Origin of the sequence: Kineosporia babensis (assembly GCF_021129305.1) — a bacterium.
GTDB classification, from domain to species: domain Bacteria; phylum Actinomycetota; class Actinomycetes; order Actinomycetales; family Kineosporiaceae; genus Kineosporia; species Kineosporia babensis.
In genome coordinates this window covers 563659-620682 of sequence record NZ_JAJOMB010000003.1, presented here as the reverse complement: position 1 = coordinate 620682, position 57024 = coordinate 563659, and the positions used below count along the sequence as shown (strand labels likewise).

Below are 57024 nucleotides of genomic sequence, written 5' to 3'. Positions count from 1 at the left end.
GGTCGGCCACCACCGACTCCAAAGCCACGGGCTCTGAAGCTACGGCTGAGAGCAGTTCCGGGGCCGGTCACGGCGCGATTGAGGGTGCAGCCGAAGTTGCCGAACCTCAACTGCATCTGGTCGGCATCGACGCCGAGGGCAAGGCCGCGATGCTTGACCTGCTGAACGGCACGGAAACCAGTCTGAGCAGCGTTGCCCCGGCCGAGAAGGTCAGCACCGACGGCCGTTACGTGTTCGCCGCCGACGAGACCGGCGTGAACATCATCGACAGCGGCGTATGGACGTGGGACCACACCGACCACTTCCACTACTACCGGGCCGAAGCGCGCAGTCTTGAGCGGGTTCCGGGCGAAGGCGTGGCCACGATCTCGACGGGAATGCTGTCCACCGCCGGTGCTACCGGGCTGTTCTTTCCCACATCGGGCGAGGCGGTGCTACTGGACAACAAGTCGCTCTCCGAGGGCAAGATCAACGAGACGCTTCGTCTGAAGGGCACACCTCACGCCGGTCTCATCGCGCCGCTGGGCAAGGGCGCGGTCGTGAGCGAGGCGGAAGCCGGCCAACCGGAGTCCAGCCAGAAGGCGTCCAAGCTGAACGCCGTCGATCCCGAAGGGAAGACGCTCGAATCCATCGACTGCGCCGAACCGGCCGGGACGATCACGACGCGGGTGGCCCTGGTGATCGGCTGTCAGGACGGTGCGGTGCTGGCCACCAGCGAGGGCGAAAAGCCGGTGCTGGAGAAGATTTCGTACCCCGACGAGGGTGGTGCACCGGCCACCCGGTTCGAAGCCCGGAAGGGCCGTCCGACCGTGGCCGGGATCGGTGACGGCAAGGGCATCTGGCTTCTGGACACCCGCGAGCGCAGCTGGGAATGGCTGGAGACCGAGACGCCGGTGGTCGCCGCAACAGCAGTGGACGACGCCGACGAGCACGTGGTTGCGGTGGGGGAGGACGGCACGGTGCAGGTGTACGACGCGCAGTCGGGCAAGCAACTGGCCGCCACCGAACCGCTGCTGGCCGCCACCTTGGCGGACCAGGATCGCGCAGCGAACGTGAGCATCAGCGTGGACGGGCAGCGGGCCTACGTGAACGCCGCTGCAACCGAAGACAACACAGCCGAAGGCAGGGTGTACGAGATCGACTACGCCGACCAGGCCCGGGTGGCCCGGGAACTCGAACTGCCGGTCAAGCCGGTGCACCTCGCGGAGACCGGACGATGAGGCGCAAGTATGCTCCGGCCCTGATCTGCGCGTTCGGTCTGGCTGCGGTGCTGAGCCTGACCGGGTGTTCCCAGATCGGCGGTAAGGATGGCAGCGAAGGCCCGCAGGTGGTCGTCACCACCAACATCCTCGGCGACGTCGTGCAGCAGGTCCTCGGCGACCAGGCCGAGGTGACCACGCTGATGCAGCCCAACGCCGACCCGCACTCGTTCGAGATCTCGGCCCGGCAGGCGGCGGCCATGGACGGCGCCGATCTGGTGGTCTCCAACGGCCTGGGCCTGGAAGAGGGCCTGCAGCAGCACCTCGACCGCGCGGCTGAGGCCGGCGCTCCGATGCTGGTCGCCGGAGACGTGATCGACGTGGTGCCGTACGCGGCCGGTGACGCCGAGGGCAATCCCGATCCGCATTTCTGGACCGATCCGGCCACCATGCTCGACTTCGTCGACGCTCTGGAGGATTCCGCGGCCGAGATCGAAGGGATCGACACCCAGAAGCTGACCACGGGCGCCGAGGCCTATCGCGCAGAACTCAGCCGGCTCGACACCGAGATGACCGAAGCGTTCGAGGCGATTCCCGCCGAGCGGCGCGCCCTCGTCACCAATCATCATGTCTTCGGTTATCTGGCTGATCGTTTCGGATTCCGGGTGATCGGGGCCGTGATTCCCGGTGGGACCACGCTGGCCGCGCCCAGCGCCGCGGACCTGCGTGATCTCAGCTCGGCGATCGAAGAAGCCGCAGTACCGACGATTTTCGCTGAGTCCTCCCAGCCCGACCGGCTGGTGCAGGTGCTCGCGAGCGAAGCGGACATCGACGTGGATGTCGTGGAGCTGTTCACCGAATCCCTGACCGCCCAGGACGGCGGCGCTCCCACCTACCTCGCCATGATGCGCGCCAATACCGAGCGCATCGCCAACGGCTTGTCCCCCTAAAAGAAAGTGAAACCAGAAATGACCTCCACTCGTAACGTGCGTCTGCGTGGCCTGGCGGCCCTGGCCGGCGTCGCGCTGCTGGCCACTGCGTGTGGCTCGGGCAGCTCGACGACCGCCGAGAGCACGCCGGAAGAGACCACCACGAACACCAACACCGAAGGACGGGTGGCCGTTTCCTACGAGGGTGGCATCGCGGTGCTGGACGCGACCTCGCTCCAGGTCGTGGACCAGTTCACCTCCGAGGAGTTCACCCGGCTGAACGCGGCGGGCGACGGCAAGCACGTCTTCGTCACCACCACCAAGGGTTTCCAGCTGCTGGACACGGCCACTCCCGAGCTGACCGACCAGACCTTCGCGGCGACCACCGCCGGCCACGTGGTGCGTCACGGCGGTAAGACCGTGCTTTACGACGACGGCACCGGCAAGACGACGATCCTGGAGACGGCCGACCTCACCAAGGAAGGCCAGAGCTACACCTCGCCGGCCGCGCACCACGGTGTGTCGATCGTGCTGGAGGACGGCACCCTGGTCACCACCGTCGGCGACGAGACCTCGCGCAGCGGCGCGGTGGCGCTGAAGGCGAACGGCACCGAGTGGGAAGAGATCGCCACCAACGACGAGTGCCCCGGCATCCACGGTGAGGGCACCGCGGCCGACGAGGGCGTGATCTTCGGCTGCGAGAACGGCGCCCTGCTGTTCCAGGACGGCAAGTTCGAGAAGTTCACGGCTCCCGACAAGTACGGACGGATGGGTAACGCCTTCGTCTCCGAGACCAGCCCGATCGTGGTCGGCGACTACAAGAACGACCCGGACGCCGAGGGGTACCTGCTCAACGCGGTCACCCTGATCGACACCGCGAAGAAGACCTACGAGGTGGTCGACCTTCCGGAGAACGTGCAGTACACCTTCCGCGACGTGGCCCGGGGGACCGACGATCTGGCCTACATCCTGTCCACCGACGGCTCGATCCACGTGCTCGACCCGGAGGACGGCAAGATCGTCAACGAGTTCCCGGTGATCGACGCCTGGGAAGGCCCGGTCGAGTGGCAGGACGCCCACCCGGCGATCACGGTCAACGGTGACGTTGCCTACGTGACCGAGCCGGCCAAGAAGTCGGTGCACGCCGTCGACCTGAAGACGGGTGAGGTCACCGCGACGGGGACCCTGGACCAGGTGCCGAACGAGATGGCGGTCGCGCTCGGCGCCCACTGACGCTCGGCACCCACTGATCCAACAGCACGCCTCGGCGGGTCCGGCAGCACTTCGGTGCGGCCGGGCCCGCTGTGGTTTGCCGGGGGCCGTTGGGCGACGGTTGTTGCACCGGCCGATCCGGATCTCTTGTCGTCCCGGCGATCGCATGCTTATCCTCCTGACGCACAACTGATATATCAGTCGTCGATCAGAGAGGTGGCGCACCGATGCCCACTCAGACGCTGGGTCGCTCGCTGGCGGAGGCCGATCCGGAAGTGCACGCAGCGATCCAGGCCGAGGTCGGGCGGCAGCGCCAGACCCTGGAGATGATCGCCAGCGAGAACTTCGCGCCGCTGGCCGTGATGGAAGCCCAGGGTTCGGTGCTGACCAACAAGTACGCCGAGGGTTACCCGGGCCGTCGCTACTACGGCGGCTGCGAGCACGTGGACGTGATCGAGCAGCTGGCCATCGACCGGCTGAAGGCGCTGTTCGGTGCCGAGTACGCGAACGTCCAGCCGCACTCGGGCGCCCAGGCCAACGCCGCCGCGATGGCCGCGCTGCTGCAACCCGGCGACACCATCCTCGGGCTGGACCTGGCCCACGGAGGGCACCTGACCCACGGGATGCGGCTGAACTTCTCGGGCAAGCTTTACGACGTCGCGGCCTACCACGTGCGTGAGAGCGACCACCGGGTCGACATGGACGAGGTGGAGCAGTTGGCCCGTGAGCGCCGGCCGAAGCTGATCGTGGCGGGCTGGTCGGCCTACCCCCGGCAGCTGGACTTCGCGCACTTCCGGCGGATCGCCGATGAGGTGGGCGCCTATCTGATGGTGGATATGGCGCACTTCGCCGGGCTGGTCGCGGCCGGGCTGCACCCCAGTCCGGTGCCGCACGCCCACGTGGTCACCAGCACCACGCACAAGACGCTGGGCGGACCGCGCGGCGGCGTGATCCTGGCCGCTCAGGAGCTGGCCAAGAAGTTCAACTCCAGCGTCTTCCCCGGGCAGCAGGGTGGCCCACTGGAGCACGTGATCGCGGCCAAGGCGGTGGCGTTCAAGGTGGCCGCCGAACCCGAGTTCCGGGAACGGCAGGAACGCACGCTTGAGGGTGCGCAGATCCTGGCCGAGAGACTGCTGCAGGAACAAAACGTCGGGGTGGTCTCAGGCGGGACGGACGTCCATTTGGTGTTGGTGGATCTGCGGGACAGCGAGCTGGACGGCAAGCAGGCCGAGGACCGTCTGCACCGGGTCGGCATCACGGTCAACCGCAACGCCGTGCCCTTCGACCCGCGCCCGCCGATGATCAGTTCCGGGGTCCGGATCGGAACCCCGGCCCTGGCCGCCCGCGGCTTCCAGAAACCGCACTTCACCGAGGTCTCCGACGTGATCGCGCTGGCCCTGCGCCCGAACGCCACCGGTGATGATCTGGCCAAGCTGGCCGACCGTACCGCCGCACTCGCCGCTGCCCACCCTCTCTACCCGGAGCTGCAGGCATGACCGAACAACCGCCCGGTGCGCACCTGCCCGAGCACGCCGACTACCTCTGGCGCAACCCCGAGCCGAAGAAGTCCTACGACGTGGTGATCGTGGGTGGGGGCGGGCACGGCCTGGCTACCGCGCACTATCTGGCCAAGAACCACGGCATCACGAATGTCGCCGTGCTGGAGCGTGGTTGGCTGGCCGGCGGCAACATGGCCCGCAACACCACGCTGATCCGGTCGAACTATTTGTGGGACGAGTCGGCGGCGATCTACGAGCATGCGCTCAAGCTCTGGGAGGGCTTGGAGGAGGATCTGGACTACCCGATCCTGTTCTCCCAGCGGGGCGTGCTGAACCTGGCGCACACCGAGCAGGACGTGCGCGACTCGGTGCGCCGGGTGGAGGCCAACAAGCTCAACGGGATCGACGCCGAATGGCTGGGGCCCGACGAGGTGGCCAAGATCTGCCCGATCGTCAACATCTCGGACGACATCCGCTACCCGGTGCAGGGCGCGACCTATCAGCCCCGGGCCGGCATCGCCAAGCACGACTGGGTGGCCTGGGGCTTCGCCCGGCGGGCGGACGAGGCCGGGATCGACCTGATCCAGGACTGCGAGGTCACCGGTTTCGAGACCGACGGCGACAGCGTGACCAAGGTCCGTACTTCCAAGGGCGACATCGCGGCCGGCAAGGTGGTGCTCTGCGCGGCTGGGCACACCAGTGTGCTGCTCGACCAGCTCGGCGTGCGGGCTCCGCTGCAGTCGCACCCGCTGCAGGCCCTGGTCTCCGAGCTGCTGGAGCCGGTGCACCCCACGATCGTGATGTCCAACGCGGTACACGTCTACGTCTCGCAGGCGCACAAGGGCGAGCTGGTGATGGGTGCGGGTGTGGACTCCTACAACGGCTACGGCCAGCGCGGTGCGTTCCACATCATCGAGCGCCAGATGGCCGCCGCGGTTGAGCTTTTCCCGGTGTTCGCCCGGGCGCACCTGTTGCGTTCCTGGGCCGGGATCGTCGACACCACGCCGGATGCCTCGGCGATCGTCGGGCACACGCCGTACGAGAACGTGTACCTCAACTGCGGTTGGGGGACCGGCGGTTTCAAGGCCACCCCGGGCGTGGGCTGGTGCCTGGCCGACACGGTGGCCAACGATCGTCCGCACCCCTACATCGCGCCTTTCAGCCTGGACCGGTTCGTCTCCGGGGCCCTGGTCGACGAGCACGGCGCCGCTGCCGTGGCCCACTGAGCGCACTAAGGAGAACGTGAGATGCAGCTGATCCACTGCCCCTGGTGCGGCCCGCGCGAGGAGGTTGAGTTCCACTACGGGGGACAGGCCCACATCGCCTATCCCGAATATCCGAGCGCACTTTCGGACGAGTCCTGGGCCCACTACGTCTTCTTCCGCGACAACACCAAGGGCGAGTTCGCCGAGCGCTGGAGCCACAGCAGCGGGTGCCGGCGCTGGTTCAACGCGGTCCGGGACACCCGCACCTACACGTTCCTGAAGACCTACAAGATCGGCGAGGTGGCCCAGTGAGCTCAGAACGGGTGGACGGGTCCAGCCGGGTAGACGGGTACGGTCGCCTCGACCGGTCGCGCACCTTGCGTTTCACTTTCGACGGGCAGCCGTACACCGGGCACCCGGGCGACACGATCGCCTCGGCTCTCCTGGCCAACGGCGTGGTGGTTCTCGGCAGCAGCGTGAAACTCGGCCGGTCGCGCGGAATCAGCGCTTCCTGGACCGAGGACGCGACCGGCCTGATCCAGATCGAGGAGCCGTTCCCTGAGCCGATGCTGCTGGCCTCTGCGGTCGAGTTGGTGGACGGCATGGTGGTGCGCGGCCTGAACGGGCAGGGGCGTCTGGCCGAGGTGCCCGACGCCGCGCGCTACGACCGGCGTCATCACCACGTGGACACTCTGGTGGTCGGAGCCGGCCCGGCCGGGTTGCGAGCTGCGCTGGCGGCCGCGCGGCGTGGTGAACGGGTCGCACTGATCGACGACCGTCCGGAAGCCGGGGGTTCGCTGACCGGATCCGAAACCATCGACGGACGTTCGTCGCGCCATTTCGTGGCATCGGTGCTCGCCGATCTGGCTGAGTACCCGGACGTGTTGCACCTGCAGCGAACCACCGCTTTCGGGCACTACGACGACGGTTTCGTTCTGGCCCTGGAACGCCGTACCGATCACCTGCCCGCCACCGAGGCCGGAAACCGATCCCGTCAGCGGGTTCACCGGATTCGTGCGCAACGGGTGGTGGTCGCGACCGGCGCCCACGAGCGTCCCATAGTTTTTGCTGACAACGACCGCCCTGGCATCATGCTCGCCGCCTCGGCCCGGGACTTCCTGCACCGCTACGGTGTTCTGGTCGGGCGCGAGGTCGTCCTGTTCACCTCGCACGACGGCGCTTACGACACGGCTCGTGACCTGGCTGCCGCCGGTGCCTCGGTGACCGTGGTCGAGGCTCGACCGCAAGGCCCAGCACTGGAGGGTGTTCGGGCCATTCCTGGAGCACGAGTCATTCCTGGAGCACGGGTCATCTCGACGTTGGCCGACCAGGAACACCAGGACGGCCGGATCGGCGCGGCGGTGGTGATCGACGCGGAAGGCCACGAGTTCTTCGTCAACTGCGACGCGCTGCTGCTGAGCGGCGGCTGGAACCCGACCGCGCACCTGTTCAGTCATGTGCGCGGCGCCTTGGCCTACGACTCTCAGCTCGGAGCGTTCAAGCCGGCGCAGAGCGTGCCTGGTACTGAGGTCGTCGGCGCTGCCGCAGGCGAAGGAATTCAGCCGGGTCTGGTGATCTGGCGGGTTCCGGGGCCGCGGGAGCGTCAGTTCGTCGATGTGCAGCGGGATTCCACCGTCGCCGACATTGCCCGCGCGGTCGGGGCCGGCCTGCGCTCGGTCGAGCACGTCAAGCGTTACACCACCATCGGTACCGCGCACGACCAGGGCAAGACGTCGGGGATGATCGCGGCCGGCATCACCGCGGAGCTGATGAACCGCCCGATCGAGGAGCTGGGCACCACCACGTTTCGCCCTCCGTACGTTCCGGTCGCCTTCGCGGCACTGGCCGGACGGGAACGCGGCGAGTTGTTCGATCCGGCGCGCAAGACCGCGCTGCACGAGTGGCACGTCAAGGCCGGTGCGGTGTTCGAGGACGTCGGACAGTGGAAGCGCGCCCGGCACTACCCGAAGCCCGGCGAAGACATGGAAGCCGCTGTCCTTCGGGAGTGTGCTGCGGTACGAACCGGAGTGGGCATCCTGGACGGCTCCACCCTGGGCAAGATCGACGTGCAGGGCCCGGACGCACCGGCGCTGCTCGACCTGATGTACACGAACATGATGAGCAGCCTCAAGGTCGGCTCGGTGCGCTACGGCGTGATGTGCGGTGTGGACGGCATGGTGATCGACGACGGCACGGTGGTCCGGCTGGCCGAGGACCGCTACATGGTGATCACCACCACCGGCGGCGCGGCCAAGATCCTGGACTGGATGGAGGAATGGGTCCAGACCGAATGGCCGCACCTGAAGGTGAAACTGGCTTCGGTGACCGAGCAGTGGGCAGTGTTCCCGGTGGTCGGGCCGCGCTCGCGCGAGGTGATCGGGGAGGTGTTCGGCGACCTCGACGTCTCCAACGAGGCATTCGGGTTCATGACCTGGCGGGACACCGAGCTCGGGGGAGTACCGGTGCGCCTGGCCCGGATCAGCTTCTCCGGCGAGCTGGCCTACGAGGTCAACGTCAACGCCTGGTATGCCGAGGCGGTCTGGCTGAAGCTGCTGGAGGCCGGCGCGAAGCACAACATCACACCGTACGGCACCGAGACCATGCACGTCCTGCGGGCCGAAAAGGGTTACCCGATCATTGGTCAGGACACCGACGGCACGGTCACCCCGCAGGATCTGGGCATGGGCTGGGCAGTTTCCAAGAAGAAGCCCGACTTCGTGGGCAAGCGCTCGTTCGCCCGCGCCGAGAACCAGAACCCCCTGCGCAAGCAGCTGGTAGGGCTGCTGCCCACCGACGAGTCCACGAAACTTCCCGAGGGATCGCAGATCGTGGAGTTCGCGGCCGACGGTGTGCTGCCCGCCCCACCCGTACCCATGCTGGGCCACGTGACCTCCAGCTACCGCAGTGCGGCGCTCGGACGTCCGTTCGCTCTGGCTCTTCTGAAGGGCGGCCGCGAGCGGATCGGCGACGTGGTGCACGTCCCGGTCGGTGAGCAACTCGTTGCCGCGCAGATCACTTCAGCCGTTCTGGTCGACCCCGAAGGAGCCCGGCGTGATGGCTAGAACACTCCAGCGGTCCCACCCCCTGCAGTCTTACGAGAGTGCCTTTGCTGCTCTGCCTGAGGGGATTTCGGTCAAGGCCGAGCCTTACCTGTCGATGACCGATCTCCGGCTGCCTGAGGACGTCGATGGTCCGCTCGGTAAGGCACTGCCCCGGGAACCGGGTGGCTGGGTATCGACCGCGGACGGGTTGATCGTCTGGCTCGGCCCGGACGAGTGGCTGGTGCTGAGCGGCAGTCGCGGCCCGGGCGAGCTCGAGGCCGATCTGCGCGACCTGGCCCGGCCGAACCAGGGCTCGGCGGTGGATGTCTCGGCCCAGCGGATCAGTCTGCGGGTGCGCGGCCGGCATGCTCGGGACCTGCTCTCCGGCGGTTGCTCGATCGACCTGCACCCGTCGGTCTTCCAGAACGGCCGGTCTGCCCAGACCACGCTCGGCCTGACCGGTGTCGTCCTGCTCGCCCTGGGGGCCGACGGTGACGATTTCCGGATCCTCGTGCGATCGTCCTTTGCTGGATACCTGGCCGAGTGGCTGGTAGACGCGGCGACCGAATACCGGTGACCATCTCCGTCTTCGACCTTTTCAAGGTCGGCATCGGGCCGTCGAGTTCACATACCGTCGGCCCGATGCGGGCGGCCTTCCTTTTCGTGTCCCGGCTGGATTCGGCCGGTCTGCTGGAGCGCACGGCAACGGTACGCTGCGAGCTGTTCGGATCGCTGGGCGCCACCGGTCACGGGCATGGCTCGGTCAAGGCGGTCGTGCTCGGGCTGGCCGGGGAGCAGCCGCATCTGGTCGATCCGGTGGCGGCCGATCCGATGGTGCAGACCGTGGTCGATGAAGGACGTCTGCGGCTGGCCGGGGAACACGAGGTGGCTTTCTCGGTGGCTGACGATGTGGTGCTGCACCGGCGCCGGAAGCTGGACTTTCATGCCAACGGGATGGTTTTCGAGGCCAAGGACGATTCCGGTCAGGTTCTCGAGAGGCGTGAGTACTACTCCGTAGGTGGCGGTTTCGTGCTGGACGAGGACGAGGCCGGACGTCCGGTGCTGCGCGAGGACCGTACGCCGGTGAAGTACCCGTTCAGCACGGCTGATGAGTTGCTGGCGCTGGCTGCGAGTACCGGGCTGCGGATCAGTGACATCATGATGGCCAACGAAACCGCCTGGCGCAGTGAGCAGGAGATCCGTTCTGATCTGTTGCACATCTGGCTGGTGATGCGGGAATGCGTGGCCAACGGCTCGCATACCGACGGCGTGCTGCCCGGTGGTCTGAAGGTGCGGCGGCGGGCGGCCCGGCTGCGCCAGCGTCTGGAAGCCGACCGCAGTGAGCCGGATGCGCTGCATGCGATGGAATGGGTCACGCTGTACGCCTTGGCCGTCAACGAAGAGAACGCCGCGGGCGGAAGAGTGGTCACGGCGCCGACGAACGGTGCGGCCGGAATCGTGCCCGCTGTCATGCATTACGGGGACAGGTTCCTGCCTGACTTCGATGACGATGCCGTGGTGCGGTTCTTGCTGGCGGCCGCGGCGGTCGGGCTGCTGTTCAAGGAGAACGCCTCGATCTCGGGGGCCGAGGTGGGCTGTCAGGGCGAGGTCGGATCGGCGTGTGCGATGGCTGCGGCCGGCCTGGCCGAGATCCTCGGGGGCACACCGGAACAGGTGGAGAACGCGGCCGAGATCGGGATCGAGCACAACCTCGGCCTGACCTGTGACCCGGTCGGCGGTCTGGTCCAGATCCCGTGCATCGAGCGCAATGCCGTTGCCTCGGTCAAGGCGATCACCGCAGCCCGGATGGCGGTGCGCGGCGACGGGATCCACCACGTCTCGCTGGACAAGGCGATCAAGACGATGCGTGAGACCGGCGCGGACATGAAGGACAAGTACAAGGAGACCGCCCGCGGTGGGCTGGCTCTCAACGTCGTGGAGTGCTGAGGAGTTCTTCGTGTCTTACACCCTGACGCTGTCCTGCCCGAACCGGGCGGGGATCGTGCGCGCCGTGAGTTCCTACCTGTTCGAGCACGGCCTGGACATCGGCGAGTACCAGCAGTTCGACGACGCCGGGCAGGACCGGCTGCATCTGCGGGCGCAGTTCTCCGGGGCGGACGGAACGTCGGCCGAGAAACTGGCGGACGGTTTCGCTCCGGTGGCCGCCGAGTTCGGTATGACGTACGAGTTCTCGTCCGGCCGTCCGGTGCGGGTCCTGGTAATGGTCTCCCAGCTCGGGCACTGCCTGAACGACCTGATCTTCCGCTGGCGGGCGGGCAGCCTGGGCGCCGAGATCGTGGCGGTGGTGTCCAACCACGAAACCCTGCGCCCGATGGCCGAAGCGGCCGGCCTGCCGTTCGTCCACGTCCCGATCACCCCCGACACCAAGCCGCAGGCCGAGGCCCGGTTGCTGGAACTGGTAGCGGAGTTCGACGCCGAGCTGGTGGTGCTGGCCCGCTACATGCAGGTGCTGTCCGACCGGACCTGCCGGGTGCTGCACGGCCGGGCGATCAACATCCACCACTCGTTCCTGCCCAGTTTCAAGGGCGCCAAGCCCTACCACCAGGCCTGGGACCGCGGGGTGAAGCTCGTCGGGGCCACCGCCCACTACGTGACGCCCGATCTGGACGAGGGCCCGATCATCGAGCAGGAGGTGATCCGGATCGACCACACCCACGACCCGCGGGCGCTGCAGACCATCGGGCGTGACGCCGAGGCGCTGGCCCTGTCGCGAGCGGTGCGCTGGCACGCCGAACGCCGGATCCTGCTCGAAGGCCACCGCACCATCGTGTTCCGCTGATGCTCCCGCTCCGGCTGATCGACTCCTCCAATACCATTGACAGCGTGACCTCCATCCGCCTGCTGAGCACCGACGAAGTCCCGGCCTCGCTGGCCGACCAGGCGTATCTGGCCCTGCGCGACCAGCTGATCATGCTGCAGATCCAGCCCGGTGACCCGATCGACGACGTGCAGGTGGCCAAGACCCTGGGGGTGGGGCGTACCCCGGTGCGGGAGGCCCTGAAGCGGCTGGAGGGCGACCGGCTGGTGATCTCCTACCCCCGCCGGGGCACCTTCGCCACCAACGTGGACATCGCCGATCTGGCCCACGTCTCGGAGATCCGCGCCAACCTGGAGCCGCTGGCCGCCCGCCGGGCCACCGAGCGGGCCGATGCCGCGGTGCGGGCCGAGCTGACCGAGCTGGCCGACCGCACCCAGCAGCTGGACATGGTCGGCACCGCCCGGACCGAGCTGATGCGCTGGGACCTGAACGTGCACCGGACGATCTACCGGGCCACCTTCAACCCGCACCTGGAAGACGTGCTGATCCGCTACGACAACCTGGCCACCCGGATCCACTGCGTGTTCCTGGACCGGCTCACGGCGATGGACATGCACACCATCGCCGAGCACGTGGCCCTGCTGCGGGCGATGGCCACCGGCCAGGCCGACGAGGCCGAGCGGCTGGCTCTGGAGCACGTGCTGGGTTTCGAGCGGGCGGTGCGGGCGGTCATCTGACCGGCGGTGTTGCTGCCTCGGTTACTCGGAGCGCTGGAAGTGCCAGTTGATCACCAGTGGGGTGTGCCAGGCCGCGTCCCGCGCCTGCGGTATCAGGCCCAGGAGCGACCACGGCCACTCGCGCCAGAGACCGAGTTCTCTCAGGTCCGGTTCGGCCGACGGCACGGACTGGGCTGAGACCGCTGTCGGTTCTTCGCAGGCGCGCACCTGCAGTCCGTGGCTCAGCGCGGCGCGCAGGTAGTCGCCGGTCAGGTGCCGGTACGTGGGCACCAGGCCGGGCTCGCCACCCGGACCGAGGGCAGCGATGACCGAGCCACGGAACACCTGTTCATGGTGCACGTCGGAGATGATCAGGTGGCCCCCGGGGCGCAGCACCCGATGGAACTCGGCCATCACCTCCGGGAGCGACCGGACGTGCGAGAGGGCCAGCGTGCAGACTGCGAGATCAGCGCTTTCGGCGGGTACCGGTAGCCGGCTCAGGTCACCGAGAACGAATTCGGCGGTGGGCACCCGGCGGCGGGCCTGCGCCAGCATGCCCTCGTTGCCGTCGATCCCGGTGACCTGATGGCCGCGCTGCACCAGTCCTTCGGCGAAACGACCGGTGCCGCAGGCCACGTCCAGGGCCGGGCCCGGAGGCAGATTGTCGACGATTCCGTAGACGAAGGGTTCGTCGAGTTCGAAGAGCCGGTTCGGGCCGTCGTAGACCGGCGCCCACTGCCGGTACCCGTCCTCCAGGCTGCCCCGGGCCACCGAAACCCCTGGATGCCCGGCCAGAGCCGGTTCATCCAGCAACCGCCGGACCTCGTTCAGCCGCTCGCGCGTGAACTTCTCGTCGTAGTCACCGGCCCAGCCCCGCAGCAGGGCCAGGCCCTCCAGTCCGAGCAGATAGGCCAGGGGGTGTTGGAAGATCGGATCGTCCATGTCTGTGAACCTACCCACCGGACAGGTGAATTGCTACGGATTATGGGCCTTTTCTAGGCCGGGAACCAGCCGTCGACCTCGGCCTGGTTCTCGGTGATCCAGGCCTTGACCGCGGTCTGCTCGTTGCCCTGGCCAGCCTCCTGGTTGCGTTCCATGATCTCGCCCAGCTGCGCCGGGGTGAGCTTGAAACCCTTGAACCATTCGGTCAGTTCGGGATTGTTGGCGCCGAAACCCTTGGTGGCGATGACCGAGAGCTCGTCGGGCTCGCCGAAGGCCGCGTCCGGGTCCTCCAAGGCCTTGATCGGGTAGCGGCTGAACGCCCAGTGCGGTTCCCAGAGCGTCACCGCGATCGCCTGCTTGCGCTTGATCGCGGTCTCCAGCGCGGCCAGCATGGCCGGGCTGCTGCCTTCGACCAGGGTGAACTGGTCCAGACCGTAGGCCGGCATGACCTGTTCGCGGGTGGCGGTCATCAGCCCACCGCCGGCCTCGACCCCGACGATGCGGTCGCCGAACTCGCCGGCGTTGCCCTTCAGGTCGGCCAGGGAGCTGACGCTGACGTAGTCGGGCACGGCGAGCACGTTCACGCCGGAGCTCCACACCGACAGCACTTCCAGATCGTCCTTGAACCGGTCCCAGTAGGCCTGGTGAGTGGTGGGCAGCCAGGCGTCCAGGTACATGTCGATCTGGCCGTTGGCCACGCCGGTGAACACCGCCGCGATCTCCAGCTCCTGGATCCGGACCGAGTAGCCGCGTTGCTCCAGAAGCTCTTTCCAGAGGTAGGTCACGGCGATCGCGTCGTCCCAGCCCGCCACCAGAGCCAGGCTGACCGACTTGCCGCCGTCGTCGTCCCCGCTTCCGCCGGAGTCGCCGCCTCCGGAACCGCCACTGAACTTGGCGGTCTGGCCGCTGCAGGCGCTGACCGTGCCGAGCGCCCCGGCCGCCAGGCCGAGCAGAAGCGCCTGACGGCGCGAGACAGCGTTCATCGGACCAGTTCCTTCTTCGTGTCGGTCACGTCGAGGACCGGCGTGCTGGTGGCGGCCGGCGTGCTGAGCCGGGTGGTACGCCGGCGGCGTCGGGGAGCGGCGAGCGCGGTGCTGAGCCGGTCGATGTAGATGGCCAGCAGGACCACCGCCAGACCGCCCTCGAAACCGGCACCCACGTCGAGGGTGCTGATCCCGCGGACCACGACCGAGCCCAGGCCGTCGGCGCCGACCATGCCGGCGATGACCACCATCGACAGGGCCAGCATGATGGTCTGGTTGATCCCGGCCATGATCGAGGGCATGGCCAGCGGAACCTGCACCTCGCGCAGGATCTTGGCCGGTCTGGCGCCGAAAGCGTGCGCGGCCTCGACCACTTCGCCGTCCACGTTGCGGATGCCGAGCTCGGTCAGGCGAACGGCCGGCGGGATGGCGAACACGATGGTCGCGACCACACCGGGGACCACACCGACGCCGAAGAAGAACACGGCCGGGATCAGGTAGACGAACACCGGCAGGGTCTGCATCAGGTCGAGCAGGGGCCGGACCACGCTGCTGACGTCGCGCCGGCGGGATGCCCAGATGCCCAGCGGGATGCCGACGAGCACGGCGATCCCGGCAGCGACCACCACCACGGCCAGAGTCTGCATGGCCTGGATCCACAGGTCCATGGCCTGGATCAGGATGAAGGCGGCGAGTGCGAACAGTGCCAGGCCGGGCTTGCGGACCAGCAGGGCCAGGCCCACGAAGACCGCGGTGACCACGAATGCGTGCGGGGCGGTGAGGACTGCCAGCACGGTGTTGAGCAGGAACAGCATGACGTCGGTGATCGCGTCGAAGAGCGGGCCGAGGTGCTCGGTGAGCCAGTCGACGCTGTCGCTGACCGGGGCGCCGAGGTCGATGGTGGGGATCTCAGGCATGGCTGTCCTTCCGGTCGGCGTCGCTTCCCTCGGGGGACCCGGGGGCGGCGAGCGCTTCGAGCAGGGTGGCGCGGGGGACCACCCCGATCAGGCGCTGCTCGGAGTCGATCACCCCCAGCGGGACGACGTGGTGGCCGACCAGAGAACACAGGTCGTTGAGCGGGGCGTCGGCGGCAACGGTCAGGTACTCGTCGCTCAGGCAGCCCTCGAGAGTGGTCCGGGACCGGCCGATCGCGGCGGCCAGCTGCTCGGCGTGGGCCACCCCGGCGACCTGGCCCCTGGAGTCGAGTACGTACACGCCCAGGCCCTCGACGTTGCTCACCCGCCGCAGCACGTCCTGCGGGCTGTCGGTGAGCCGCGCGGTGAGCAGAGGCTCGCGCATCACGGTCTCGGCGGTGATCACCCGGGAGCGGTCCACGTCGGCGATGAACTCCGAGACGTAGCTGTCGGCCGGGGAGCTCAGGATCTCCTGGGCGGTGCCGAGCTGGACCACCTGGCCGTCGCGCATGATCATGATCCGGTCGCCCAGCCGCATCGCCTCGTTCAGGTCGTGGGTGACGAAGACGACCGTGCGGTTCAGGTCGCGCTGCAGGGTCAGCAGCAGGTCCTGCATCTCCCGGCGGATCAGCGGGTCCAGGGCGCTGAACGGCTCGTCCATCAGCAGGATGTCGGCGTCCGAGGCCAGGGCCCGGGCGAGGCCCACCCGCTGGCGCATCCCGCCGGAGAGCTCGCCGGGCAGAGCCTCGTCCCAGTCGCTCAGGCCCACGGTGCGCAGCGCCCAGTCGACTCGCTCGGCCTGCTCGGCGGGGGAGGTGCCGCGCACGTGCAGGGCGTAGCCGGCGTTCTCCCGCACGGTGCGGTGCGGGAAGAGAGCGAAGTGCTGGAACACCATGTTGACCGTGCGATTGCGCAGGGTGCGCAGTTCCTCGTCGCGCAGCGAGGCGACGTCCCGGCCGTTCACCGACAGCTGCCCCGAGGTGGGCTCGACCAGCCGGTTGAGCATCCGCAGCACGGTCGACTTGCCGGACCCGGACAGGCCCATGATCACGAAGAACTCGCCCGGCCGGACGTCGAAACTGACATTGTTCGCGGCGGCTCGCTGCGTGCCGCCGTAGACCTTGGTCAGGCCGGTGACCCGGATCGCGGTGGGGTCGGCCGGCGGGGTCGGGCTCGGGGGCGCCTGCTGTGTGGTCATGCCCATCTCTCTTCGTCGAGCGGGTGTGGCGGTCAGTAGATTTCAGTGCGGTAACATCGACGCCGATGGGTCATCAGACGTCTTCCGGGCCGGAGCGGCTCACCGATCAGGCCTACCGGCGCATCCGGGACGAGATCGTGGCCGTGCGGCTCGCCCCCGGCAGCCCGCTGGACGAGAAGGCGCTCAGCGCCTCGCTCGGCCTCGGCCTGACCCCGATCCGGGACGCACTCAAGCGGCTCACCCTGGAGAAGCTGGCGGTCGCCTACCCCCGCCGGGGCACCTTCGTGTCCCGGGTCAACATTGCCGACGAGGCCCGGCTCACCGAGATCCGGGTGGAGCTGGAGGGCCTGGTCGCCGCGCTGGCCGCCGAGCGGGCCGAGGAGGGTGAGCGGGCCACCCTGCTGCGGCTGCTCGACGACCTGGAACACGGTGGTGCCGAACGGGCCACGCACTCCGAGCTGGATGCCCGGGTGCACCGCGCGATCTACGCGGCGGCCGGTAACGAGTTCCTGGAGGCCACCCTCAACCAGTACTCCAACCTGGCCCTGCGGATCTGGAACGTCTGCCTGATCAGCCAGGAGGTGGACGAGAAGCACATCCGCAGCCAGCGGGACGTGGTCGAGGCGATCGTGCGGCGCGACGCCCCGGCTGCCCGGGCAGCCGCCGAACGGCACCTGCTGCAGTTCGCCGAGGAAGTGCGGGCGCTGATCCACTCCGACCGTCCCTAGCTACCGGCCCACGTGGTGCATCACGTGCTTGGTGCGCGAGTAGTCGTCGAGGGCGTAGATGGACAGGTCGCGGCCGTACCCGGAACCCTTGAACCCGCCCCACGGCACCTCGTTGGCCAGCACCAGGTGGGCGTTCACCCAGACCGTGCCGGCGTCCAGCCGGGCAGCCACGTCGTGGCTGCGGCGGGCGTCGTCGGTCCAGACCGAGGCCGACAGGCCGTACGGCACGGCGTTGGCCCGGGCGATCGCCTCGGCCTCGTCGGTGAAGGTCTCCACCGTGATCACCGGGCCGAAGATCTCCTCCTGGGCACACTCGGCGCCTTCTGGGACATCGACCAGCACGGTCGGGGCGACGAAGTAGCCGTTGCCCGCCAGCGCCGAACCGCCCAGCGCGGCCCGCACTCCGGCGGCCTGAGCCCGTTCCAGGTAGCCGGTGACCCGGTCGAAATGGGCCTTGGAGATCAGCGGGCCGAGCTCGACGTCGTCACCGGTGCCCGGTTCACCGACCACCAGTGTGGAGACTTGCTCGACCAGTAGAGCGGTGAAGCGCTCGGCCACGTCGGCGTGCACCAGAACCCGGCAGCCGGCTCCGCATTCCTGCCCGGAGTTCCAGAAACCGGCGGTGCGCAGGGCAGTTGCGGCAGAGTCCAGGTCGGCGTCAGGAAAGATCACCACCGGCGCCTTGCCCCCGAGCTCCAGATGCACCCGCTTGAGCGTGGCCGCAGCGGCCTGCGCCACCGCCTTGCCGCTGCGCACCGAGCCGGTCAGGGCGATCATCGCGACGTCGGGGTGCTCGGCCAGGCGGGTTCCGACGGTCGGGCCGTAGCCAGGCACCACGTTGAGCACCCCGGGCGGCAGCAGGTCGGCCACCAGCTCGGCGAACTTCAGCGTGGTCAGCGGGGTCTGCTCGGAAGGCTTGATCACCAGCGTGTTTCCGGCGGCCAGGATCGGCGCGATCTTCCACGCCGCCATCAGCAGCGGGTAGTTCCAGGGGGTGACCACGCCGACCACACCCAGCGGTTCCCGCAGGATGGTGGAGAGGTGGTCGGCGGCGTACCGGCCGGCGGCCGCTGAGGTGGTGGCCCGCAGGGCTCCGGCCATGAAGCGGAACGTGTCTACGGTCTGGGCCACGTCGTCCTCGGCCACCATCCCGGGCTTGCCAGTGTTGGCGGACTCCAGACGGGCCAGCAGTTCGCTGTTCTCGCTGACCCGGTCGGCGATCCGGTGCAGGGTTTCCGAGCGTTCCTTCGGAGTCAGGGCGGCCCAGCCCGGGGCGGCTTTCACGGCCGCCGCCACAGCGACGTCGGTGTCCTCGACGGTGCCTTCGGCGATCTGGGCGATGACGCGTTCGGTGCAGGGATCGATCACGTTGATCGCCTGGCTGGAACTGCCCGGGCGGAAGGCGCCGTCAATGAACGGCAGACCGGGCGGTAGGTCGGTCTGCCGCAGCAGGCTGGATGCTTCGGAACGGCGGCGCACGGTGGCGGATGGTGCTGAGACGCTCTGAGACACTTCTGGTTTCCTTCCGAGCCGGGAGTTAGCAGGGGATCAGAGGACGAGAGCGGGCTGGTTCTGCGGGACGAGCGCGACCAGGCGGGCGGTCGCTTCGGAGCTGAGCGGGGCCACGGGGGAGCGGGGCACGCCGACCGGTACCCCGGTGGCGTTGAGCACGGCCTTGATCGCCGAGACGAAAGGCTCGTCCAGGCAGGCATTGACCAACGGGAAGACCGGCGCCCACAGTTCCCGGGCCTTGGCCAGGTCACCGGCGATCACCGCGTCGTACACGGCGACCAGCTCGCGCGGCACCAGGTTGGCGGTGCCGGCCATCACCCCGGCCGCCCCCTCGGTCACCGCCGACAGCAGCAGGCTGTCCCAGCCCAGGAAGGTCGAGATCACGTCGGCGTGATGATGGATCAGCGCCGCGGACTGGGCCATGTCGACCGTGGTGTTCTTGATGTACTGGATGTTCTCCACCTCGCGGGCCAGCGCGCCCACGGTGGCCGGGCTCAGGTCCACCCCGGTGGCCACCGGCAGGTTGTAAAGCATCACCGGCACCGACACCGAACCGGCAACCTGCCGCAGGTAGGTCAGGGTCTCCTCCAGCGAAAGCGGCTCGTAGTAAGGCGTCACCGTCATCAGCACGTCGGCGCCCGCGGCCTCGGCGTGGCGGGACAACCGGATCGCCTCGGCCGTGGTGGTGGCCCCGGTCTGGGCGACCACCGGTACCCGCCGGGCGGCCTGGTCGACCACGATCTCCACCACCCGGCGCCGCTCGTCGCTGCTCATCGCGCTGAACTCACCGGTGGAACCACAGGCGACCACACCGTGAACTCCGCCCTCGACGGCCCGGTCCACGAGCGTCCGTAAGCCGTTCTCGTCGATCTCACCGTGCTGGTCGAAAGGCGTTGGCAGGGCGGAAAGAACGCCGCGTAGTGGTTCGGTCATGGCAAAGTCTCCTTGAGCTGGATGGTTCAGGCGGCGCTGAGTGGGAGGTCGTTCTGGAGGCCGGCCTGACGCTCGGTGGCGAGCAGGCTGGCGGCTTCCTGAGCGGCCGAGAAGCCGGTGGCGATGGCGGTTTCGGTGTACAGGGTGCCGAGGTAGTCGCCGGCCAGGAACACCCGGCTGCTGCGGCGGGTCAGCGTGGGCTGAAGCTTGCCGCGGCCGGGGAAGCAGTAAGGTGCACCGGTTTCCCAGCGCTGGATGTGAGATTCGGCGATGGTACTGGAGAAGTCCGGCCCAAGAACCTGGTTCAGGTCGTGAGTGTAGATCTCGCGGATCTCCTGGTCGGTCTTGGCCAGGAGGTTGCGGGCCAGAGCAGCCGGGGAGAAGACCATGATGCTGCCGCCGGGGGCCCGCTGGGTCTCGCCGCCGCGCACCAGGCTGGCCTGGTTGAGCACGATGTTGAAAGAGCGCTTGGGCGTGGCGATCGCGTAGGCGCGGTCCCACGGGCGAGGGCCGTTCTCGTTGGTCAGGAAGGCGGCGCTGACGTAGGGGCCGTACACGATCCGGCCCAGGGCGTCGCGGACGTCTTCAGGTAGGTCGACGCCGACCCGGTGAGCCACGGTGGCGGGAGTGGCCAGGACGACGGCGCGGGCCTCGATCTCGAGATCCATTCCGTTCTGGCGGTAGCGCACCACCACCGAGCGGGGGCGATGGACGATCTCGGTCACCTCGGCCCCCAACTGGACGCGATCGCCCAGCGCGGTCGCGATGCCCTGGGTCAGGGTGGAGGGCCCGCCCGCGATCCCGCGGTTCAGGCCGGCTCCGATGTTCCAGACCAGACTGAAGTACCCGATGCCCGCCCCGGCGGAGATCTCGTGCGGATCGGCGGCCGAACGGGTGACGGTCGGGCGGAACAGCGCCTCGGCGTCCTCCGGCAGGTCACCGACGAAATCGTGGAAGCTGCGGTCGTTCTCGAAGCCGTAGATGCGCTGCTGGCGCACGGCCGGGTCCTCGCCCGGACGGTTGCGCACGATCTGGGCGTACTGCAGCACCCGGCTGCCCACCTTCAGACCGGTTCGGATCAGGGCGATCCGGGACGGCAGCGGCATCGGGATCCGGAACGGGTAGGTCTCGATCCGGCCCTTGAGCAGGAGCCTGCCGTTCATCGACAGCCCGGCCAGCGAACCCGGAACCTGTGCGGCGGTGATCCCGACCTCGTTCAGCAGGGCGTCGGTGCTGGTGCCATGACCGGCGAAGACGTGCCCGCCCCAGTTGAGCCAGTACTGGCCCCGGCGCTCGGAGCGGATCCGCCCGCCGACCCGGCGGCCCGACTCCAGGACGACGGTGTCCCAGTGCCGCAGCCGCCACCCGGCGGACAGGCCGGCCAGACCACCGCCGACGATCACGACGTCCTTCATTGGATGCCCCTTCTTCCGGCTCCGGCCGGTGCGGTCCGGAGCAGGCGAGGAAACCTGCCGGGCGGCCGCCTTTGGCCTGACATCTGGGATTGAGCTGATATATCTGAGCAATGTAAAGAGGCTTCCGGAGAGTGTCAACGGGTTCTTGCGGCCCTACCTGGGCGTTGGCGCCCAGCGGTCGCGGTCGCCGGTAGCCCGGGAGAGTGGCGTGGAACTGATTGCGGCTGAGGCATAAACGGGGGACGCGCCCTGCCGAGAGACACGGTGGCAGGTCGGCGACTCAACGGAATGAGGCGAATGTCCACCGCGACGGTTCGATACGCACTGATCAGTTCGATCGTGACGCTCGGTCTCCTGGTGGGCTCGGCCGCAACGGCCTCGGCCGCGCCGAAGGTTGCCAAGGCAGCAGTGGCTTTCGGGACGAGTGGCCCCTCGGCCGCGGCCGTGACCTCCGCGCATCCTTGCCAGAGTGGCCAGGAGACCTGTGTCAGCAGCGACCCCAAGGTCGCGTTGTCGTGGTCCAGTTCGGCCAGCACCTCGGGCTGCGGCTTCGGCCTGGTCGTGAACTGGGGGGACGGCAAGCCGGCCCAGACGATCGAGCTCGGCGGATCGAAGAACGCCAAGGTGTGGACGATCCGGCACAACTACCCGGGTGGGGTCGCCGCCCGGCAGTCGTACCCGATCACCGCCAAGGCGACCGTGCTGCGGGACAAGGACGAGCGCGGCTGCAGTATCGCCTCGGGCGCCACCACCCTGGTCCTCACCTGCACCGCCACCCAGCTCAGCGGCACCAGCTGGAACACCCGCTTCCCGGGCGGCCTGAGCGCGCTCGAGCTGCTGAACGACGGGTTCCGCCCCCGGGTGGAGCAGTTCGCCACCGCGATGAGCGAGGCCGGCATCACCGTGCGCCCGACCTCGACGCTGCGTTCGCCCCAGCGTTCGTACCTGATGCACTTCAGCTACAAGATCGCCAAGGGCCAGATCTCACCCGCCGACGTGCCCGCCTACGTGCCGGTGGGCAAGGAGTCCGGGCCGAAGATCTGCTGGCAGCACCGCACCGCCACCGGCAAGAAGGACGCCAAGGCTTCGGTCGCCGCCGCGAAGAGCCTGCTCGGCGCGCTGGGCGTGGACTCCACCCTGGCCACCCCGCCGGCCCTGCGCAGCCGCCACAACACCGGCGACGCGATCGACATGTCGGTCTCCTGGACCCAGCCCACGATCAAGATCAAGAACGCCGAGGGCCGGCTGGTGCGGATCGGTTCGGGTCCCAAGGACGGCACCAACCCCAAGCTGATGGCGGTCGGTGCGAGCTACGGCGTCAACCACTACATGCCGGCCGCGGTGGACCGGAATCACTGGTCCAGCGACGGGCGCTGATTCAGCCGTCCGGTGCGGTTCATCCAGCTGATCAGAGTGCCGCCGGCCAGACCGACCAGAAGCAGGAACGCGAAGGGCAGGGCTCGGCCGGCGCCGTGCGGAAACCGGTCGAGCAACTCGCCCACGGCCACGTTGACCACCGTGGCGGCCAGGGCCTGGGCCAGGTAGAAGACGCCGTAGTAGGTGCCGCTCAGCCGTTCGCTGCCGACCTGGGCCAGCAGGGTCATCGAGAACGGTTGCGCCACGGCCATACCCACGGTGAACACCACCGTGCCGAGCAGGATCGGTAGTACCGCCAGCCCTCCCTCGACGTTCCACTCCCCGGCCGGCGCGGTGGCCAGGAACGGCCCGCCGACGGCCAGGGGGACGAAACCCAGCCCCATCATCGCCAGCCCACCGGCCATCGACGTCCCCTCGCTGTACCGGGCCTTGAACCACGAGGTCAGCTGTACCGAGCCGAAGATGCCGATCAGGGTGGAGGCGATGAACACGGCACTGACCGCACCCTCGACCCCGGAGACCCGCTGGGCCTCCACCGGCAGCGCCAGGTACAGCTGGCCGAACAGGGCGAAATAGACCGAGCCGCCGAGCGCGAACAGCAGGAAACGGCGGTTGCCGAGGACCTCGGCCCAGCCGCCGAGCAGGCTGGTCTCCAGTTTGGGGACCGGCCGGGCGGGCAGAGCCAGCACCTGGCCGACGGTCAGTACGGCGAAGATCACACAGGCGACCGCAGCCACCAGGCGGAAGTCCACGGTGATCAGGGCGGCGCCGAGCAGTGGGCCGATCAGCGCCCCGGCGTGCCCGACGGTGTTGAGGACGGCGAAGGCCTCGGCCCGGTGCTCACCGGCGTCCTGCATCAGGTAGGCCCGCACTGCTGGGCTGAACACCGCCCCGGCCAGGCCGGTCAGCACCGACGCGGCGATCAGCCCCGGTAGCGAGTCGACCAGAGTGAACAGGCCGAACGCGACCACCCGTAAGGCGCAGCCCAGGATGATCATCGGCCGGCAGCCCAGCCGGTCCGCAGCCGCCCCGCTGAACAGGGTCAGGCCCTGCTGGGAGAGCGTGCGCAGGGCCAGGACCAGCCCGATTGTGGCAGCCGCGTAGCCCAGACCGCCCATGTACCCGGCCAGGAACGGCAGCACCAGGTAGAAGCCCAGGTTGATGCCGAACATGTTGATCATCAGCAGGCGGCTGGGCCGCGGGAGCGCGCGGTAGGCGCCGATAAAACCGCACATCACGCGTACTGTTGCAAATAATCGGCAACCCCGGCCACCGACGTCCGTTGCTTCTATTGCATAATCTTCGCAACAACACCTGCCAGCGGCCGGTGACGGCGAACTGGCGTGAAGGTGGATCGGATGGCGGGGCGGCTCGTCGATGAAGGGCGGACCCTGCAGCCTCGGGTCTCCGACCTGGGGCTCTCCGGGCAGCGGCGTCGGGCCACGGCCTGGGTGACCGGCCTTGGCGTTCTCCTGCTGCTGAGCGTCGTGCTCGGGGTCGGCGTGGGCGCGGTGGCGATCAGCCCGGGTGCGGTTGCCCAGATCATCGGACACCACCTGTTCGGCGCCCCGGGAACGATCACCTGGAGCCTGCCGCAGGACGCGATCGTCTGGCAGGTCCGCCTGCCGAGGGTGCTGCTCGGCGCCTGCGTCGGAGCCGGCCTGGCGGTCTGCGGGATGGCTCTGCAGGCGATGGTCCGCAACATGCTGGCCGACCCCTATCTGCTGGGCATCAACTCCGGTGCCTCGAGCGGTGCGGCCGCCGCGATCCTCTTCGGCTTCGGCGCCGGCTTCGGCGAGAACGCTCTGTCGCTGACCGCGTTCCTGGGTGCGCTCGCCGCCTCGTTCCTGGTGTTCCTGATCGCCCGCAGCGCCGGCCGGGTCACTTCCGTGCGGCTGCTGCTGGCCGGTGTGGCCGTGGGTTACGCCCTCTACGCCCTGACCAGCTTCCTGATCTTCGCCTCGGACTCCGCCGAGGGCGCCCGCTCGGTGATGTTCTGGCTGCTCGGCTCCTTGGGCCTGGCCCGCTGGGGTACGTCGCTGGCCGTGGTCGGCACGGTGGTCATGCTGACCGTGGGCCTGCTGATCATCTGGGGGCGACGGCTGGACGCGCTGGCGATCGGCGACGAGACCGCGCACACCTTGGGCATCTCACCCGACCGGTTCCGGACCCGGCTGCTGGTGCTGGTCTCGCTTTGCATCGGCGTGCTGGTCGCGGCCTCCGGCAGCATCGGCTTCGTCGGCCTGGTGATCCCGCACATCGCCCGCCGCCTGGTCGGCGCCACCCACGCCCGCGCCGTCCCGGTCGCCGCCCTGCTCGGTGCGATCTTCCTGATCTGGGCCGACGCCATCTCCCGCACCCTTCTGCAGCCGCAGGAACTTCCGATCGGGATCATCACCTCCCTGGTCGGAGCGCCGTTCCTGCTGGTGCTCATCCGCCGTCTGCACGCCACCAGCGCCTAGGAGCCACACCTTGATCCGTCCCGTTGCCGTTGCCACCGGTGCCCTGCTTCTGCTCGCTGCCTGCGGCGGTTCTTCCGCCGAAAGCGACGTGGAGGCCGGCGCCGGCGCAAGCGGCGCCTACCCGCTGACCGTCGAGAACTGCGGGGCCGAGGTGACCTTCACGGCCGAGCCGCAGCGGGCGATCCTGCTCAAGAGCGCCTCCGTGGGCTACCTGGCGGAGCTCGGCGTGCTGGGCAACGTCACGGCCCGGGCCGGCCAGTACCCCGAGGCCTACTACGACGACGAGACGAACGCCGCCCTGGCCAAGATCCCGCTGCTCACCGACAAGCTGGACACCAGCGGGCACCTGCAGATCTCCAAGGAAGTGGTGATCAGCCAGGAGCCGGACCTGGTGCTCGGCGAGGTGGACAACCTGGACCGGGCCTCGCTGGAGGCGGTCGGCATCCCGCAACTAGAGGAGCCGGGCCTGTGCGGCGAGGGTCTGGAGGACCCGGGCTTCGACGACGTGTTCTCGCAGATGGAGTTCTACGGCAAGGTCTTCAACCGCTCCGAGGCCGCGGATGCGGCGGTCGGCTCGCTGAAGGAACGGCTGGCGGCGGTGGAGGCCAAGGCTTCGGGTGACGGCCGGACCGCGGCGGTGCTCTACCCGACCGTCGGCGGCGGCGTGACCTACGCCTACGGCAACCGCAGCATGGCCGAGCCTCAGCTGGAGGCGGCGGGCTTCAAGAACGTATTCGGGGACGTGGACGAGCGGGTTTTCGAGATCACTCAGGAGAAGCTGATCGGCCTGAACCCCGACGTGCTGATCCTGCTGTACTCCGACGGCGACCCGGCCGCGGTGGAGGCCTCGATCGCGGACCTGCCCGGCGCCGAGAAGCTCACCGCGGTCAAGAACGGTGACGTGATGCCGCAGCTGTTCAACTTCACCGAGCCGCCCGGCCCGCTGGCCATCGACGGTCTGGAGGCCATCGAAGAGCGGTTCGGCCGGTGATCAGCGCATCCGGCCTGAGCTTCGCGTACGGCCGGAGCGAGGTGGTCCGCGACGTCAGCCTGAGCGCGCGCAGCGGCCGGGTGCTGGGCCTGATCGGGCCCAACGGCAGTGGCAAGACCACGCTGCTGCGGCTGCTGTACGGCTCGCTGCGCCCGGCCTCGGGCACGGTGAGCGTGGACGGCACCCCGCTGGAACAGCTGAACGCCCGCCAGACCGCGCAGCACCTGGCCGTGGTGGTGCAGGAGAACGGCGGCGAGACCACGATGACCGTCGCCGAGATGGTGCTGCTGGGCCGGGGGCCGCACCTGGGCACCTTCGCCCGCACCAGCACCGCGGACGAGGAGATCGCCTGGACCTCGTTGCAGCGGGTCGGTGCCCTGCACCTGGCCCCGCGCAGCTTCGCCGGTCTGTCCGGGGGCGAGAAGCAGCGGGTGCTGATCGCCCGGGCCCTGGCTCAGCAGGCCACGCACCTGCTGCTGGACGAGCCCACGAACCACCTGGACATCCGCTACCAGCACGAGATCCTGGCGCTCGTGCGGGATCTCGGGACCAGTGTGGTCGTGGTGCTGCACGACCTGAACCTGGCGGCCCGCTACTGCGACGACCTGGTCCTGCTGGAGCACGGCCGGCTGGTCGGGCAGGGCCCGGCCGAGGAAGTGATCCGCGGTGACCTGATCGAGCGGGTGTACGGCATCGGGGTGGAACGCATCGAGCACAACGGCCAGGTGCATCTGCTGTTCAACCCGCAGATCGGCGAAAGAAGTAGCGAAGAGTTTTCGACGAGCACGCCCTGATTTGGTCATTGCGTACTGATTTGACCCGGGTTAGATTGTTCCTCGGCGAAAAGCATTTATAGCAGCGAGCTTTGCCGTGTCCAGCAGTCAAGGAAGACGAGGACAAGGGGTTCGTATGACCATGCCTGTCGGCCGCCGGGGCGTTCTTGCCGCCGGTGCTGGGGCAGCCGCCGGATTGCTGATTCCGGCCACCGCTGCCCAGGCTGCAACCCAGACCACGAGTCACGCTTCGACCCAGGCCACGAATCGCGCCGGCTCGGCCGTGAAGTTCGTGCTGAACGCCGAGGTCCTGGACGGCGGTGAACAGGTCACGGCCGTGACATTGGACCTGAGCCGGCACGGGCCGATCGATGCCAGAGGTCTTTCCACCAGCACTTTTACCGTGCATGCGCAGGCCACCGGGCCGATCGCGGGGGTGGCCGGGGGCGAGTACGACCTCGATCGCACGGTGACGGATGCGCACCTGGACCGGCACGGCAACATCGTGCTGGAACTCGAGCACGGTGAGGGCAAGGCCGGTGCGGCGACGCTGGGCTACCTGTTCACCCGCGGTCGCAACGTGCGGATGAACCTCAGGTACACGATCACGCAGAACGAGCCTCTGCGCCGCAAGCGCGGAAAACCGCTGACCATAGACCGTTTCGTGCAGGGCAAGCTGATCAGCCCCGAGGTGGACTCGTTCAGTCACCACGGCAGTGAGGCCGGGCTGAAGTACCGGCTCTACAAGCCTGAGGTGCGGGGCAAACGTCCGTTGGTGGTCTGGCTCCACGGTGGTGGTGAAGGGGCCGTTCTGGCCGACGGGTACTACGACAACGAGACGCAGTTGCGGGCCAACCGGGGTGCGCTCGGCTTCGTGACCCGCGAGGCGCAGAAGATCTTCGGCGGCGCCTACGTGGTGGCCCCGCAGAGCACCTCGTACTGGCTGGAGGACGGGGACCGGTTCGCGCCGCTGATCCGGCAGATCATCAAGGACGTGGCGGGCCGGCACGACATCGACCGGGACCGGATCTACGTGGTCGGGTGCAGCAACGGCGGCTACATGAGCCTGAAGATGACCACGACGTACCCGGCGCTGTTCGCCGCGTCGGTCCCGATCTGCGGTGTGGTCGTGGGTAGTCCGCCGATGATCCCGGATGCCGATCTGCAGCGGATCTCGACACCGACCTGGCTGGTCACCTCGCTGGACGATGCCACGGTGGATCCGGTGGCGAACACCGTTCACGCGCACCAGCTGATCCCGCGCTCCAAGGTCACGCTGTACGACGAGGTGGTCTGGGACGGGTACAAGTTCCCGGGGCACTGGTCGTGGATCTACGTGGGGCGTAACGATCCCAGCATCAAGGGGCAGACGGTCTGGGAGTGGATGGCCCGGCAACGCGGGTGAATCCTGCTGGTGAAGGGCCCCGGCGTCGTCCGGGGCCCTTTCAGCTGCTTGGCCGAACGCGTTCGACGGTTGCCCCGGCCCGGATCGCCCGGGGGATCTCGGCCATACGTTCACGATCATCACACGAGTTCCGGAGCGACAGGTTTTCGCCGGGCAGGCCGGGATGGGAAGCTGAGCCGTGATTTCTGTAGCCATGCCGGCGGACCGGGCCGCGATCGTCCAGACGCTGGTAGCTGCTTTCGCGGCCGACCCTTTGCTGCGAGCGGTCTTTCCCGGCCCGGCCGAGTACGCGCAGGGAGCGCCGGTCTTCTTCGGGTACCTGTTCGACAAGCGGGTTGAGGGGAAGGCGATCCTGACGGTTGGGGGAGGGCTTTCCGTGGCGATCTGGGAGTCGCCGGCTTCGGTCGGGCCGGGGCTGGCGCTCGACCTGCCCGAGCCGGCCGCGTCGAGGTTGCGCGCTTACGACGAGGCCGTGCACGCGGCGCTCCCGGACGACCCGCACTGGTACCTGGGCGTGCTCGGAACCCATCCGGAGCACCTCGGCAACGGTTTCGGCCGGGCCGTGATGGCCGCGGGCCTGGAACGAGCTGCGGCCGATGGTCTGCCTGCGTACCTGGAGACGACCAACCCCGGAAACGTGCCGATGTACGAGCGTGCGGGCTGGAAGGTCACCGCCGAACTCGATGCGCCGATGCCGATCTGGGTGATGACGCAGTAGCTCTACCGGCCTTCCGGGGCGGGCCGCCCGGGTTGAGCTGCTGGCCAAAGGGTCTGGGGCTCAGGCCTCGACCGTCACGTCGCTGATCTGCCCGTCGGTGCCGATCCGGACGGCGGGCCAGTACCCGTCCAGGAAGTGCTCACCGCAGGTATCGGTGAAGTGGAGGACAACGGTTCCGTCGGCGCAGGTCTGCAGGGTCTCCAGGGCGAGGTCGGCATGCGCTTCCTGGAGTTCTTGCGGTTTCGGTTCTTCCGCGCTGAACTGGGTCACCACAGCATCCGTCGCCAGCCGGCGCAGAGTGGGAAGCGCCGTCAGGGCCTGACGTGTGTAGGGCAGGAGGGCGGTCACTCCTTCGGCGCTCGCTCCCTCGATGACGAGGTCGACGTCAGCCCCGTCGACGTTCACCCGGCCTGAGTACCAGTCGTGCGTGAGCGCCGGGCCGTCGGGAAGCTCGGTGACCGCGCGGGCGAGAACACCCAGCGTCGGGTCCGTGATGCTCTGATCCTCGCTCATGGCTCGCACAGTAGCCGTCCGGCGGGCGACCTGGTTCCTCGCAGGTAGGTTCACATCGAGGTGATGCCGTCGACCCGGTGGCCGACGGCGATGGATTCGCCGGAGACGGCGGCTGCGCGGGGCGACAGCAGGAAGGTGATCAGGTCGGCGATCTGGTCCGGGCTTGATTCGCCGGGACGCCCTGGCCGCACCTCGGTGGCTGGGGTCGGCGACACCAGCCCGGGACTGACCGAGTTGACCGTGACGCCTGAGCCGGCTGCCGCAGGCGTTCGACCACGGCCCGGCCGATCAGCCCGCCGAGTGTTCTTGTCGGTGGTGCGACGTAGTCTCGTCGGCATGAGCATTACGTCGGCCCCCGCGTTCCGTCTGGGCAACCGTTTCGCCCGCGAGCTCCCGGAGCTGGCGCTCGCCTGGACCGGTGAGGTCGCGCCCGAGCCTCGGTTGCTGGTGCTCAACGAGCCCTTGGCGGCCGAGCTGGGTCTGGATCCGCAGTGGTTGCGCAGTGCCGAGGGCCTGGAGCTGCTGGTCGGCACGAAAGCTCCGGAGGGGGCTACACCGGTGGCTCAGGTGTATGCCGGCCATCAGTTCGGTGGGTACTCGCCGCGGTTGGGCGACGGGCGGGCGCTTCTGCTCGGCGAGCTGACCGATGCCGAGGGGAAGGTCCGTGATCTGCACCTGAAGGGGTCGGGGCGCACGCCGTTCGCCCGGGCCGGAGACGGCCTGGCCGTGGTCGGCCCGATGCTGCGCGAGTACATCGTCAGCGAGGCCATGCAGGCGCTGGGCATCCCGACCACGCGCTCGCTGGCTGTGGTGGCCACCGGGCGGCGGGTGCAGCGCGAAACCGTTCTGCCGGGAGCCGTTCTGGCCCGGGTGGCCGCGAGTCACCTGCGCGTGGGCAGTTTCCAGTACGCGCGGGCCACGGAGGACGTGGAGCTGCTGCGGCGTCTGGCCGATCACGCGATCAGCCGTCACCATCCCGAGGCGAAGCAGGCCGATCGTCCTTACCTGGCCCTGTTCGAGGCGGTGGCTGCGGCGCAGGCGGCCCTGGTGGCGCGGTGGATGCTGGTGGGCTTCGTGCACGGGGTGATGAACACCGACAACATGACGATCTCCGGCGAGACCATCGACTACGGGCCCTGCGCGTTTCTGGACGCGTACGATCCGGCCGCGGTGTACAGCTCGATCGATCACGGTGGCCGTTACGCCTACCTGAACCAGCCGGCGATCGCCGAGTGGAACCTGGCCCGGCTGGCCGAGGCTCTCCTGCCGCTGATCGACGATGACCAGGACAAGGCGGTCGAGCTGGCGGTGGAAACGCTGCGCGGATTCGCCGGGCGGTACGAAAGTGCCTGGCTGAGTGGGATGCAGGCCAAACTGGGGCTGGCCGGCGGCTCGGAGGTCCGGGAGCTGAGCGGGGATCTGCTGGAGCTTCTGGGCGCGAAGCAGGTTGACTACACGGCCTTCTTCCGGTCGCTGATCGGGGCGGCCCGTGGGGATGCCGAGCCTACGCGCCGGCTGTTTCCTGAGCTTGTTGACGGGGACGACTGGCTTGCCCGGTGGAAGGCCCGGGAGCCGCGGGCCGAGCTGATGGAAGGGGTGAACCCGGCCTACATTCCGCGCAATCACTTGGTGGAGGAGGCATTGGCGGCTGCTACCGGCGGCGACCTTGATCCCTTGACGCGGTTGCTTGAAGCGGTGACTTCGCCTTACGAGGAGCGGGCCGGGCTGGAGCGGTACGCGGTGGGGGCACCGCCGGAGTTCGGTTCGTACCAGACTTTCTGTGGGACCTGATGCTATGGTCGTGGGCATGAAGCGCGCTGTGGAGACGACGACGCCGGAGAACGTCCCGGCGCGCTGATTCACGTTTTCAGTCCGGGGCAGGTGCCCCGGACTTTTTTCTTTGCCGGTCGCCTGCCCCCTGACGGCAAAGGACTCACCATGCACGACCATCGCAAACTCGGCCGGGAACTGGGCCTCTTCGACACCGACCCGCTGATCGGGGCGGGCCTGCCGTACTGGCTGCCGGACGGGGCAACCGTCCGGCACGTCCTCGAGGAGTACATTCGCGCAACCGAGCGCCGGGCCGGCTACCAGCACGTGTACTCGCCCGTGCTCGGCAAGCGCGAGCTGTTCGAGATCTCCGGGCACTGGTCGCATTACCGCGACGACATGTTCCCGCCGATGGATCTGGGTGGCGAGCAGGTGCTTCTGCGGCCGAGTCTGTGCCCGCACCACGCCGTGATCTATCGTTCGCGCCTGCGCAGCTACCGCGAACTACCGCTGCGGCTGGCCGAACTGGGCGGGATGTACCGGGCGGAACTGTCCGGCGCGCTCGGTGGGCTGGGCCGGGTACGGGCGATCCAGCTCAACGATGCGCACATTTTCTGCACCCTGGAGCAGGTTGCCGACGAAGCCCGTTCCGCTCTGGAGATGATCCGCCGCGCGTACCAGGCGCTGGGCATCGTTCCGGCCCGCTACCGGCTCTCGCTGGCCGGATCAGGCGGTAAATACGTTGCTGCACCGGACAAATGGCAGCGCTCGACCGATCTGCTCAAAGCGGTGCTCGACGGTTGTGGTCTGCCCTATGAGGCGGTGGAGGGTGAGGCGGCCTTCTACGGGCCCAAGATCGACGTGCAGGTGCCGGATCACGCCGGGCGAGAATTCACCCTGTCCACCGTTCAGGTCGATTTTCACCAGCCCGAGCAGTTCGACCTGCACTACATCGGAGCGGACGGGGCCAGGCATCGACCGGTCATGGTGCATCGCAGCATCATCGGCAGTGTGGAACGGGCCGTCGCCCAGCTGATCGAGCAGCACGGCGGTGCCTTCCCGGCCTGGCTCGCTCCCACCCAGCTGATCGTCCTGCCGATTTCCGACGCCGAGATGCCCACTGCTTCGGGCTTCGCCCAGCGCTGCGCCGATCTCGGCCTGCGAGCGGCGGTGGCGGGTCCGGATCAGGGCACCCTGGGCGCCCGGATCCGCGAGGCCCGGCTGGTTCCCTACCAAGTGGTGATCGGGGCGAGAGAGGCTGCGCAGGGACGGGTGGCGTTACGTCTGCGGGACGGTCGCCGGCTCGACCCGCAACCGGCCCACGAAGTGCTTGACCGCATCCACCGACTCACCGACCCCCGGCGAGCGGACCTGCGGGCCGACGTCCTCTGGTCGTGATCCCCAGCGATAATGGACGGGCTGGTGCCCGGCGGAGAACGAGGATCTGTGACGAGGAACGTACGACTGGTCTGGTTGGCCGGGCTGGTGGCCCTGCTCGCGGTGACCGTGCTCACCCTGACCGGCACGACGCAGGCTGTGGACAAGGCCACGCTGGGCTGGTTCACGGTTCTTGACATACCGGGCGCGGTGCACGTGACCTGGCGCACCCTGGTCATGGGCGGCCAGTTCTGGCTCGTGGGCACGCTTGTGCTGGTGGCCGCCGCGTGGCAGGCCCGCAGGCTGCGCTCCTGGCGGCCGTTCTGGGTGAGCGTGCTGGCGGTCGGCGTGCTCGACGTGCTGATCATCGCCGGGAAGCAGCTGGTGGGGCGGACGTCGCCGAACAGCGGACTGAACGAGGTGCTGGCCGGGGGTACGTCCTACCCGTCGGGGCACACCGCCAACGCCACGATGTGCCTGACCCTGCTGGCCGTGCTGCTGGCGAGTACCCGGTGGCGGCGCCTGGTGCTGGTGTCGGCGATCGGCGGCGCGGTGGTGGTAGGACTGTGCAACCTGGTGCTGGGTTACCACTGGCTCAGTGAGGTCGTGGCCGGGTGGCTGCTGGGCGGGCTGATCGTGGTGGCCGCGGCGGCCGCGCTGCGCCCGTCAGATGCCGCGATCGACGAAGCCCGAGGCTCGCGGGGCCGGGCTCCCGAGGTTGTCGGCTGATTCGGGCAGCCGGGCTAGGCCACCCGGGTGAGCTCGACGCGGAACACGGTCTGCCGGCCGGGGGTGCTGGTCACCGACACGTTCCCGCCGTGAGCCTGCACCAGCTGTCGCACGATGGCCAGGCCCAGGCCACTGCCTCCGCTCTGCCGGTTGCGGGACTTCTCGGCGCGCCAGAACCGCTCGAACACGTGCGGCAGGTCCTGGGCGGCGATGCCGGTGCCGTGGTCGACGACCTCGATCAGCAGACCCTCGGCGGTGCTCCGGGCCCGTAGGGTCACGGTGGATCCGGGCGGGCTGTGCCGGATCGCGTTGGACACCAGATTGCCGATGGCCTGGCGCATCCGCACGGGGTCGAGCCAGGCCTGCAGGCGCTCGTCCACCTCGGTCTGCAGCCGGACGGTGTCGCTGTGCTGCATGGCCGCAACCTGTTCCAGCAGAGCGGCGACCGAGACGGTCTGCCGGTTCAGCCGCAGCTGCCCGGCGTCGGCCTCGGCCAGGTCCTGCAGATCGGCGACGACGCGCTGCAGCAACAGCGCTTCCTCCAGCAGCGAGGAGACCAGGGCCCGGTCCAGGTCGGCCACCCCGTCCTCGGCCGCCTCCAGCCAGCCGCGGATGTTGTTCAGCGGGGTGCGCAGTTCGTGGGCGATGTCGCTGACCATGGCCTTGCGCTGGGTCTCGGCCTCGTGGCGGCGCTGCGAAAGATCACGGAAGACGTTGGTCAGGTGGCCGATCTCGTCGTTGCGGGTGATCGGGGACAGCGGTTCGCCGGGGGAGCGGACCTCGGCGGCCAGGGTACGCAGCGGGCGGACCAGGCGGATTCCGACGGCCACGGTGATCAGCACGGTCAGGAGCAGGACCAGGCCGGTGACCCAGGCGATCCGCACGGTGTTGTCGCGGGACAGGTCGAAGCCGGCGGTGGACGGGACGTCGGGCAGGTCAGGGTCTTTGGTGAGCAGCAGGGCGGCGGGGGCGACGTAGCCCGCCAGTTGCTCGGCGCGGCTGGAGTCGAGGCAGTTCTGGACCATCGGGGTGAGCAGGGTCGAGCGCACCAGCCGGAAATCGTCCCCGATCTCCCGGGCCGTGATGTTCTGCTCGGCCAGGCATCCGGTCATCAGACGGTTCAGTTCCTTCAGGGCGAGCCTCTCGCGCTCGGTCGGCCCGAGGTCCCGGTAACAGCGCAGAACCTGCTCGGAGCGGGCCGATTCGATGCCGGGCCCGACGAACGGATGCAGGTTGACGGTCGGGCGTCCGTTGGCCAGATAGGTGACCGGAAGCGCGAACTCGGGCCCGCCCATGCACCGGACCGCAGCGTCTACCGTCTGGCGGAAGATCAGTTGCTCATGGCGCTGCAGTTCGTACGGGCCCAGCACCCGCCGGTCGATCCCGGAGGCCAGGGAATCGGTGCGGGGCAGGTGAAGTGGGTCGATGAGAGACGTGTACGCGCTGGTGCCGTAGGGGGCGGCGAGGGGCTGCTGCCGGGTGGGGCCGGACGAATCGACGATCACTTCACCCCGCGGGGTGCTGAGGACGATCCGCCGCCCGGTCTCCTCGGCCAGTTTGACGACCGTGGAACGCACCCCGTCCCAGTCGGTGTTCGTGATCGCGTAATCGGTCAGCTTTTCGTAGATCTGGACATCCTGGGCCTGCGCCCGTACCTCCTCCTGAGCGATCGCCCGGGTGACGGTCTGCGAGGCCAGCCAGGCGCTGGCGGCGATCGAGGTCAGCGCCACCAGCAACGAGGTGATCAGCAACCGGATCAGCAGGCTGTGGCGCAGCGGGACGTTATGCCTCACGGCCGCCGGCCAGCTTGTAACCGACCCCGAACACGGTGACGATCAGCGGGCGGCGCTGCGGGTCGGTCTGCAGTTTCCGCCGCAGGGCCGAGACCTGGACGTCGATCGTCCGTTCGGTGATGTACCGGTCCTGGCCGCGGGTCATCTGCAGCAGCTGCTTGCGGGTGAACACCCGTTCCGGCTCGGCGGCCAGCACCTCCAGCAGCGCGAACTCACCGGCCGTGCAGTCGATCCGGACCCCGCCCACCGAGACCCGGTGCCGGACCGGGTCGATCAGCAGATCGTCCACCCGCAGGCTCTCGTCGGCCACCACCGCCCGCTGGGAACGGCGCAGCAGGGCCCGGACCCGGGCGGTGAGCTCGCGTGGGCTGCACGGTTTGGTCAGGTAGTCGTCGGCGCCCAGGTCCAGGCCCAGCACCAGGTCGGACTCGGTGGAACGGGCGGTCACCATCAGGATCGGCAGGTCGTACTCGGCCCGCAGGATCCGGCACACGTCCAGGCCGTCGATACCGGGCATCATCACGTCGAGGATCAGCAGGTCGGGCGGGTGCCGGCGGACCTCGGCGACCGCGTCCCGGCCGTCGCCGACGACCAGCGTGGTGTGCCCCTCCCGTTCCAGGTAGCGGCGCACCAACTCGGCGAACTTGTCGTCGTCCTCGCAGATCACGATCCGGGCACTCACGGCGCCGACGATACGAGACGCCGGCTCACCTTCATCACCCGCTGACAACTTCCTCACAACTTGCTCACATCTGCCCAGCACTGTGACGCCCGGTCCGGCAATCACATCAGCCCGGTCCGGCCTTCACAGCAGAAAGGGACGCAGGTGTCCGTCACGGGTCTTTCGCTGCCCGATGCCCCGCAACGGGCTCCCGAGTTCGGCAGCACCGCACTGATCGTCTGCGACAACCTGGTGCGCATCTACCAGACCGGATCGATCGAGGTCCAGGCCCTGCAGGGCCTGGACCTGCTGGTCGAGGCGGGCGAGATGGTGGCCGTGGTGGGGGCCTCGGGGTCGGGCAAGTCCACGTTGCTGTCGCTGCTGGCCGGGATCGACGCCCCGACCGCGGGCAAGGCCAAGGTGGCCGGCTGGGACCTGATGACGCTGTCCCGGGCGCAGCGGGTGCGTTACCGAAGGCACACGGTCGGTTTCGTCGGCCAGCAGGCCGGCCACAACCTGATCCCCTACCTGAACGCCCGGCAGATGGTCGACCTGCCGATGACCCTGGCCCGGGTGCCGCGCCGGGAGCGCGCCGAGCGGGTGGAGGAACTGCTGACCCGGCTGGGCGTGATGCACTGCGCCGATCGCCGGCCGGCCCAGATGTCCGGCGGCGAGCAGGCCCGGGTGGGGATCTGCGCGGCGCTGGCCAACCGGCCCAAGGTGCTGCTGGCCGACGAGCCCACCGGTTCGCTCGACACCGCCACCTCGGCCGAGGTTTTCGCCACCTTACGCACGGTGAACCAGGATCTGGGGGTCACCGTGGTGATCGTCACCCACGACCCGGACGTCAGTGGGCAGGTGGCCCGGACGGTGGCGATCCGGGACGGGCGCACCAGCAGCGAGGTGCTGCGCCGGGCCAACGGCGACAGCGAGCTGGTCGCCGAGGAGTTCGCGGTGATGGACCGGGCCGGGCGGATCCAGATCCCGAAGGACTACCGGCTGGCCCTGGATCTGACCCGCCGGGTGCGCCTGGCCCTGGAGACCGACCACGTCGCGGTCCAGCGCGACACCACGCAGGAGTCCTGATGTTGCGGGTCCACGACGTAAGCCGCACTTTCGGCGCCGGTGAGCACGCCGTCCATGCTTTGCGCGATGTTTCCTTCGAGATCGAACCGGGGACGATGGTCGCTCTCGTCGGGCGCTCGGGTTCCGGGAAGACCAGTCTGCTGAACGTGATCGGCGGGCTCGACCGGCCTGACCGCGGCAGCGTGGTCGTGGACGGGACCGAGGTCACCGGCCTGAGCGAGGACGGGCTGAGCCGGCTGCGCCGGGAGAGCATCTCGTACATCTTCCAGAGTTTCGGGCTGATCCCGGTGCTCTCGGCGGCCGAGAACGTCGGGGTGCCGATGCGGATGAACCGCGCCCCGGTGGCCGAGCGGGAACGCCGGGTGCAGTTGCTGCTCGAGCTGGTGGGCCTGGGCGATCACGCGCAGCAGCGGCCGGACGAGCTTTCCGGCGGGCAGCAGCAACGGGTGGCGATCGCGCGGGCACTGGCCGGGAAGCCGCGGCTGCTGATCGCCGACGAGCCGACCGGGCAACTGGACGCCGACACCGGGCTGGCGGTGATGGCGCTGCTGCGCGGGGTGGTCGAGTCGGAGGGCGTGACCGTGCTGGTCTCCACCCACGACCCGGTGATGATGGCGCTGGCCGACCGGGTGCTGCAGATCTCGGACGGGCAGGTCACGTCCTGATGCTGCGTCTGCTGAGACTGCGCGCGGCCGAGCAGGTTCCGTTGCTGAGCGCGGTGCTGGTGGTGGTGACGATCGGAGCCACGCTGCTGGGCACGTGCGCGTTGCTGCTGACCGTTTCGCAGACCCGGGCCCTGACCCAGGGGCTGCCCCGGGCCCTGCCGCAGGAGATCAGCGCCACCGCCTACGTCACCGATTTCACCGGCGGGCAGGCGGAGTCGGTGACTCGGGCGACCCAGGATGCGATGACGGCGGCGCTGGCCCCGCTGCCGGTCTCCCAGATCCGTACGCGAGCGGCATCGGTGATGCGTCCTCTGCCTGATGTTTCGGGTGACGGGCCGCAGGTCGCCTATCTGGCGGGCGTGGACGATCTGGCTTCGCAGGCGCGGTTGGTGCAGGGACGCTGGCCTGCTGCCGGCTCTGGTTTGGAAACGGTTCTGCTGGAGTCGACGGCGCAGCGGCTCGGCGTGATGGTGGGGGACCAGGTCCAGCTGGGCAAGGAGAACTTGCTGGAAGATCCGGGCCCGGCTCTGACGGTGGATGTTGTCGGGGTGGCGCAGCCGGTGGCCGGATCCGGCTGGGAACAGGATCCGCTGCAGGGGGCAGGATTTGAGCCAGGGTTCACCAGTCGGCAGTACCACCGTCCGGTTTCGGTCTACGGTCCGTTTCTGCTTGACCCGGCTCAGCTGTTGTCCAGCGGTGCGGGGATCGATCGGCTGGCGGTAACGGTCACCCCGGATCTGAGCGACTTCCAGATCTCCTCGCTCTTCGACGCGCAGACATCGCTGGTCGAGGCGGAGACCCGGCTCGAGACCGCGCTGGATGGGCAGGCCGCCCATCAGCGGGTGGTCTCCGGGCTGCCGGACACCGTCACGAGGGCGCAGGTGCAGCAGACCGCCACTCGTTCCACCGTGCTGGTCGTGGTGGTGCTCGGGGTGGCCCTGAGCGCGGCCGCGCTCGGACTGGCCGCGCAGCTGATGCTGTCGCTGCGGCAGTCGGAGCGGGTGCTGCTGGAGAAACTGGGGGCCGGCCGGAGGCAGCTTCTCGGGCACGCCTCGATCGAGGCCCTGCTGCTGGCCGGCGTGGCCGGTGGCCTGGCGGTGCCGTTGTCCAGCCTGGCCCACTACGGTCTCACCCGGGTGCCGCGCATGTCCGAAGCCGGGATGGCCGGGCCCTGGGCGATGACCGCAACGCAGGTGAGCAGTGTGCTGGCCGGTGCTCTGCTGCTGGCGGGCGTCCTGATCGCGCCGAGTCTGCGACCGTGGCGACCGGACCTGCTGACCCGCACCGGCGCCGACCTGATCCTCCTCGTGCTGGCCGGAGCCGGGTGGTGGCAGTTGAGCAGCCAGCCCGACACCCCGCCAGGCTCGGGCGGGGTCGACGCCGTACGGGTGCTGGCTCCGGTGCTGTTCCTGGTGGCCGGAGCAGCCGGGGTCACCCGTCTGATCCGGCTGCCCCTGCGGTTGGCCGAACGCCGGGCCGCCGGCTCTACGGGCCTGGTCTGGCCGTTGGCGGTGTTCGAGGCATCCCGCCGGCCGCGCGCCGTGGCCGCGGTACTGCTGGTGAGCCTGGCCTGTGCCGGGGGCACGTTCGCGCTCGGCTTCGGCTCTACCTGGGAGCGCTCGCAGGTCGACCAGGCGGCGATGAAGGTGGGCGCCGATCTCCGGGTGGATCTGGTCAGCCGGCTGCAACCCGGGCAGGCTCAGATGCTGGCCGAGGCGACCGGCGGCAGCGTGACCGGGGTGACAGACCGGGAGGTTGCTCTGGGAACCTGGACCGGCTCGGGAGAGAACACCTTTCCGCGCCTGGTGGCGCTGGACGCCGATCAAGCCGGCGCGCTCCTGACCGGCCGGGCGCCGCCCGGGCAGACCTGGGACGACGTAGGCGCCCTGCTGGACCCACCGGAGCCGGTGCTCGCGGCGCCGACGGACGAACCGGTGACTCTGCGTGGCAGCGTGGCGGCGAGCGACGACATCGATGCCGCGGTGCAGTTGGTGATGCAGGAAGGGGAGGACGGGCCACGGATCACCTGTGAACTGGATGCCTTCCCGCTCGACGGCCGCCCGCACACCCGGCCGGTCTGCCTTCCGGGGGCTCGCGTGGTGGCTGTGCACGTGTCGCTCGGAGCCGACGAGCCCCGCGCCTTGGACGGGGTGCGGACCCAGTTCGTGCTGGACGTGTCGCTGCCGGTCCTGGACCAGAAGTGGACGCTGACGACGCAGGGGGAGGAGACCGGGTTCTTCGGCAACCAGGTGAAGGTCACCCCGGAAGGGCTGCAGGTGGAGTCGGCGCTGGACTTCCGGATCGGCTGGGACCGGAGCACCTCTCTGGACCTGGTGCTGACTCCGTTCGAGATGCCCTGGCCGATCCCGGCGGTGATCTCGGAACGGATGGCCGAGGAACTGCAGATGTCGGTCGATGATCGGGCAGAGGTCCGGGTCGACGGGGAAACGGTCTGGGTCGAGGTGGCCGGGGTGGTCCCGGCCGTTCCCTCGGCTCCCGCGCAGACGGCAGTGCTGGTGGACGCCGACAACCTTTCCCGGGTGCTGCTGATGAACGGTCGCCTGGACCCGGTGGTGGACTCGTTGTGGGTGACCGATCCGGCCCGGGACGACGTCGCCGCCCTGAATCTGGGCACGGTGCGCACCTGGTCCGGGGTGTCCGCCGAGCTCAGCAGCGGACCCCTGCGGATCGGCCTGCCCGCCGGTCTGTGGGTCATCCTTCCGGTGGCGGTGCTGCTCGCTCTGACCGGCACCCTGCTGCACGTCACCGCCGACGTGCAGGCCCGGGCCGTGGAGATCAGCCGACTGCGGGGCCTGGGACTGACCCGGCGTGAGATCCGCCGGGCACTCCTGGCCCAGCACGGCACCATCCTGTCCCTGGTGCTCTTCCTAGGCGCTCTGGTCGGGGCGGCAGCCACTTTCGCGGTGGGGCCCGCACTCGTGCGTTCCGATCTCGGAACCGGACCGGTGCCGACGGCTCTGGTCAGCTGGCCCTGGGGGAGTCAGGCGGGGTTGCTGGGCCTGCTCCTGATCGGCAGCTTCGCCGTCGTCCTTTTCGAACTGCGGCGCGTCGATGCCGCCCAACTGGGAGTGGAACGCTGATGCCGCGGTTGGGCCTGCACCTTCCCAGCATCCGGGGCCGGGCCTGGGCCGAGCGCGGACCGCTGCTGCTGATCGTCGCCGTCGTGGCGCTGATCACCCTGGTCGCCTCGGCCGTGCCGGTACTGATGCCCCGGGTCGGCACGGACGCCGCCCGAGACGCGTTGGAAAGGGCTGGTTCCCGCGCCGACCTGGTGATCACGGCGCCCTTCGAACCGGTCGAGGCGACCCTCGGGGGCGAGAAGATCCGCCCCGCGTCGGGCGGCGACCAGTCGATGGAGAAGGCCGAAACGGTTCTGGGTGAGGACCTTTCCCCACACGTCCGGGCGCCGCAGTCGGTGGTCACCACCAGCGAGCTCTCGGTCGGCGGATTCGGGCCCGGGCGGGTGCTGTTCTTCAGCTACCTGGACACACCGCAGGGCGAACCAGAGGTCACCTGGACCCAGGGAGCGGCCCCGGGAGCCTGGAAGCCCGCAGGTTTCGTGCTGCGCAAGGGTGAGGCGGCCACCGTCGAGGTCGGGCTGTCGGAGGCCACGGCCCGCGAACTGAAGGTCGCACCAGGCGATTTCATCGCAGCCGTCGATCGCAGTTCTCATACCGTGAACGTTCTGGTGAGCGGCATCTTCCGGCCGGTGGCGCCGAGCGATCCGGCCTGGGCGGCCGGGGCGAAGCTGCTGCAACCGGTGACCGGCGCCGACCGGGTCGAGATCACCGGCCTGCTGAGCGCCGAGTCGCTGCCCGACGCCCGGATCGCGCTCGCCGATCAGGACATCCGCCGCACCATCACCTTTCCGCTGGACCCGGCCCACGTCACCTGGGCCGGTCTTGACACCCTGGCCGCCGACGTGGCCCGCCGCAAGACCAGTTTCAACCCGATCAGTACCGGCTGGGAGTCCAACTACGGCTTCCAGAGCGGCCTGGACCGGGTGCTGAACACCGTCCACCACGAAGGCCGGGCCGCCGCCGAACAGGCCCGGGTGCTGCTGATCGGCCTGATCGTCACCGCTGCGGCGATCCTGCTTCTGACCGGCGAGCTGCTGGCCCGCCGCCGCAGCCGGGTGCTGGCCAACGCCCGTCGTCGGGGAGCCTCCCTGACCTTGCTGGGGGCGGAGCTCATTCTCGAATCAGCTCTGGTCACGGCCCTGGGCGTGGCCCTGGGGCTGCTGGCCAGCATTGTGCTGGTCGGTGACTACATCTGGACCGGGGCCCTGCCGGCGGCTGCAGTGGCGCTGGCCGGCCCGCCGCTGCTTGGCCTGAGCGCGGTCTCCCGCCTGACCACGACCCGGCGCAGCCCGGCCAACCGCAGCGCCCGGGCCGTGCTGGCTCGTACCACCCTGCTGCGCCGGATCGCCGTCGAAGTCGCGGTGGTGCTGGCCGCCGTCGCTGCCTTCACCGCTCTGCGCCAGCGCGGCCTCGTGGCGTCGGATCCCGAGGACACCGGCGGCGGCCTGCTTACCGCCATGGCCCCCGCCCTGGGTGCCGTTGTGGCCGCGCTGATCCTGGTACACCTCATGCCCGTACTGCTGCGCCTGGGGCTTCGGGCCGCCTCGAGAACCCGGGGCAGCCTGTTCCTGCTGGCTGCGGCTCGAGCCGTCTCCACCGCGGCCCGGCCGCTGCCGCTGACCGTCCTGGTCCTGGTCAGCGCCATGCTCACCTTCTCGCTCACCCTGGCTGCGACCACCCAGGCCGGGCAGGAGGAAGGGGCCCTGCGCTCGGTCGGCGCCGACGCCCGGCTCGACCTTGTCTCCGCGATCTCTCCGGCCGAGGAGATCGCCTCCCGGGAAGGAGTTTCCGCTGCCGTTGCCGCGTTGGTGGTCGATTCGGTGAAGGTGTCCACTATCGAGACCTGGAGCAGCCTTCACCTGATCGCTGTCGACCCGGCTGCCTTCCAGAAGCTTCACGGCACCTCCGAGCTGCCCTCGCTCGAGGCTTCGGACGGCGCGCTGCCCGTGCTCCTGGCCAACACCGACCCCGGCCTGCGCAGCGGCAAACCCCTGACTCTGGCCACCAACGGCATCCAGATCCCGATCACGGATGCAGGTACCGCCCCGGCGATCGGGTCCGACGGCGAAGGCTTCCTGATCGTCGACCTCGCCGCCTACACCGCCGTCATGGCCGAACAGGACACCGAGGTCAGGCCGAACACCGTCTGGGTCAACGGCCCGGGCGCCGGCCCGGCCCTCACCGACGTGGTCGGCGACCGGGGCGAGGTCACCACCCGAGCCGAGGTCCTGCAGGAGCGCCGCCAGGCACCACTTAACGTGGGTGTCCTCGGCCTGGCCCACGCCTGCGCCTTCGTCCTGATCCTGCTCGGCATCCTGGGCGTGGCCCTGACCACCGCGATCACCGCACCGGCCCGGGCCCAGACCCACTCCCGGCTCAGCACCCTGGGCCTGCGCCGCCGCGAGTCCCGCCGCATCACCCTCGGCGAGCTCCTGCCCCCGGTCCTGCTCGGCTCGCTCGGCGGGGTGCCGGCCGGGATCGTGCTGGCCCAGACCTCGTTCGCCGGCCTCGCCCTGCGCCTGCTCACCGGCCAGGCCGGCGAGCCCTCGGTGGTCGTGCCGTGGCTCGGCCTCACCGCTCTGCTCGTTCTCGTGGCCACGGTCGCCCTCACCGCCTGGGTCGAGTCGGCCCGCCGACGTCAGCTCCGCCTGGGGGAGGCTCTCCGAGCGGGTGAGGCGAGCTGAGGCGCAGTCCGCTCGGGTCTTCGGAGGACGGTGGGGCGCGGGTGAATCCCACTAGGTTGGCGATCCGACGGGGAGACTTCGCGGGGCTGAGGGCGATTGATGAACGCTGTCATGAGGTTTCGGGGCCTTTTGCTGGTTGTGCTGCTTGTGGCCCTGGCTGTTCCGGCATCGGCCGCCGCGGATGTGAACGTTGCTCCGCAGGTGCCCGAAGTCGTCCGTACGCGACTGCTGGGGGTCAGCCAGGGGCAGTTCGTGGTGTTGCGGGACGAGCGCACGGTGCTGGTCGGTGGGGCCGGGCAGTCGTGGCGCGAGGCCGGACCGGCCAAGCCGTTGGACACCGATGTGGTGCCCGCGACAGATGTCCGCAACGGGCAGTTGCGATGGGTGGAGCAGATCCGGGGTTGGAACGGCGCCGAGCGCAGTGTTCTGCACACCTTTGACCTCGGCAGCGGGGCAGCCGGTGAACTGAGCAGCGATGAGGTGTTCGTGGCCTGGACGCCGCAGGGCTGGCTGGGGCGCGACGGTGGAGTGCTTCGGGAGCATCGGGCGGGTGGCGACGACCGGGTGGTGCTGAGCGGGTTCGACTCCGAGGCCTTGGTGCGGGCGGTCAGCGATGGGCCTCGGACTCTGGTGTCGGCGACCTGGGGGAAACAGCCGGACGCGGTACGGCGGCTGGTGCTGGTGAGTGATCGCGGCACCGAGGTCGTCCAGGAGTTGCCGGACACCGACGGGGTCGGGGCCGCCTTCGGAGGGCTGGTGCTGACTCCGGATTCCATCGCCTGGAGCACCCACAACCGGTATGTCGAGAAGGACCGTGTCTTTCGGCGCCGGACGGGTTTGCCGATCGAGGAGCAACCGGAAGCGTCCGGGTTCCTCAGCGCGGCCACCGACGACCGGATGCTGACCGTGAGCTCCTACCTGCGCAAGTGGATGGGAGGCCCGCCCTATGTGGTCAGCCAGGTGTCGGTGGGGGGCCAAGGCTCCTGGGGCAGACTGCAGTTCCCCGGAAGGATGCCCACGGACGACCCACTGAGCGACTTGAGCGGCCCGTTCGTGGACGGCCAGGACATCTACTTCGGGCTGGGCGGCGATCTCGTCGACCGGGCCGGGGTGTACCGGGTGACCGAGGGCAGAAGAGCCGAACGGGTGGCGGACTGGCCGGCTCGGCGGGGGACGTTCACCGACCTGGCCCTGAGCAACGGGTTGCTGCTCTACACGGTACGCGACCCGAACGTCGCCGGAGATGAGAAGACCCTGATCAAGGCTCGAAAGGTGTTGCGGGACAGCAGCGGAACACCTGGCGACCTGGCTGGATTGTGGGGGTTCGACGATCCGCCCGGCCTGACGCGCCCGGCCTCGGGCGCACCGGATTCGGTCGCCGCCTTCGGCACGAACTTCCTGCTGCGTGGTACTTCTGAGGGCCGATCGGTGTATCGTCGGGCCTACTTGCCCTTCGGTGCTCTGTACCAGTCCTTTGTTCAGGGATCGGCCTCGGCGAACTACACGAGCATGAAGGCGTCCGGGGCGTTCAACCTGACCCAAGGACGGCTCTATGCCCCGGATACGACACAGCCCTTGTTCTTCACCAAGACCCGGCACACCGATCTGTTCGGCTCAAGGCTGGTGTGGGCCACGCCCGCGGGAGCCGTCATGACCCGTGATGCCTCTAGCGAGAACGGTTCTCAGCGCTTGGTCGAATCGGGTGCGGCGGGGCCGGTGGCGATCTGGGGCTCGCGTTACGCCTGGCTGGACCGTTCCGGAACGATCTCGGTGGCAGATCTTTTCGTTCAGGGGGTGCGTCGGATCCCAGCCGCCACCGAAGTTCACGATCTGCGCCTGAACGAGGACACCCTGAGCTGGAGTAGCGGCGAAAAGGTCTACCTGCTTAATCTTTCCGAACCTCAGGCGGAGCCAGAGATCAGCGAACTGGGTCATCCCTACGAGATCGACGGGAATCTGATCGCCGGCGTCACAGCGGCCGGTGATCTGAGCGTGAGACGACTGCCGTTCGACACCGGCCGCGATCGTCCGTTGCTGGTTGAGACCACCACTTCGCCATCCGTGCCGGGTGGTGCGGATTGGATGCTGCGGGGCAGCGTCACCAAACCTCTGAGTCAGGCCAGACTGCGGATCCGGTTCCGTGGGAAAACAATTCGCACGATCGCTCAGCGGCCCGACGGGTTGGAGGTTGCCTTCCGCTGGGACGGTCGCAGCGGCTCGGGTCGTGCCGCCCGGCGAGGCGAGTACCAGTGGGTCCTGGACGGCGATTCGGCAGACGGAAAGCTGAGGTCGGTCGAAGGCCGCGAAAGGGTCACCGGTGTAGTGAAGGTGACCGCTTCCGGGGCCCGGCGATAGGGCTACGGCACCAGGACGATCTTGCCTCGGGCGTGACCGGTCTCGCTGAGCTCGTGAGCCTTCGCTGCCTCCTGCAGTCTGAAAACGCCCGCCACCAGACGTCGTAGCTTGCCCTGCTGAGCCAGGTCGTGCGCGACCTGAAGGCCTTCGACCGCCTGGGGGTCGGCATCCGGTCCGGCCGAGCGGGACAGCTTCACTCCCAGTTCGGGCGCGGTCATGTCGGCGATGGTGACCACGCGCTCCGGCCCGCCCGCCAAGGCGACCAACTCGCGAAGGGAGCCTTTGCCCGCGGTGTCGAGCACAGCGTCTACCATTTGGGGTAGGCGGTGGGCGAGACCGGGGCCGTAGGTGACCGGAATTGCCCCGATCTCCCGCAGGAAATCGTGGTTGTGCGGGCTGGCGGTGCCGATGACGGTGGCGCCGCGAGCGACCGCGAACTGGGTGGCCACCGAACCGACCCCACCGGCAGCCCCCTCGATCAGCAGGGTTTCGCCCTCCTTGAGCTTGAGCTGGTCCAGGACCCGCTGCGAGGTCTCGGCGTTACCGGCCAGCCCACCGACCTCCTCCCAGGACAACGCCGCCGGCTTGGGGCCCCAGAGGGTCAGTACTGCGTACTCTGCGTTCGCGCCACCCTTCTGGGCGACGTCGACCAGGCCGAAAACCTCGTCTCCCACCTTGGTTTCGCCAACCCCGGCGCCGATCTCGTCGACCACGCCGGCCGCGTCCACTCCCAGGACGTGCGGCAAGGTCAGCGGCATCCAGTCACGGAAGCGGCCCGATCGGAAGTAGGTGTCGGCCGGAGTCAGGCCGGAGGCCCTGACCGCGATCCGGATCTGTCCCGGCCCGGCGTGCGGCTCGGGAACGTCGGCCACGTGCAGGACATCTGCGGACCCGTACTCGCTGAACTGAAGTGCTCTCATGCCGCCGAGACTAAGTGGACGCCTGCGTCCAGCTAGGTAAAGTGAGAGTATGGCCGAGAATCTGTCTCACCTGCGGGCGGACGCCCGTGACAACCGCGACCGGATCATCGAAGCCGCGCGTGAGGTCTTCGCCGAGGTCGGGCTGGAGGCACCGATGCGGGAGATCGCGCGGCGGGCGCAGGTCGGCCCGGCCACGCTCTACCGCCGATTCCCGACCAAGGACGCCCTGGTCGCCGAGGCGTTCAGCGATCAGATGCGGGCGTGCGGGCGAATTGTGGACGACGGGCTCGCCGATCCGGATCCGTGGCACGGATTCTGCTCGGTGGTGGAGCGGGTGTTCGATCTGCACGCCCGGGACTGGGGTTTCAGCGCCGCCTTCATGAAGACCTTCCCCAGGGCAATGAATTTCGCGGCGTCCCGGGACGATTCCCTGGCCAAGATGGCGAGACTGGTCGGGCGGGCGAAGCGCAGCGGGGGTCTGCGGCGCGACTTCGTGATGGAGGATCTGATGATAGTGATCATGGCCAACGGCGGTATCCGGACGGAGTCGACGTCGGCCTCGGTGGCGGCCTCCCGGAGGTTCGCCGCGCTGGCTCTGCAGGCCTTCGCGGCCGATCCGTCACGGGTGAAGCTGCCGCCGGCCGCGCGGGTTCCGCTGGTGATCAGGTAGCACGAACGGCCGCCGGTAGCGCGCAGGCTGACCCGTGTTTCGGTGCGGATCTGCTGTGGCTTTCTGTAGTACCGCTGTCAGAGCGGTTTTTCAGGTTCTGCAGGCTGTTCTGCCAGGAACGGTGGGCAGAGTTCTTCTCATCACCACAGCGGAACCGCCGCTACGGAGAACACGAAGGAGACACACCATGGCGAAGATCCTGAAGGCCCGCGACCGTCGTCCGGCCCGCAAGATCGAGGTCCAGCCCAAGAAGAAGAACACGCCGGAGGCGAAGCAGCCGGCCCGGGGCGGTCGCGACTGATCCGCCACTGATCAGTCTGCCTGCCCAGGCCGGACCGGTGCACTCTGCAGAGTGCACCGGTCCGCCGGATTTTGGCGGCGGTGTGATCTGCCCGTCATAGCTCGCGCTCAGGTGACGAGCGTGATCTTTCCAGCTGAGGTGGGAAGTCTGCTCGGTGCAGACGGTGAAACGGTCACCTTCGCGACAGACATGGAGACACCTCTTGGCGAGCGACGAGTCGCCGGAAGAACTGCCCCGGCTCAGCTGGCCGCAGGTGTTTCGCCGGTTCTGGCCCCTGACCGAGGGCCGCCGCCTGGCCATGGCCGGCGCGCTGCTGGCTTTCACCCTGGCCGTGGTGGCCGACGCGATCGGGATCGAGCTCCTGGCCGACCTGATCGACGGCGCGGTGGAAGACGCTGATCTGGAACAGTTCTGGGGCCCGGCCGGGATCTGGGCCGGAGTGACCCTGGTCGCCGCGGTCCTGACCTACCTGGGCTCGGTGCTCACAGCCTCGGCGGCCGAGCGGTTCTCCCGTCGGCTGCGCGCCCAGACCCACGACCACCTCCTCACCCTTGCCCCCGAAGAGCTGGACCGCCGAGCTCTCGGGGATGTGCTCTCCCGGGTGGTGGACGACACGGAGGACGTGGAGCACCTGACCGTGACCGGGGTCATCGATGCCGCCGGCTCGGTGATCGCGGTAGTCATCTTCGGGGTGGCGGCCTGGCGGCAGAGCTGGATGCTGGCCCTGGTGGTGCTGGCCGCGGCCCCGGTGGTCTGGCTGCTGAACGGCTGGCTGACCGGTCGTACCCATCGCCTTTCGATGAGCACCCGGGTCGCTCACGGCGAGCTGACCTCGGCCCTGGAGCAGAGCCTGACCAACTCCGCTCTGGTGCAGGCCTACAACGCCCGCCCGGCCGAGCGCCGCCGCCTGGCCACGGTCTCCGGACGGCTGATGACCGCCCGGCTGCGCCAGACCCGGCTGGCCTCGGTGCAAGGTCCGCTGACCGAACTGGTCGAGACCGCCGGACTGCTGGCCGTGATCGGGATCGGCGTGGTCGACATCGCGACCGGTGACCTGACCGTCGGTGGGCTGTTGGCCTTCACCGCCTACCTGACCTTCCTCTACCCACCGATCACGGCGCTCGGGCAGCTCGGCCTGACCGCTTCCCAGTTCGGCACCAGCGCAGCCCGGCTGGTGGAGCTGCTGGAACTGCGCCCTGCGGTCCTGGAGCCACCGGTGGTCGACCTCCGGCCGTACGACCCCCTCCAGCGCGCCGACCTCGTCATCCAGGGCGTGACCGTGTGCTCACCCGGCCGCCCGAACCGGCTCAGTAACGTGAGCCTGCGCATCCGACCGGGCGCCTTGGTCATGGTGACCGGCCCGAGCGGTGCCGGAAAGTCCACCCTGATGGAGCTTCTCGTGCGTTTTCGCGACCCCGACCACGGCAGAGTACTCCTGGCCGGTCGCGACCTGCGCGACTACCCACTGCACGAACTGCGCCGGCAAGTGACCTGGCTGCCGCAGGAACCCTTCATGTTCGACGAGACCCTGCGGGAGAACATCACCTATGGCACCCCGGAAGACCCCGGCACCGGCGCGATCACGTTGGCGGCCCAGGACAGCGGCGCGGCCGAGTTCCTTGAGCGGCTGCCGAACGGTCTGGCCACCCAGGTCGGCCAACGCGGACGAGCTCTGTCGGGTGGCCAGCGCCAGCGCGTCGCCCTGACCCGGGCCCTGCTGCGCCAGGGATCGGTGCTGGTGCTGGACGAGCCCACCACCGGCCTCGACCCGCGCACCGCCCAGAACCTGATCGGCACCCTGCGCGAACTGGCCGACGAAGGCCGCACGGTGCTCCTGGTCACCCACGACCTGGCCCTCACCCGGCACGCCGACCAGGTGATCGAGCTGAGCGGCGGCCGAGTCCGCCGGACCACCCTGCTCCCCGACTCCCCGACGGTGCCGATCCCGCAGCTAGTTCAGCCGGTCCCAGGCGGCAATGCCTCCTTGTAGGTGCACGGCGTCTGGGTGGCCTGCGGCCAGGACGGCCCGGAGCGCTTCGGCCGAGCGGGTGCCGCCGGCGCAGTGCAGGACCAGGCGTACGGAGTGGTCGAACCGGCCGGGGTCGGCCAGCACCTTGGTCAAGGGGATGAGTTGCGCACCGGGGATGGCGTGCTGAGCGTGCTCGGTGGGTTCTCGCACGTCTACCAGGGCGATCTCGCCGTCTTGGAGTTCGCGGGCCAACTGGGCGGCGTCGATCTCTGGGAGCGCGGCGATCGTGGTGACCGGTTCGCGTTGCGGATCCTGGCTGAGGTGCAGGGTGCACCACGTCATGGCCAGGGCGTCATGAATCAGGACTCGCCCGAGCAGGCTCCGGCCCGCACCGGTGATGAGCTTGACGGTCTCGGTGGCCATGGCCGCACCGATCGCGGCGCACACAGCGCCCAGCACGCCGGCCTCGTTGCAGGAAGGGACGGTGCCGGGGGCCGGTGGTTCGGGGAAGAGATCGCGGTAGACGGGTCCGTGACCGGGCCAGAAGACGGCGACCTGGCCCTCGAAGCGCAGCACGGCGCCCCAGACCCACGGCCTGCCGGTGAGCACGCAGGCATCGTTGACCAGGTAGCGGGTGGTGAAGTTGTCCGACCCGTCCACCACCAGGTCGTACGCCGCGAAGAGGTGCTCGGCGTTGCCGGGGCAGAGCCGCTCGTTGTGCTTGATCACGGTGATGAGGGGGTTGGCGCGGGCCACGGCGTCGGCGGCGCTGTCGACCTTGGGGCGGCCGACATCGGCAGTGCCGTGGACGACCTGGCGGTGCAGGTTGGTCTCGTCCACCACGTCGTCGTCGATCACCCCGATCGTGCCGACCCCGGCCGCGGCCAGGTACAGCAGCGCGGGGGAGCCGAGGCCTCCGGCGCCGACGAGCAGAACCCGCGCGGCCTTGAGCCGGAGCTGGCCCTCTTCACCGATCGCGGGCAGGAGGAGCTGGCGGGCGTAACGGCGGCGTTCGTCGCTGGTCAGCTCGCTCGCGGGCTCCACCAGGGGCTTCATGCGGCACCGAAGCGGGCCAGGCCCTGCCAGCTGGAGGACGCCTGGGCCAGCGCTCGTTGCGGGATACGGCCGGCCAGGTGCGCGGCGCGGCCGGCCAGAACGGCGTGGCGCATCGCGGTGGCCATCAGCTCCGGGTTCTGGGCGCGGGTGACGGCGGTGGCCAGAAGGACGGCATCGCAGCCCAGTTCCATGGCCAGGGCAGCATCCGAGGCGGTGCCGACGCCGGCGTCGAGGACGACCGGGACCGAGGCCCGCTCGACGATGAGGGCGATGTTGTGGGGGTTGAGGATGCCCAGACCGGTCCCGATCGGGGCGCCCAGCGGCATGACTGCGGCGCAGCCGGCGCGTTCCAGGCGCAGGGCCAGGGCCGGATCGTCGTTGGTGTAAGCGAGGACGGTGAATCCGTCGCCTACCAGTTGTTCCGCGGCCTCCAGCAGTTCCACCGCGTCCGGCAGCAGGGTGTCCTCGTCGGCCACGACCTCGAGCTTGACCCAGTCGGTGCCCAGCGCCTCCCGGCCCAGGCGGGCGGTGAGCAGAGCTTCGCGGGCGGTGCGGCACCCGGCGGTGTTGGGCAGCACCTGCACCCCGGCCCGGTCCAGGACCTCCAGCAGCGAACCCCGGGCGGCCGGATCCACCCGCCGCAGGGCGACCGTGGTCAGTTCGGTGCCGGAGGCCCGCAGTGCCCGCTCCAGCACGTCGTGATTGGCGGCTCCACCGGTGCCGGTGATCAGCCGGGAACCGAATACTTGCCCAGCGATGCTGAAATCGTCGCTCATCCGCCGGCCACCGCCGTCAGCAGTTCGAGGTGGTCCCCGGCGTTCACGGCGGTCTGGGACCAGCGGCTGGAGGCGACGACCTGATCGCCCAGGGCCACGGCCGCACCTCGTCCGGGCTCCACCGTCGGCGCGAAAAGCTTTACGGCCTGGGCCACACTGGATCCGTCCGGCACCTGCAGCGCCTGGCCGTTGACAAAGATCTCCACGGTCACTCTCCTTCCGCCGCTTTCTGGAATCGTTTCGGTGAGCAGGCAGCGATTTCGGGGCTGGGCGTTCCGCCGGAGGCCAGGGTGGCGACCGCCTCAGCAGTGACTGCGGCGAGCAACACCCCGTTGCGGTGATGGCCGGTGGCCAGCAGCAGACCCTCCACCTCGCCGAAACCGATCAGAGGAAGGTTGTCCGGCGATCCGGGACGGCACCGGGCCATCGTCTCGACCAGCTCCAGTTCGGTCACGGCGGGCACCAAAGCCTGTGCATCCCGAAGCAACTCGTACACGGCCCCGGCCGTCACCCGCTCGTCGAACCCGCGATCCTCACTGGTGGCACCCACCACCAGCTCACCGTTCTCGCGGGGGACCAGGTAAACCTCGCGGTCGCGCACCAGCCCCCGGACCGTGCGCTGCAGAACGTGTTCGCCCTTGGGCATGCGCAGCCGGAGGATCTGGCCTTTCACCGGCCGCACCCGCCCTTGCCCGGCCGCCGCCCCGGTGGCCAGAACCACCAGATCGGCTCGCCGCACAGTGCCGTCGGCCAGCCTCACGCCAGTCGCGCACCCGTCCTGCACCAGCACTTCCCCAAGCTGGGGAACATGCTCCACGCCGGCCCGCTGCCCAGCAGTCCACAAGGCTGAGAACAACTCTCGAGGATCGACCTGATGATCGTGGCGGATCAGACTGCCGCCACAAACCCCGGGATCGAGCAACGGCTCCAGCACCCGGCACTCACGGCCGGTCAGCCCTTCCACCTCGAGACCGAGACTCTGCTGAGCAGAGCGGATCTGGGACAGCCGGGCCCGATCGCCGGCGTCCAGGGCGACCGCAAGAGTGCCGCATTCCCGGTAACCGGTGGGCAGCCCCGAAGTGCTGGTCACCGCCGCCGCGAAGTCCGCAAAACCGGCCGCGGCCAGCAAACACAACGCCAGCAAGTCATCTTCGCCGGTGCGTAACTCATTGACCGGCGCCAGCATCCCCGCCGCGGCCCGCGAAGAGCCACCGCCAGGATCGGGATCGACCAGCGCCACGCGATGACCACGCTGAGTCAGGCGCCACGCGCACGCCGCACCGACCAGGCCACCGCCCAGCACCACCACATCCCCCCGAGCTGCACGCTGCGCAGCCGGGGGATCCCCTGAGGGAACCACCCAACTCTCCCTTCGCCGGCATGATCCGGAGCAGGTTCGACGGTCGACGAGTGCGCTCGCCCTCTCAGCCCGCGATTCCGGGCTCCCGTGGTCCGGCCACCATACCCCGTGAATTCGTTCCCGTCGTCCCCCACTTCGCATGGCAGACTTCCGCGAATGCCGAACCTGGATGCGCTGACCTCAGCCCGCCTCTACTTGTGCACCGGCGCCCGCCGCCGCGAGGCAGATCTGGAGCAGTTCCTCGACGCAGTGCTTGCCGCCGGTGTGGACATCGTGCAGCTGCGTGAGAAGAACCTTGAAGCAGCCGAAGAACTGGAGCTGCTGGAAGTGTTCGCCGCTGCCACCCGTCGCCACGGACGTCTGCTCGCAGTCAACGACCGCGCCGACATCGCCGCAGTCGCCGGTTCCGACGTCCTGCACCTCGGCCAGCAGGACCTCTCACCCGGGCAGGGCCGCCGACTGACCGGAAACCGTTCTCTGATCGGCCGATCCACCCATTCACCGGCTCAGTTCGACGCCGCGATCGCCGACCCCGACGTCGACTACGCCTGCGTGGGCCCGACCTGGGCCACGCCCACCAAGCCCGGCCGGGCCGCGACCGGTCTGGAGCTGGTGCGTCATGCCGCTGAAAACGCTCAGAAAAAGCCGTGGTTCGCCATCGGGGGGATCGACCTTACCAACGTCGATCAGGTTGTGGCGGCCGGTGCCCGCCGGATTGTGGTGGTCCGCGCGATCACCGAGGCGGACGATCCGGCCGCCGCAACCACCGAACTGCTCAAGCGCCTTCCCGGTTATCACTTTTCGTAGAGGAGATCGAGCAGGTCCTGCCCGGCGGCCGGTAGATGCTCGGGACGGTAGGCCAGGGCCAGGCCGACCGTGGGCGTCGGCCCGCGGAAGCGGCGCAGGCGGACCCCGGGCATCGGTAGTGCGCGGGCCCGGCCGGCCGGTACGACGGCGATCACGCCACCGGAGGCGACCGCGCGCAGTAATTGCTCATCGTCCGGCTCGTAGCGGGCGTGATTGAAACCGCCGTTGGGCCAGACCTGTTCAACCGTCCGGTCGTACATGCCGGGACCGTTCTCGCGCGGCCACATCACGACCGGTTCACCGACCAGGCGTTCCCGGGCAACCAGTTTCAGTCGCGCCAGCGGATGCCCTTCGGGAAGAGCGAGGAGCAGTTCTTCCGGCTCCATCGAGCAGCACACGATGCCCGCCTCCTCGATCGGAGGCCGGACGAAGGCCAGATCGAGCCGGCCCGCGAGCAGGCCGGCGACGTTCAGCGCGGTCCACCCGGTCTCGGCCAGTACCTCTACGTCCGGAAACCGTTCGCGGTAGCGGGCGATCAGGGCATCCACGGCGCCGCCGCGCGCGGAGCGGGTGTAGGCCAGCCGGATCCGGCCGCTGCGACCTTGGACGGCGGCCTGAATGCGGGCGGTCGCGGCATCCACCCGGGCAGTGAGGTCACGCCCCTCGGCCACGACCAGTTCGCCGATCTCGGTGAGCGCACATCCGGTTCGGCGCCGCACCACCAGTTCGGCGCCGAGTTCCTTCTCCAGCTGGCGGATCTGCTGGCTCAGCGCGGGCTGGGCGATGTGCAGGCGCGCGGCGGCCCGGGTGAAGTTGAGTTCTTCGGCCAGGACCACGAGGTAGCCCAGCCGCCGGAGGTTCAGCGCCATTCCATAAGTGTTGCCTATGAAGGCAGCTGAAATCGATATTGGACGCTGGTGTGCGGCTTCGGGTGAAGTGGTGGCGTCAGCCGATCGCATTTCAGGGGGAAGCAATGAACGATGTCACGATCGTCGGGGCGGGGATCGTCGGTCTGTCCTGCGCGCTGCGCCTGCTGGAAGCCGGGGCCCGGGTCAGCATCCGGTGCACCGATGCGCCGGAGAACACGGTGTCGGCCACCGCGGCCGCGGTCTGGTACCCGAGCGGTTTTCCGGCCGGCGATGCCCGCAGCCTGATCTGGGCGCGCGGCGGGTTCGACCAGTTGGCCGAGCACGCCGGTCAAGGGGCGCCCGGCGCCATCATGCGTCACACCCGGATGTTGCTGCGTGGTCCCAAGCCCGCGCCGTGGTGGGGGCCGGCGGTGCCTGACTTCCGGATCGTCGAGCACGACGGCACGCAGGCCGGTGTGGTTCAGGAGTGGCAGTTCACGGTGCCGACGGTGGAGATGCGCCCTTACCTGAGCTGGCTGGTGCAGCGGGTGAAGGATGCGGGCGGTGAGCTGGATCGCCGCCCGGTGCAGGCCCTGCGCGACCTGGAGACGCCGGTCGTGGTCAACGCCACCGGCCTGGGTGCCCGGACCCTGGCCCAGGACGAGGGGGTCCACCCGATCCGCGGTCAGATCGTGCTGGTCTCGAACCCGGGCATCGAGACCTCGGTCCGTGACGAGCAGAACCCGGCCGGATCCACGTATGTCCATCCCCGCCGCAACGACATCGTCCTCGGCGGGACGGTCGAACCCGGTCAGGACGACGTGCTGCCTGACCCGGCGGTGAACGACGCGATCCTGGAACGCTGCCGCGCTCTGGTTCCGGAGCTGGCCGAAGCCCGGGAACTGGGCCGGGCGGTCGGACTACGCCCGGGCCGAGCCGGCGGGATCCGCCTGGAAGTGGTCCCGGGCGCGCGGCCGGGCACTCACGTCGTGCACAACTACGGTCATGGCGGTGCGGGCGTCACCCTGGCCTGGGGGTGCGCCGACGAGACCACCCGCCTGATCCAGGGGCTGTGAGTCACGACCACCTGATCGAGCGACCGCTGAAAACTTAAGACGCGGTGTAGAAGACCACGCGTAGGTCACCTTCGCCGAGGGTGAGGACGTCGAGGTCAAGGTCGAGGTGCCCGTGGACCGGACTCGGCACCCGCAGCCGGTCCGCGTGGCCTCCGGGGACCGGCGGCGCGTCCCAGAGCTGGACGAACTCCGGGCTGGCAGCCTGCAGGTCGCTGATCATCGAAGCCAGTTCGGCGTCCGCCGGGTAGCGACGGGCGGTATCACGGAGCTCGGCCACGACGGTGGCGCGCCAGCCGTCCAGACGATCGGGGACCCGGAACGGCGAAGGCCCGGCCTCGGTGAAGGCCCGCCAGACCACGTTCCGCTCGCGGCCGGGAGTTTCGGGCACGCTGCACACGTCCGAGTGCCACAGCTCGTTCGCCGCGAGCACCGTCCAGCTGGCATCGCACACGCAGACCGCGACCTCGTTGAGCCGGGCCAGCATCCGGCGGGCGGGCTCGGTGACCTCCCGCGGAACCCGGCCGTCCGGTTCCGGGGAGGCGGAGTAGCCGGCGAGAGCGCGCAGCCGGGTGTGCTCCAGGGTGTTCAGGTGCAGGGCCTGGGCGAGGGAGTCGACCACCGCCGGGGACGGTCGGCGGCGGCCCTGCTCCAGGCGTTTGACGTGTTCTTCGGAGACCCCTACCAACCCGGCCAGTTCGTCGCGGCGCAGACCGGGGACCCGCCGGGCGGCGGGCAACGAGGCGGGCACCCCGGCCTCGGCCGGGGTGAGCCGGCGCCGCAGGGTCCGCAGCGCAGTCCCGAAGTCGTCATCCCGCCGCACGGCCCCATTGTGTCAGCCCTAGTCCCGGGCCAGCTTCGGCCCGCCGGGAACCGGGGCGTCGGCGGCGTCGATCGGCTCCATGTAGAACCGGGAGCGGCGGATCAGGCCGTCGCGGACCGTGATGATGATGACGCCGCGCAGGTCCTGCCCGGCCGCCTTGGTGTAGTGCCACTCACCCCACACCTCGTCGCCGACCTCGACCGCGTTCGTCATCGTGACGGTGATCTCCGGCGACATCGTGAAGATCATTTCCCAGTTGCGGCGCACCTGTTCGGGGCCGGTGAAGTCGCGGCCGGGGTGAGCCGGCCATTCCCCCGAGAAGTCCGGGCCGAAGCAGGCCGAGACGGCGTTCAGATCGTGTTCGTTCAGGGCGCGGATCAGGCGCTCCACCAGAGAAGTGCTCATGCCGACGACGCTAACCGCGCTCGCCGGGCACTGGGCGGGGCCAGGATGTACCACTTTCGGGCTGACCCGGCCACCGACGAAAGGTGCTCGCCGTCAACGACGGCGAGCACCTCGTCCGCAATTACTTCGCACTACCACCAGGCTGCCGAACGCCGTTCACCGTGAGGGTGTACGGCGCGTACTGCTGCACCTGCTCGGTCGGCTCGTCGTAGGCCACCACGGCCACCACCTGGGTGGCCTTGCTCAGCGCCTTGAGCTGCTTGCTCTTGGCGTCCAGCTTTATGCTGCCCTTGCCGTTGAAGCTGACCTGGACGGCGCTGTGCTTCTTGGCGTCCAGGCCGACCAGGCGCA

The 57024-nt window shown here is 69.2% G+C and carries 51 protein-coding genes (2 of these 51 cut by a window edge); 30 read left to right on the top strand and 21 right to left on the bottom strand.

The annotated features are described in order from the left end of the window. The 11 genes from LR394_RS08975 to LR394_RS08925 all read left to right on the top strand — a co-directional run. On the top strand, nt 1–1220 hold the 3' portion of the coding sequence (locus tag LR394_RS08975; protein WP_231440204.1) for a hypothetical protein. Its footprint begins 70 nt before the window's first position; only the last 1220 of its 1290 coding nucleotides appear in the window; its start codon lies beyond the left edge, outside the window; the stop codon is at nt 1218–1220. After that, on the top strand, nt 1217–2149 hold the full coding sequence (aztC, locus tag LR394_RS08970) for a zinc ABC transporter substrate-binding protein AztC (RefSeq protein WP_231440203.1): 933 nt from the start codon (nt 1217–1219) through the stop codon (nt 2147–2149). The genes LR394_RS08975 and aztC overlap by 4 nt, the downstream gene beginning before the upstream one ends. 18 nt (nt 2150–2167) lie before the next feature. Continuing rightward, on the top strand, nt 2168–3361 hold the full coding sequence (gene aztD, locus LR394_RS08965) for a zinc metallochaperone AztD (protein WP_231440202.1): 1194 nt from the start codon (nt 2168–2170) through the stop codon (nt 3359–3361). A gap of 206 nt (nt 3362–3567) precedes the next feature. After that, nucleotides 3568–4836 carry a serine hydroxymethyltransferase gene (glyA, locus tag LR394_RS08960; RefSeq protein WP_231440201.1) on the top strand — a complete coding sequence of 423 codons (1269 nt, stop codon included), beginning with the start codon at nt 3568–3570 and terminating at the stop codon, nt 4834–4836. Further along, nucleotides 4833–6065, top strand: a complete 1233-nt coding sequence (locus tag LR394_RS08955) for a sarcosine oxidase subunit beta family protein (RefSeq protein WP_231440200.1) — start codon at nt 4833–4835, stop codon at nt 6063–6065. Before glyA ends, LR394_RS08955 begins: the two co-directional genes overlap by 4 nt. A 21-nt stretch (nt 6066–6086) precedes the next feature. Then, complete coding sequence (locus tag LR394_RS08950) at nt 6087–6356, top strand: sarcosine oxidase subunit delta (RefSeq protein WP_231440199.1); 270 nt, start codon at nt 6087–6089, stop codon at nt 6354–6356. Between the two features lie 11 nt (nt 6357–6367). Then, entirely contained in the window at nt 6368–9106 is a 2739-nt protein-coding gene (locus tag LR394_RS08945; protein WP_407937009.1) for a 2Fe-2S iron-sulfur cluster-binding protein, read from the top strand. Further along, entirely contained in the window at nt 9099–9662 is a 564-nt protein-coding gene (locus LR394_RS08940; RefSeq protein WP_231440197.1) for a sarcosine oxidase subunit gamma, read from the top strand. The genes LR394_RS08945 and LR394_RS08940 overlap by 8 nt, the downstream gene beginning before the upstream one ends. Further along, entirely contained in the window at nt 9659–11032 is a 1374-nt protein-coding gene (locus LR394_RS08935; protein WP_231440196.1) for an L-serine ammonia-lyase, read from the top strand. The genes LR394_RS08940 and LR394_RS08935 overlap by 4 nt, the downstream gene beginning before the upstream one ends. A 10-nt stretch (nt 11033–11042) precedes the next feature. Then, nucleotides 11043–11885, top strand: a complete 843-nt coding sequence (purU, locus tag LR394_RS08930) for a formyltetrahydrofolate deformylase (protein ID WP_231440195.1) — start codon at nt 11043–11045, stop codon at nt 11883–11885. Nucleotides 11886–11929: 44 nt separating this feature from the next. Further along, entirely contained in the window at nt 11930–12601 is a 672-nt protein-coding gene (locus LR394_RS08925) for a GntR family transcriptional regulator (protein WP_231440194.1), read from the top strand. A gap of 21 nt (nt 12602–12622) precedes the next feature. Here LR394_RS08925 and LR394_RS08920 read toward each other — a convergent pair whose 3' ends face one another. The 4 genes from LR394_RS08920 to LR394_RS08905 are packed head-to-tail and all read right to left on the bottom strand — an operon-like array spanning nt 12623 to nt 16617. Then, nucleotides 12623–13522 carry a class I SAM-dependent methyltransferase gene (locus LR394_RS08920; protein ID WP_231440193.1) on the bottom strand — a complete coding sequence of 300 codons (900 nt, stop codon included), beginning with the start codon at nt 13520–13522 and terminating at the stop codon, nt 12623–12625. A gap of 53 nt (nt 13523–13575) precedes the next feature. After that, entirely contained in the window at nt 13576–14505 is a 930-nt protein-coding gene (locus LR394_RS08915) for a glycine betaine ABC transporter substrate-binding protein (protein ID WP_231440192.1), read from the bottom strand. Next, complete coding sequence (locus LR394_RS08910) at nt 14502–15422, bottom strand: ABC transporter permease (protein ID WP_231440191.1); 921 nt, start codon at nt 15420–15422, stop codon at nt 14502–14504. The genes LR394_RS08915 and LR394_RS08910 overlap by 4 nt, the downstream gene beginning before the upstream one ends. Continuing rightward, nucleotides 15415–16617 (bottom strand): quaternary amine ABC transporter ATP-binding protein, encoded by a 1203-nt coding sequence (locus tag LR394_RS08905; protein WP_231440190.1) that lies wholly within the window; start codon nt 16615–16617, stop codon nt 15415–15417. The genes LR394_RS08910 and LR394_RS08905 overlap by 8 nt, the downstream gene beginning before the upstream one ends. 65 nt (nt 16618–16682) lie before the next feature. Here LR394_RS08905 and LR394_RS08900 point away from each other — a divergent pair, with 65 nt between their 5' ends. After that, nucleotides 16683–17345: a GntR family transcriptional regulator gene (locus tag LR394_RS08900; protein WP_231440189.1), complete on the top strand. Its 663-nt coding sequence runs from the start codon at nt 16683–16685 to the stop codon at nt 17343–17345. Here the strand turns inward: LR394_RS08900 and LR394_RS08895 are convergent, their stop codons facing one another. The 3 genes from LR394_RS08895 to LR394_RS08885 all read right to left on the bottom strand — a co-directional run bounded on the left by LR394_RS08895 (nt 17346) and on the right by LR394_RS08885 (nt 21205). Then, nucleotides 17346–18824 carry an aldehyde dehydrogenase family protein gene (locus LR394_RS08895; RefSeq protein WP_407937008.1) on the bottom strand — a complete coding sequence of 493 codons (1479 nt, stop codon included), beginning with the start codon at nt 18822–18824 and terminating at the stop codon, nt 17346–17348. Between the two features lie 69 nt (nt 18825–18893). Next, complete coding sequence (gene dapA / locus LR394_RS08890; RefSeq protein ID WP_231440187.1) at nt 18894–19790, bottom strand: 4-hydroxy-tetrahydrodipicolinate synthase; 897 nt, start codon at nt 19788–19790, stop codon at nt 18894–18896. Between the two features lie 26 nt (nt 19791–19816). Next, complete coding sequence (locus LR394_RS08885; RefSeq protein WP_231440186.1) at nt 19817–21205, bottom strand: protoporphyrinogen/coproporphyrinogen oxidase; 1389 nt, start codon at nt 21203–21205, stop codon at nt 19817–19819. A gap of 297 nt (nt 21206–21502) precedes the next feature. Here LR394_RS08885 and LR394_RS08880 point away from each other — a divergent pair, with 297 nt between their 5' ends. Then, nucleotides 21503–22582, top strand: coding sequence for a hypothetical protein (locus LR394_RS08880; protein WP_231440185.1), 1080 nt, complete (start codon nt 21503–21505; stop codon nt 22580–22582). Here LR394_RS08880 and LR394_RS08875 read toward each other — a convergent pair. After that, nucleotides 22558–23817 (bottom strand): MFS transporter, encoded by a 1260-nt coding sequence (locus LR394_RS08875; protein ID WP_231440184.1) that lies wholly within the window; start codon nt 23815–23817, stop codon nt 22558–22560. The genes LR394_RS08880 and LR394_RS08875 overlap by 25 nt on opposite strands. A gap of 123 nt (nt 23818–23940) precedes the next feature. Here LR394_RS08875 and LR394_RS08870 point away from each other — a divergent pair, with 123 nt between their 5' ends. The 5 genes from LR394_RS08870 (at nt 23941) to LR394_RS08850 (ending at nt 28931) form a co-directional block, all read left to right on the top strand. Next, nucleotides 23941–25044, top strand: a complete 1104-nt coding sequence (locus tag LR394_RS08870; protein ID WP_231440183.1) for a FecCD family ABC transporter permease — start codon at nt 23941–23943, stop codon at nt 25042–25044. Nucleotides 25045–25054: 10 nt separating this feature from the next. Next, the gene (locus LR394_RS08865) at nt 25055–26035 is read left to right on the top strand and encodes an ABC transporter substrate-binding protein (RefSeq protein ID WP_231440182.1); all 981 of its coding nucleotides are present in this window, start codon (nt 25055–25057) and stop codon (nt 26033–26035) included. Beyond that, nucleotides 26032–26829: an ABC transporter ATP-binding protein gene (locus LR394_RS08860; RefSeq protein ID WP_231440181.1), complete on the top strand. Its 798-nt coding sequence runs from the start codon at nt 26032–26034 to the stop codon at nt 26827–26829. The genes LR394_RS08865 and LR394_RS08860 overlap by 4 nt, the downstream gene beginning before the upstream one ends. Before the next feature lie 115 nt (nt 26830–26944). Continuing rightward, nucleotides 26945–28213, top strand: coding sequence for a prolyl oligopeptidase family serine peptidase (locus LR394_RS08855; protein WP_231440180.1), 1269 nt, complete (start codon nt 26945–26947; stop codon nt 28211–28213). A gap of 193 nt (nt 28214–28406) precedes the next feature. Continuing rightward, nucleotides 28407–28931 (top strand): GNAT family N-acetyltransferase, encoded by a 525-nt coding sequence (locus LR394_RS08850; protein WP_269328872.1) that lies wholly within the window; start codon nt 28407–28409, stop codon nt 28929–28931. A 60-nt stretch (nt 28932–28991) separates the two neighbouring features. On the opposite strand, the gene LR394_RS08845 is transcribed toward LR394_RS08850, so the two are convergent. Both LR394_RS08845 and LR394_RS08840 read right to left on the bottom strand, forming a co-directional pair. Beyond that, nucleotides 28992–29444 carry a hypothetical protein gene (locus LR394_RS08845; RefSeq protein ID WP_231440178.1) on the bottom strand — a complete coding sequence of 151 codons (453 nt, stop codon included), beginning with the start codon at nt 29442–29444 and terminating at the stop codon, nt 28992–28994. Nucleotides 29445–29494: 50 nt separating this feature from the next. Further along, the gene (locus LR394_RS08840; RefSeq protein ID WP_231440177.1) at nt 29495–29659 is read right to left on the bottom strand and encodes a hypothetical protein; all 165 of its coding nucleotides are present in this window, start codon (nt 29657–29659) and stop codon (nt 29495–29497) included. Between the two features lie 121 nt (nt 29660–29780). On the opposite strand from LR394_RS08840, the gene LR394_RS08835 reads away from it, so the two are divergent. From LR394_RS08835 to LR394_RS08825, 3 genes are all read left to right on the top strand, one after another. Then, nucleotides 29781–31235 carry a protein adenylyltransferase SelO gene (locus LR394_RS08835; RefSeq protein WP_231440176.1) on the top strand — a complete coding sequence of 485 codons (1455 nt, stop codon included), beginning with the start codon at nt 29781–29783 and terminating at the stop codon, nt 31233–31235. Between the two features lie 147 nt (nt 31236–31382). Beyond that, nucleotides 31383–32612, top strand: coding sequence for a threonine--tRNA ligase (thrS, locus tag LR394_RS08830; protein WP_231440175.1), 1230 nt, complete (start codon nt 31383–31385; stop codon nt 32610–32612). A 48-nt stretch (nt 32613–32660) separates the two neighbouring features. Next, the gene (locus tag LR394_RS08825; RefSeq protein ID WP_231440174.1) at nt 32661–33320 is read left to right on the top strand and encodes a phosphatase PAP2 family protein; all 660 of its coding nucleotides are present in this window, start codon (nt 32661–32663) and stop codon (nt 33318–33320) included. 14 nt (nt 33321–33334) lie between these two features. Here the strand turns inward: LR394_RS08825 and LR394_RS42800 are convergent, their stop codons facing one another. Further along, nucleotides 33335–35113, bottom strand: coding sequence for a sensor histidine kinase (locus tag LR394_RS42800; RefSeq protein ID WP_231440173.1), 1779 nt, complete (start codon nt 35111–35113; stop codon nt 33335–33337). Then, nucleotides 35103–35795, bottom strand: a complete 693-nt coding sequence (locus LR394_RS08815) for a response regulator transcription factor (RefSeq protein WP_231440172.1) — start codon at nt 35793–35795, stop codon at nt 35103–35105. The genes LR394_RS42800 and LR394_RS08815 overlap by 11 nt, the downstream gene beginning before the upstream one ends. A 144-nt stretch (nt 35796–35939) precedes the next feature. Between LR394_RS08815 and LR394_RS08810 the strand changes: the two genes are divergently transcribed. The 5 genes from LR394_RS08810 (at nt 35940) to LR394_RS08790 (ending at nt 45665) form a co-directional block, all read left to right on the top strand. Beyond that, entirely contained in the window at nt 35940–36860 is a 921-nt protein-coding gene (locus LR394_RS08810; RefSeq protein WP_231440171.1) for an ATP-binding cassette domain-containing protein, read from the top strand. Next, on the top strand, nt 36860–37525 hold the full coding sequence (locus LR394_RS08805; RefSeq protein ID WP_231440170.1) for an ABC transporter ATP-binding protein: 666 nt from the start codon (nt 36860–36862) through the stop codon (nt 37523–37525). Before LR394_RS08810 ends, LR394_RS08805 begins: the two co-directional genes overlap by 1 nt. Next, the gene (locus LR394_RS08800; protein WP_231440169.1) at nt 37525–40626 is read left to right on the top strand and encodes an ABC transporter permease family protein; all 3102 of its coding nucleotides are present in this window, start codon (nt 37525–37527) and stop codon (nt 40624–40626) included. Before LR394_RS08805 ends, LR394_RS08800 begins: the two co-directional genes overlap by 1 nt. Then, complete coding sequence (locus tag LR394_RS08795) at nt 40626–43310, top strand: FtsX-like permease family protein (protein WP_231440168.1); 2685 nt, start codon at nt 40626–40628, stop codon at nt 43308–43310. The genes LR394_RS08800 and LR394_RS08795 overlap by 1 nt, the downstream gene beginning before the upstream one ends. Nucleotides 43311–43511: 201 nt before the next feature. Continuing rightward, nucleotides 43512–45665, top strand: a complete 2154-nt coding sequence (locus tag LR394_RS08790; protein WP_231440167.1) for a hypothetical protein — start codon at nt 43512–43514, stop codon at nt 45663–45665. A 2-nt stretch (nt 45666–45667) separates the two neighbouring features. Here the strand turns inward: LR394_RS08790 and LR394_RS08785 are convergent, their stop codons facing one another. Next, a complete protein-coding gene (locus LR394_RS08785; protein WP_231440166.1) occupies nt 45668–46585 on the bottom strand; it encodes an NADP-dependent oxidoreductase in 918 nt (305 codons plus the stop codon). A 49-nt stretch (nt 46586–46634) separates the two neighbouring features. Here LR394_RS08785 and LR394_RS08780 point away from each other — a divergent pair, with 49 nt between their 5' ends. Both LR394_RS08780 and LR394_RS08775 read left to right on the top strand, forming a co-directional pair. Next, a complete protein-coding gene (locus LR394_RS08780) occupies nt 46635–47255 on the top strand; it encodes a TetR/AcrR family transcriptional regulator (RefSeq protein ID WP_231440165.1) in 621 nt (206 codons plus the stop codon). A 503-nt stretch (nt 47256–47758) separates the two neighbouring features. Beyond that, entirely contained in the window at nt 47759–49546 is a 1788-nt protein-coding gene (locus tag LR394_RS08775; RefSeq protein ID WP_231440164.1) for an ABC transporter ATP-binding protein, read from the top strand. Here LR394_RS08775 and moeB read toward each other — a convergent pair. Genes moeB through thiO form a run of 4 tightly spaced genes read right to left on the bottom strand, consistent with a single transcriptional unit; the run spans nt 49508 to nt 52717 of the window. Further along, nucleotides 49508–50581 carry a molybdopterin-synthase adenylyltransferase MoeB gene (gene moeB, locus LR394_RS08770; RefSeq protein ID WP_231440163.1) on the bottom strand — a complete coding sequence of 358 codons (1074 nt, stop codon included), beginning with the start codon at nt 50579–50581 and terminating at the stop codon, nt 49508–49510. The two genes, LR394_RS08775 and moeB, sit on opposite strands and share 39 nt — an antisense overlap. Beyond that, nucleotides 50578–51357 (bottom strand): thiazole synthase, encoded by a 780-nt coding sequence (locus tag LR394_RS08765; protein ID WP_231440162.1) that lies wholly within the window; start codon nt 51355–51357, stop codon nt 50578–50580. The genes moeB and LR394_RS08765 overlap by 4 nt, the downstream gene beginning before the upstream one ends. Further along, entirely contained in the window at nt 51354–51563 is a 210-nt protein-coding gene (thiS, locus tag LR394_RS08760; protein ID WP_231440161.1) for a sulfur carrier protein ThiS, read from the bottom strand. Before thiS ends, LR394_RS08765 begins: the two co-directional genes overlap by 4 nt. Nucleotides 51564–51565: 2 nt before the next feature. Next, complete coding sequence (thiO, locus tag LR394_RS08755) at nt 51566–52717, bottom strand: glycine oxidase ThiO (protein ID WP_231440160.1); 1152 nt, start codon at nt 52715–52717, stop codon at nt 51566–51568. Between the two features lie 156 nt (nt 52718–52873). Between thiO and thiE the strand changes: the two genes are divergently transcribed. Continuing rightward, the gene (gene thiE, locus LR394_RS08750; protein WP_231440159.1) at nt 52874–53524 is read left to right on the top strand and encodes a thiamine phosphate synthase; all 651 of its coding nucleotides are present in this window, start codon (nt 52874–52876) and stop codon (nt 53522–53524) included. Here the strand turns inward: thiE and LR394_RS08745 are convergent. Continuing rightward, on the bottom strand, nt 53512–54393 hold the full coding sequence (locus LR394_RS08745; RefSeq protein ID WP_231440158.1) for a LysR family transcriptional regulator: 882 nt from the start codon (nt 54391–54393) through the stop codon (nt 53512–53514). The two genes, thiE and LR394_RS08745, sit on opposite strands and share 13 nt — an antisense overlap. 104 nt (nt 54394–54497) lie before the next feature. On the opposite strand from LR394_RS08745, the gene LR394_RS08740 reads away from it, so the two are divergent. Then, the gene (locus LR394_RS08740) at nt 54498–55448 is read left to right on the top strand and encodes an FAD-dependent oxidoreductase (RefSeq protein ID WP_231440157.1); all 951 of its coding nucleotides are present in this window, start codon (nt 54498–54500) and stop codon (nt 55446–55448) included. A 34-nt stretch (nt 55449–55482) separates the two neighbouring features. Here the strand turns inward: LR394_RS08740 and LR394_RS08735 are convergent, their stop codons facing one another. The 3 genes from LR394_RS08735 to LR394_RS08725 form a co-directional block, all read right to left on the bottom strand. Then, entirely contained in the window at nt 55483–56268 is a 786-nt protein-coding gene (locus LR394_RS08735; protein WP_231440156.1) for a helix-turn-helix domain-containing protein, read from the bottom strand. A gap of 18 nt (nt 56269–56286) precedes the next feature. After that, nucleotides 56287–56673 carry a nuclear transport factor 2 family protein gene (locus LR394_RS08730; protein ID WP_231440155.1) on the bottom strand — a complete coding sequence of 129 codons (387 nt, stop codon included), beginning with the start codon at nt 56671–56673 and terminating at the stop codon, nt 56287–56289. 121 nt (nt 56674–56794) lie between these two features. Further along, nucleotides 56795–57024, bottom strand: the 3' portion of a protein-coding gene (locus tag LR394_RS08725; RefSeq protein ID WP_231440154.1) for an immune inhibitor A domain-containing protein. Its footprint extends 1966 nt past the window's final position; 230 of the gene's 2196 nt are visible here — the last part of the coding sequence; the start codon falls outside the window, past its right edge; its stop codon occupies nt 56795–56797.

Excerpts from the sequence above, each read along its gene's own strand:
- aztC (WP_231440203.1), top strand. The coding sequence starts at position 1,217 with ATGAGGCGCAAGTATGCTCCGGCCCTGATCTGCGCGTTCGGTCTGGCT.
- aztD (WP_231440202.1), top strand. The coding sequence starts at position 2,168 with ATGACCTCCACTCGTAACGTGCGTCTGCGTGGCCTGGCGGCCCTGGCC.
- glyA (WP_231440201.1), top strand. The coding sequence starts at position 3,568 with ATGCCCACTCAGACGCTGGGTCGCTCGCTGGCGGAGGCCGATCCGGAA.
- LR394_RS08955 (WP_231440200.1), top strand. The coding sequence starts at position 4,833 with ATGACCGAACAACCGCCCGGTGCGCACCTGCCCGAGCACGCCGACTAC.
- LR394_RS08950 (WP_231440199.1), top strand. The coding sequence starts at position 6,087 with ATGCAGCTGATCCACTGCCCCTGGTGCGGCCCGCGCGAGGAGGTTGAG.
- LR394_RS08940 (WP_231440197.1), top strand. The coding sequence starts at position 9,099 with ATGGCTAGAACACTCCAGCGGTCCCACCCCCTGCAGTCTTACGAGAGT.
- LR394_RS08920 (WP_231440193.1), bottom strand. The coding sequence starts at position 13,522 with ATGGACGATCCGATCTTCCAACACCCCCTGGCCTATCTGCTCGGACTG.
- LR394_RS08915 (WP_231440192.1), bottom strand. The coding sequence starts at position 14,505 with ATGAACGCTGTCTCGCGCCGTCAGGCGCTTCTGCTCGGCCTGGCGGCC.
- LR394_RS08910 (WP_231440191.1), bottom strand. The coding sequence starts at position 15,422 with ATGCCTGAGATCCCCACCATCGACCTCGGCGCCCCGGTCAGCGACAGC.
- LR394_RS08905 (WP_231440190.1), bottom strand. The coding sequence starts at position 16,617 with ATGACCACACAGCAGGCGCCCCCGAGCCCGACCCCGCCGGCCGACCCC.
- LR394_RS08900 (WP_231440189.1), top strand. The coding sequence starts at position 16,683 with ATGGGTCATCAGACGTCTTCCGGGCCGGAGCGGCTCACCGATCAGGCC.
- dapA (WP_231440187.1), bottom strand. The coding sequence starts at position 19,790 with ATGACCGAACCACTACGCGGCGTTCTTTCCGCCCTGCCAACGCCTTTC.
- LR394_RS08885 (WP_231440186.1), bottom strand. The coding sequence starts at position 21,205 with ATGAAGGACGTCGTGATCGTCGGCGGTGGTCTGGCCGGCCTGTCCGCC.
- LR394_RS08880 (WP_231440185.1), top strand. The coding sequence starts at position 21,503 with ATGTCCACCGCGACGGTTCGATACGCACTGATCAGTTCGATCGTGACG.
- LR394_RS08875 (WP_231440184.1), bottom strand. The coding sequence starts at position 23,817 with ATGTGCGGTTTTATCGGCGCCTACCGCGCGCTCCCGCGGCCCAGCCGC.
- LR394_RS08870 (WP_231440183.1), top strand. The coding sequence starts at position 23,941 with ATGGCGGGGCGGCTCGTCGATGAAGGGCGGACCCTGCAGCCTCGGGTC.
- LR394_RS08855 (WP_231440180.1), top strand. The coding sequence starts at position 26,945 with ATGACCATGCCTGTCGGCCGCCGGGGCGTTCTTGCCGCCGGTGCTGGG.
- LR394_RS08850 (WP_269328872.1), top strand. The coding sequence starts at position 28,407 with ATGCCGGCGGACCGGGCCGCGATCGTCCAGACGCTGGTAGCTGCTTTC.
- LR394_RS08845 (WP_231440178.1), bottom strand. The coding sequence starts at position 29,444 with ATGAGCGAGGATCAGAGCATCACGGACCCGACGCTGGGTGTTCTCGCC.
- LR394_RS08835 (WP_231440176.1), top strand. The coding sequence starts at position 29,781 with ATGAGCATTACGTCGGCCCCCGCGTTCCGTCTGGGCAACCGTTTCGCC.
- thrS (WP_231440175.1), top strand. The coding sequence starts at position 31,383 with ATGCACGACCATCGCAAACTCGGCCGGGAACTGGGCCTCTTCGACACC.
- LR394_RS08805 (WP_231440170.1), top strand. The coding sequence starts at position 36,860 with ATGTTGCGGGTCCACGACGTAAGCCGCACTTTCGGCGCCGGTGAGCAC.
- LR394_RS08800 (WP_231440169.1), top strand. The coding sequence starts at position 37,525 with ATGCTGCGTCTGCTGAGACTGCGCGCGGCCGAGCAGGTTCCGTTGCTG.
- LR394_RS08795 (WP_231440168.1), top strand. The coding sequence starts at position 40,626 with ATGCCGCGGTTGGGCCTGCACCTTCCCAGCATCCGGGGCCGGGCCTGG.
- LR394_RS08785 (WP_231440166.1), bottom strand. The coding sequence starts at position 46,585 with ATGAGAGCACTTCAGTTCAGCGAGTACGGGTCCGCAGATGTCCTGCAC.
- LR394_RS08780 (WP_231440165.1), top strand. The coding sequence starts at position 46,635 with ATGGCCGAGAATCTGTCTCACCTGCGGGCGGACGCCCGTGACAACCGC.
- moeB (WP_231440163.1), bottom strand. The coding sequence starts at position 50,581 with ATGAAGCCCCTGGTGGAGCCCGCGAGCGAGCTGACCAGCGACGAACGC.
- LR394_RS08765 (WP_231440162.1), bottom strand. The coding sequence starts at position 51,357 with ATGAGCGACGATTTCAGCATCGCTGGGCAAGTATTCGGTTCCCGGCTG.
- thiE (WP_231440159.1), top strand. The coding sequence starts at position 52,874 with ATGCCGAACCTGGATGCGCTGACCTCAGCCCGCCTCTACTTGTGCACC.
- LR394_RS08745 (WP_231440158.1), bottom strand. The coding sequence starts at position 54,393 with ATGGCGCTGAACCTCCGGCGGCTGGGCTACCTCGTGGTCCTGGCCGAA.
- LR394_RS08740 (WP_231440157.1), top strand. The coding sequence starts at position 54,498 with ATGAACGATGTCACGATCGTCGGGGCGGGGATCGTCGGTCTGTCCTGC.
- LR394_RS08730 (WP_231440155.1), bottom strand. The coding sequence starts at position 56,673 with ATGAGCACTTCTCTGGTGGAGCGCCTGATCCGCGCCCTGAACGAACAC.